Below are 55,632 nucleotides of genomic sequence, written 5' to 3'. Positions count from 1 at the left end.
GTTCAGCGCGAAGGGGTATGACGCGCTGCTGGAGGAATAGCTCGAGGGGACGCGGGCGGCTCAGGCTTTCTTCACGAACTCCGATTTCAAATTCATCGCGCCGATGCCGTCGATCTTGCAGGCGATGTTGTGGCCGTCGGTGGCGTCCTGGAGGCGGATGTTCCTGACCTTGGTGCCGCCCTTGACGACCGACGACGACCCCTTGACCTTGAGGTCCTTCATCACGATGACGCTGTCGCCATCGGCGAGCGCATTGCCATGCGYATCGCGCACGCCGGCCTCCTGCGCGACCGGAGTGGCCGCATCGCCCTCAGCGCGCCATTCATGGGCGCACTCCGGACAGACCCAGAGATCGCGGTCCTGATAGGCGTGCTCGGACTGGCAGTTCGGGCATTTCATCGATTCGGTCATTGCTTGCCTCGTCACCCCCTAGAGCCTTTCCCGTTCCGATGGAATCGGAACGGGAAAGGCTCCAGGTTTTTGTTTTGGCGCGTTTTTCTTTACGCGAACCGGTATCCACTTCGCTCGAAAACGCTCTCACGGGCGCGCCGCGCGCATTCCGCCGGAAAAGATGGATTGGGAGCAAATCCTTTACCATGGCGTCCGGTCCCGGTTGAAGTGCCGGAGCCTTAGGAGTTCGGGAAAAATTCCGCGGTATCCATGTCCTGATCATACGGATGCGTCGGCTACGCCGTTCGACGCTGCCGCAAGCTTTGGGAGTCCAGGTCATGAGCGAGCATCGTGCCGCCGCCAGACATCAGACGTTGCGAACCGGGATTGTCGAGTTCGACAACGGCACCGGCAGCCTCATCAGCGTGCCCTGCACGATCCGCGATGTCTCCGGCACCGGCGCCCGCCTGCAGCTCAACTCGTCGCTATGGGTCGCCGAGCAGTTCACGCTGGTCTTCAGCAGCGGACTGCGCAAGGACTGCCGCGTCGCCTGGCGCAAGGGGAGACTGATCGGCACCGCGTTCGCCGACGGTTATGCGAGCCCGGACGAACAGGCCGTCATGATGACCGCGGACGAGCAGTCCCGGCACCGGCTCGGGATCGGTGCGCGCGTCAGAGCGGCGCGCGAGACCCGCGGCTACACCGAAGTCCAGCTCGCCGAGCGCATCGGCGTCACGCCCGCCTTTCTGGCGCTGGCCGAGAATGGCGAGGCCGACATTCCGCTCTACCAGCTGATGCACATTGCCGATTTGCTGATGGTCGGCCTCGACGGGCTCGTGGCAGGTCCGGCGCCTGAGGACGTCGACGCGGCGTAGGGAGACACCTCGCGGAGCTGTCCGCCAACAAAAATGTCGAAAACAACCCCATGCACCGTAGAAAACTCGCGTGATTTCAGGGGGCTGCGGGACCGAATATTGTGCTGCTCCGTCGGCAATTCCGGTCGTTGCTTGCCTCGGATCAATTTCGGTGATCCCGAATAAAATTTGACTCGTCGGGCAAAACAGGGGCACTATGGCATGGTGGCGCCGGTGCGAGGGAGAGGTGCTTCGCCGGGCCGCGGTGCGACATGCCGAAAGACCTGAAGAGAAAACTGAAGACCTACCAGACCTCGCTCGGCTTCTACGACCAGGCGGTCGCCGCACCCTCGATGAAGGCGGCGCTGGAGGCCTGGGGCGCGAGCTCCAACCTCTTCCATCAGGGCGCCGCGAAGGAGACCGACGACCCCGACATCGTCGCGGCGACCATGGCGAGCCCGGGCGTCGTGCTCCGGCGCCCGGTCGGCTCCGGCGGCCCGTTCACCGAGAGCGCCGCGCTGCCGACCGATCTCGCCGACGATGAGGCCAAGCGAAAACCCAAACCCAACTCCAAGTCCAAGCCCGAGTCCAAATCCGAGTCGAAGCAGCGTCCGGCCAAGGGCGTAACAAAACAGTCACGCAAGATTGACGATCAAGACGCGCGCAAAGCCGCCGCGGCGTTCGAGAAGGAAGAGCGGCGGCGAGACGCCGAGCGACGCAAGGAAGAGGCCGCCCGCGCCAAGGAGCGCGCGCGCCGCGACAAGGAGGTTGCCGCAGCCCAGGCGGCGCTGGACAAGGCGAGGCGGGAGCACGACGTGAAGGCGGAGGCGATCGAAGCCGAGCGTGCCGCGCTCGACGAACGCGCCGAGGCCGAGCAGGGCCGTTGGGACAAGCAAAGGAAAAAGCTCGAGGAGGCTCTGCGCCGCGCGCGCACGTAGCGCGAGCGAATTTAGCTTGCCTTGCCTTGCGTCCTTTTGCACTCTTCCAGGGAAGGAGACCAACGCATGAAGATCATCACCGCCGCGTGTGCGCTCGGAACGGCCCTGGTGCTGTGCAACCTCGGGATATCGGGCGCTGAGGCCCGGACGCGGAAGGCCCAAGTGGTTCGCGAACCACAGCAGAGGCTTATCGTCACGGCGCCCGTGCTCAGGCCGACGCCGTGGGATTACTACATTGTTCCACGATATCGTTATCGCCCTGAAGACGACCGGGTCGATCCGAACGGCCCGCCCTATGTGTCGTCATGGGTCCGCTATGAGGGATGGCGGTGGCCGTACTGGTGGTAAAGGCCGCCGACGGACGCGGAGCGGAATAGACGGGAAGCGAAGCCCATCGATAGCTGTCGCGGCACGATGGGTTTCGCAGGCGCTCCACCCATCCTGCGCGCTGCTCCTCGAGGCATCCCCGAGACGTGCTATGCTCCTGGGCGGGAGGAATCAGCATGAGAGTCCCTACCGCGATACTCGCCCTGCTTCTTTCAAGCCCGGCCGCCGCCCAGGAGTGCCAGACATGCTCAATGGCCGACGCCTGCATGAAGGAGTACCTCAAGGCGACGTCGGAGGCCCAAAGGGCCACGAAGCAAGCAATCCGGGACTGGAAGCAGAATCTGGACCGAAAGGCCTCCGCCGAATTGTCCAGCAGAGGCATACTCGCATTGCAGGACGCGATGGAAGCGCAGGTTCGTTCGGAGCTGGAGCGGCTGAAGGAGTGCCTGGCGAAGATCAGGTAGGGCGCAAGCGCGCGGCGGAAAGCACCCGCATATAGGGACGGGTTGAGCCTTTGCGAAAACGCACGATCTTCGCGGCTGGCAAGACACTGGTTGCGCCTTCTTCGCGGCAAGCCTCGCATAAGCACGCGTTGGGATAGTGGCATCTCCGAGTTAGAGGAGATTCTGCAATGCCGATCGCAGGGCAAAAGCTGGCCTTTGTCATGGCCTCGTCCAACCATGGAACGATGATCGTCAATCGCTTCGACTATCGCATGGTCGCTCCCGACCGCGGCTACGGCGTGGGGTTTCAGATCCTCGAAACGGCTGCTTTCGATCCAGTCGAGGTCAAGATAGCTCTCGAACTGCTGGCACTACGACGGCGGTACCACGGTGACGGGGTGGTCGCCATCGACTGTGGCGCGAATATCGGCGTCCACACGATCGAATGGGCTTCGTTGATGACGGGCTGGGGTTCGGTGGTTGCGATCGAAGCCCAGGAACGGATCTACTATGCTCTGGCGGGCAACATTGCCATCAACAACTGCTTCAATGCGCTGGCGGTGCATGGTGCCGTTTCCTCCGAATCCGGCACGATGAAAATTCCACATCCAAACTATTTTGCGCCTTCCAGCTTCGGCAGCCTGGAATTGCGGCAGCGCCCGAGTAACGAATTCATCGGTCAGCCGATCGACTACACCAACAACACCGTCCTCATCCGAAAAATGACGCTGGACGAGCTCAACTTGCCGCGAGTCGACTTCATCAAGATCGATATCGAGGGCATGGAGATGGAGGCCCTTGCGGGTGCTCGGGAGACAATCAAAAAGTACCGCCCGATCCTCCTGATCGAAAAAATCAAGACGGATAACCGGCAACTCGAGCAATGGCTCAACGACAACGGCTACCGGTTCATGGGTCTCGACATCAACATTCTCGCAGTCCATCAAAGCGATGAGTGTTGGAAGGATATCAACGCGCCTCAAAGCGCCGGCCAGCCCGCTGAAGCGCGCGCCCTCGCGACAATGAATGTCTAGGCCGGTGCACTGCGCTTCGCGCTGCAGGCAAACCCACCCTACGGGTCATCCGCCGATAGTCGCAGGAACTGCCGCTTCATCGCGTTGACCCTGGCGATATAGCTTGCAACCGAGTGATCGCCGCAGCGTTCGTCGGCGATCATCTGAAACTTGCGGCGCGCGTAGGCTGTGGCGGGACCGGCGCCGCAGAGATGGATGAAGGCGGCCAGATCCTGCTTCTGCTCGCGGCTTGCCTTCACATCGCCCGCGCGGGCGAGAACGTCAGCCACGTTGCGGTCCAGGTACACCGATGCAAGCTCGATGGCGTGGCTCGGGATCGCGCGGCTATAGAGGCCAGTGAACCCGCAGCCGGTCTCCGTGACCGCGTTGCCGCGGACACAGAACCGTGCGGCGTCGGCGAAGGCTGGATCGGTCATCTGGTAGAGGCCGACGGCGCTGGAGGCGGGCCGGTAGATCGCGAGCGGATTGAGGCTCAATCGCCAGCGCCAGTAGGTGCGCGCCACCGGATTGCCCGAACTCTCGACCTGCGCCAGCGCCGCCAGCAATTCCGGCGTGATCGTCGCGGTGGAAAAGCTTCGGAACAGCGGCCCGTATTGCCGCCAGTTCTCGGCCGGTTCCTTGTCCAGCGCGTTGCCGACAAGGACGAACAGCTCGGTCGGCTTGCGGATGACGTGATAGACGATGTTCACAAGCGCTGCGACCGCAAGCAGGATCGCCACGCTACCCGCGATCCGAACCACGCTCGGTGCGCGCGCGAACCTCTTTCGCACCCACCGGGCGCCCCGCCGGACGCTGCGAAGGCGGGGGAGGCGGCTCTTGCTTTTCCTTGGCATGGGTCTGGTGGAAGCGCGTGGATGAGTTGAGGCTTTGCGAAATCCATCACCTGACGAAGTTGATGGGGATCGATCCGCTCCACCCATCCTATGGATCGTGTGGGGGTATCACTGCAACGATTCGTCCCGATCCTCTGAGAGTTGGGGGCACCGTCGCCGCAATTCGAACCGCGACTAGGAGAGGTTGAGCGCTGATGACATCCATCATCGCTGCGTGCCGCGGCGGCAACTGCACAAAAATGGCAAAGCTGCGACTGTCAACTGCATATCTGATTAGAAGGTCGCTTATCCACGTAATACACTCAGTGCCGTTTGGGGTACGGGGAGCGTATTGGGAGGGTCAATCATGGCAAGTGTCGAACAATTGCGCAGACGTGAAGGCGTAAACTTGGTCCAGCTCGAGGCGGACATTGCATCGGTGCGCACGGGAAGCTCGATTGCTTCAATTGCGCTGCCCGATTACGTCGAGCACACCGAGGGGGTCACGCGCGTGGGCGCGCTCAGTGCAGAGGCGGTCATTCGTGACTATGAGTCCGCTGCGAAAGAGATCGAGGCCATGGGCGCCGAGCTGATCGATGCCGCGCGAAAATGCGAGGCGCTGACAGCCCAGGTCCATGATGCGATCGCCTTCATGCGCGAGACGGCAGCGGGGTATCGCGACGAGGGGCGGAAGATCTTCAAACGCATCGAGGAATGCGCGCTCTTCACGGAAGACGTCCGCAAGACGTGCGAGCAGGTCAAGCGCAGGATGAAGGACGTCTCGGTCGGCGAGTACTGCAGCGAGGAGCTTGCGACGGAAGAGCTCGAGCCGACCGGGATCGAAGCCAAGGTGTCGGTGTGCGAGGTACGGTGAGGCGGGCGTAGAGCGTCGTTCGCAGGATGGGCTGAGCGCTCGCGCGCCCCCATCCTGCGGGCTGGGCTTCAAAGCCAATCGCGCGTCGACGGGAAACAAGCCCGTTTGCGAGAGTCCCAGACGTAATCTGAACCGCCGCAAGGCGGACGCGCACGCGACGTGGCCGGACATTGATTCCAGACCCGCGCACCCGTTGCCCAGCCATCGACCACGCACGCGCCGGAAACGGTGGCGTGGCAACCGGTGCCGCAGCCGTCTGCGGCGCTGGCCGCGCAGACTGCAAACAGAAGCATCATTGGGGTCAACAGGGCGCGTGAAAGGTGCCTGGTCATGGGCTTGCTCCTTCATGCCGAGGCCCGTCGTGACGTCGCACAGATCTGGCCGAGGGCCTGCCGGCCGATCACCGCCCAGCATAGCACCAAGGTTCTTGGCACCAACGGTCTTGGCACCAAGGCTCTTGGCACCAAGCCTCTTGGCCGAGAACGCTGACGGCTTACCAATCCGGATCGTAGGGGTCGGCCATATAGGGCGGGGGCATCCAGCGTCCTCGCGGCGGCGGTGGCCTGGGCCGCCGGGGTGCCGCCGCTTGCACGTGCGGCCGTGCAGGCGCAGCCGTCTCGTTGCTCGTCGCGCTCCGCACGACCGGTTTCGCGGGTGCAGGCGCGGCTGACGTCGTCAGTTGCGTTTGCAGCGCCTGGACCTGTGCGGCGAGGCGCGCATTGTCCGCGGCATCCTTCTCCTGCGCCGCCTTGAGCTGTTGAATGGTGTCGGCCTGCTCGCGCAGCGTCTGCTCGTTGCGGCTTTTCAGTTGCTCGAGCTTTCCGTTGATGCTCGCAAGCTCGCTGGTGATGGTCTTGAGCGATTGCGCGAGATCGGACGATGACGGATCAGGCGCCGTGGCGCCGGTTCTTGGCGCGTCAGGTCTTGCAGCGTCAGGTTTTGGAGCCTCAGCTCTTGGAGCGTCAGTTCTTGGAGCGCTTTCCGTTTCCTTGCCGAGCGGCGGCGCGGGCACCGGACTGGGCCCATCCGCGGCAGCCAGTTGCACGGCCGGCGGTTGCGCCGGACTTTCGACCACGGACGCTCGCGCGGGTTCGCTCGCGGCCGGCGGAGCCCATCGCGCCATGATGGACCTGGTCATCGACTTGGCCTCATCGCGATATTGCGAAGCGAAGGCGGCGCCGAGAAGGCCGATCGCCAACACGAGGCCAACCAGGGCACGCAGCATGGTCCGATCTCCCTTCAGGCCTTGATTGCCCACCTTGCTAACCGGTGCCGGCACCTTGTCCTTGGGACCCTCGGCTGCCTTCGCTCCGGCGCTGGCCTGCGAGGTCCGCGGGGCTTCGTTGCCGCGTTCCATTCCGGAAACCAGCCGGTCCAGCCGCGCAAGGTCTTGCTCTGCGCTCTTGATCTGGTGATAGGCCCGCGCCAGCCCGCCATCGGCGCGCGCCTCGTCCGGCTTGGCGGCCTCAGGCTTTTGGGCCTCAGGCTTGTCGGTATCAGGCTTGGGGTCGTTCGCTTCAGGCACCGATGCGCGCTCCATCCAGTCGGGCGTCAATGGGAGTGCGGCAGTCCGAACGTCGGAAGGATAGGCCTCACCGTTGTCCAACACAACGCGCGTGCGAAGGAGAAATTATGGCGGGCTACGGTTGCTGAAGCAGCCGGGCGCTGCTCCCCGGGGCATCCCTGCGACGTGCTGTGCTATCGCGGGAGGAAGCGCCATGAGGGTCTCTACCGCGACACTCGCCCTGCTTCTTTCAGGTCCGGCCGCGGCCCGGGAGTGCCAGACATGCTCAATGGCCGACGTCTGCATGAAGGAGTACGTTAAGACGACGTTCGGAGGCCCAAAAGGCCACCAAGCAAGCCATCCGGGATTGGAAGCAGAATTTGGACAGAAAGGCCTCCGCAGAATTGTCCAGCAGGGGCATACTCGCATTGCAAGACGCCATGGAGGCGCAGGTTCGTACGGAGCTGGAGCGCCTGAAGGAGTCCTGGCGAAGATCAGGTAGGGAGGGGCGCAAAGGAGGATCCAATGAAATCGCTTCTGCTGCTCACGGCGAGCGGTCCGCTGCTCATTCTCACCTCGCACCAGTCCCTGGACGACCAGAAGCTCCTTGGGGTGCTCAGGCAAAAAGGCATCGGCAAGTTCGTCGCGTTCGAGGTTCCCTTGTCGCTCGCCAGAGAGCGCTACGGCGGGCACTTTCACGCGGTCGAAAGCAATCTGCACGAGACCGATGATTTGAGAGTGCTCGACTTCAACGGCCAGCGGGTCTTTCAGCTCTTTCATTTCGAAGAGCTCGGTTCACCGATCCTGGTAGAGCGGTCGTGATCCGGTTTTGCTCGGCGGCGAAAGGGGATGTGTTGAGCAGGGCTGTTCCGAAGAGACGCCGATTGAGGTACGGTGGAAGCCTGGACCCGTGGAGTCTGCCATGACGTCATATACTGTCGGGTTGAAGCTCGGGGTGCGTGCCAAGGTGCTCACGATCGAAGCCGAGGACGCATTGGTCGCGGCGCTGAAGATCAAGCTCGAGAACCCCGAGGCACTCGTCACCTACGTTCGCAAGTCAAACCGGCGTGGCGATCGTCGTCACCCGCACGAAGTGCAGCGGGCCAAGACAACCGGCTAGCCAATGCCGAGACCGCAGCAAGTCGCCCGGATGAGCCAACGGGTCGGCGCGAAGCGCCGCCCGATGACAGGCTCCGCGACATCCGGGATGATGCCACAAGGCACACTGGTCCCGGATTTCGCTTCGCTGCATCCGGGCTACGCTCGCTCCCCCCGGCGTCGGAATACGCAGTTGTCGTTAGTGACGTGTCGCGCGGATTTCGAGCGTCGTCTGGGTGAGCTTGGCCACGAACCCCTCAAAATGCATGACCCTTTGTCTGGTCAATTGTCCATGCAACTCGGCGATCTTCTGGGATTCGGCGATCAACGATCCGCACACCTGTTTCGCGTAGTCCATCTGAAGCTCAAAGGCCTCGACGGGTGAGCGCGCCGCCGCGAGCTTTCCCAGGAAGGTCCAGGCGTGCTCAAGCGACGTCCTCGTGTAGTCGCTATAGGCATCGGCAATCGCCTGCGGGCTGGCCTGGGAGGGTTCCACCGGTGCGACGGGCGCGCTTGCAGCGATCTCCATCCCGGAAGCCTCGCCTGGCAAGGCTGCAGCCGAGGGTACCTGAGCACTGATCTCTCGGCTCGTCTCTTGCCTTATCTCTTGCTCGGCCTCTTGCCTTATCTCTTGCTCGGCCTCTTGCCTGCTCTCTTGGGTGCTCTCTTGCTTGTTCTCTTGGCTGATCTCCGCCGAGGCATCCGGCAATTGATGGGCCGCAGTTGCGTGTTGCTCGCCGGCCCTGGTCCGTTGCCCGGCCTTCTTCTTCGCGCCGCGCCGGCCGGATTTTCCCGTTGTCTTATTTTCGCCCGCACTCAACATTGCAAATAACTCCTGAATATCGCTGAAGCCGCAAGCCTCCGTCGCGTTTGCGCTGAAATCGCGATTGTGGGTTGTCGCTTGCGTGGCGGCCATGTGGTGAGATTTTGCCGGGCACCGGTAAGGCCATCCTGCCGGGTCTTGACCGTCCTGCGCGCGAGACCATGCTCGCCCGATCCGCGTCATCGATCTCGTCGTTGGCGAGATCGATCCTCGCGCGTTCGTCGTCACCGGAACAGGGCGACATAGACCACGTAGAGCCAGCCCAAGATGCCGTGGATGATCGCCCACAGGATCGAATGATTGTTGGTGTAGGAGATTGCGATGGCGAGTGCGGAGCCAAAACCCACGCCGTATTTGGCGCCCTCGACCCGAACCCCGTAGTAGCGATTGCCGTTCATGGCGGTCCTTCCTGCGGGCTACGCTTGCTCATCATGCCTTATAAAAGTCTTCCGGTCGTTGTGAAATGGCACACAGACGGCAGCCCTCGGGTCTGCTTCTATGGCGCCGACACCAGACCCTCGTGCGCTGCTCGGCGAGGCGCAGGGTGCGGGTCGGCATTTGGCAATTTCGGGATGATCGCTATGGGCGCTTTCAATCGCACGGCCATGCTTTGCAGCTCTTTCATCGTGTCCACCATGAGCGGGTGAACCGAGAGATTTTCGCGTGCGCGCAACGGCGCGTGCAGGGATTTTTCTTGAGGCCCCGCCGGTGACGGACGGGGCCTTTCCATTTTTCATGTCAGCCCACGACTGCCCGGCGGTGCCTTCGCGGAGAAGGATGCAGGGTCATGTGGGAGTATTTTGGACCCGATTTCGCTTTTGACGTGGTGAAGGGATTTGTCGCCGGCGTTGCCTCCATGGCGTTTCAGGTCGTGGCGCCGCGGGCGTTTCATGCCGCGAAGCGATTTCGCGCGCACTGGGTTGCCAGAAAAGACGCAAGACAAGCCGCAAGGCAAGCACGCCGCAACGCGCCGGCGAATGATGAGCCGTGAGGTCTCTGAGCGAAGCGAAACCCATCAATTGCCGTCATGGCACGATGGGTTTCGCAACCATAAGCTAACCGCCGCCATCCGCCGCCAGGCGCTGAAATTGCCGCTTCATCGCATTGACCCCAGAGATATAGCTTGCGACGAGGTGGTCGCCGCATCGCTCGCCGGCGATCATCTGAAACTTGCGGCGCGCGTAGGCTGTGGCGGGACCTGCGCCGCAGAGATGGATGAAGGCGGCCAGATCCTGCTTCTGCTCGCGGCTTGCCTTCACATCGCCCGCGCGGGCGAGAACGTCAGCCACATTGCGGTCCAGATACACCGATGCCAGCTCGATGGCGTGGCTCGGGATCGCGCGGCTTTAGAGGAAGGTCGACCCGCAGCCGGTCTCCGTGACCGCGTTGCCGCGGATACAGAACCGTGCGGCGTCGCTGAGGGCCGGATCGGTCATCTGGTAGAGGCCGACGGCGCTGGAGGCGGGCTTGTAGATCGCGAGCGGATTAAAACTCCATCGCCAGCGCCAATAGGTGCGCGCCACCGGATTGCCTGAACTCTCGACCTGCGCCAGCGCGGCCAGCAATTCGGGCGTGATCGTCGCGGTGGAATAGGTGCGGAAGAGGGGGCCGTATTGGCGGCAGATCTCGGCGGGGTCCTTGTCGAGGGAGTGGCCGACGAAGGCGAAGAGCTCGGTTGGTTTGCGGATGATTTGATAGGCGATGTCGAGGAGGGCGAGGGCCGCAAGCAAGACTGTTACGCTGAGCGCGATCCGGACGATCCGCGGTGCGTGGGCGAACGCCTTTCGCATCCGCCGAGCGCCTCTTCGGAGGTTGCGAAAGCGGGGGAGAGGGTGGCTGCGTTTTCCTGGCATTGCGCTTGCGCAGCACTGTCACCGCAATTCGAGCTGTGATCTCAAGACGCTGTGATCTCAAGATCTGGAGCCCGCCATCAATAGCGGCCGCCGCTGCCCTTTTGCTGCGTGATCCAGTCCGACAATGTTTTCCGTGTCGATCCCGCAGTCCGGCCCGGTGATGCCTTCGGATTGTCGCGAACGCCTTTCGTCGGACGGGTGCGCGGCGCTTCCGTTCCGTTGACGCTCTTCAAGGCAGCCGTCGATGCCTCTGCGGCTTCCTTCTCGAGGCGCAGCTGTTTCAATCGCGCCATCTTGATGCGCTCTGCCTCGACTGCGGGTCCTTCGGACAGCAGTGGCCTGTGTTGCGCAAGCTCCGCCGGGACGATGACACCGAGTATGGTTGTCTCGCCGAGCGCCTTGCAGGCTTCGAGCCGATGCAGTCCCTCGACCAGAACGAGGCGGTCTCCGTCGAGCCGAACGGAAATGGGAGCCTGCTGTCCGATGTCCAGCATACTTTCCGCGATCTCCCCGACGATCTCGGGCTTGATGGCTTTCTTCATTTTCGTGGGAACGAAAATCTTCTCGATCGGGAAGCTTTCCGATGTGGGCATAACTCGACTCCGCTTCTACCGGGCCCGTCGTTGCCGGTGGGGTCGGAGTTTAGGAGGGATGGGCTCGACCGCAAAGGCAATTTCGGCGGCAGGGTGTTGATGCCGGAACCAATCTACGATTACGGCGGCAGTGCACTTAATTGCGCCGTCTACCAAACACGAGCCGAAGGCGCGGCTACGGACTGCTCATTAGAATGGAATATCGTCGTCGAGATCATCGCCGAGTAAGTTAAGCGGAGGCCAAGTCGGTGGTCGTTCCGCGGTCTCAGGATGGATTGATCGCTGGTTTGCTTTGAGTCCCTTGAGGTCGTCGGGATAGAACTCAGCAACGTCCTCCAAGTTGATGTCGAGAATCTCGGTCTCCGGATTTGCCATCACGCGTAGATTGGAGTCTGCGGAGAGCTTCATGCTTCTAAGCTCCGCGCGGAGCAAAATTGTGCTCGCCAAACTCAATGTAATGGTGGAGGGGTGATTCCTATCATACCGGCTAGGTAACCTAAAGCCATAGAGAATGCTCCCATCTGCGTTGAGCTTGGATGGCGAGTCTTAGCAGATCTGCCAGCAACCAGCCGATCGCTAGAAAACCAACGACAACGAGTAAAACGAAAAGAACAATAGCGATAACGCTAATAGGCGTCGCAATTTTGGACGATGGCTGTTCGAAAGCACCGATAAGTTTTAATGGCCATCCACGGGTATTATTCCGTTTGGTCCATTTCGCCCGGAGAGAATTCCAGGCGGAAGGGCGCGACGCCGTCCATGGTCCAAATCTCGGTGCAATCCGCGAGTTCTAGCGGATCGACCCTTTCACGGCCATTCCAGCCCAGGCGCCGCCGCTGCTCCTTGGCGATCGCGCGGATCTGAAATCGATTGAGCTCGGTCCGATCGATGTCGTGCGTCGCCGCCGACCTCTCCGGAGAAGATCGGGTCTCGCCAATTTCTGCCTCAGCGTCGCTATTTCGGATCGCATCGTTCGCATGAGCCTCTTGCGGTTGAAGGTATCTCGCCAATCTGGCGGGCAGAGCCATTCGAACCTCGTCGGCGATTGTCTGAATGCGAGCGCCGCGATCGGTCCTCAAGAGGTCCCCGCAGAGTTCGGCAAGGTACTGCTGCGCTGCATCCAGATCGATGCCGGCGGCAATGGACACGTCGCGGACGTTCCCCGTTGACCAGGCCGTCGCGTCGTTGATCAAAAGCGCCGGTGCGAAGAACCTGGCCTGCCACCGGCTCGAACCAGAACCGTATATCCACGACCGCTCTAACCTGTCCGACGGCACTCGATCCGCCAAGCGGGCCGGGTGCAGCGTCGCGTATCCGAGTTCGCGAGCAAGTGTGAGCCGCGCACTGCCCAACCCCAAGTCCAGCTTGTGCCGCATGCCGGCAGGCAATCTAACGACGATCATGTCGCCCTCGATCACCGTCAGGCCGGTCTCTCCGCTCATCGCCTCGTCAGCGACGAATCGAAGCTGAAACGCCCGCATGCCGTCGATCGTCCAGACGTCAGTGGCCGCCTGCAGAGACAGAAGATCGACTCGGTCCTCGTCAGCCCACAGGCGGCGCCGCTGGATTTTCGCATGTTTCCAGATCTCGACCATTTCGAGCGGCGCGACCTCGAAATCACCTGTCATAGAACGATCCATCGAATGGCTCCCGAGCGGCTGGCGACTGGCCTGAATCAGCTCGCCGACGACCCTGAGGGTCGCCGGCGAGAGAAAATCCTGCTGCATGCAGCTTAGTTAGATCAAAGTGGACACGGGGACGTGTTGGGCGGTCAACTTGGGCCGCTCTTCACATCCAGGTAAACCCTCACGAACACCCCGTCGTGGACCCGCAAGTATCGCACTTCATGCACGTGCCATTCCGCACCAGCGTGAAGTTGCCGCACTCTGAGCACATCTCGCCTTCGTAGCCCTTGGCCTTGGCTTCCGCGCGGCGCTCGGCTTTGGTGGGGACGAGCGTCTGTGCGGTGCTGCCGGCCTTGCTCCACTGGAGGGCCTCTAACTTCTCGGTCGGGGAGAGGTCGTGGCTGGCTTCCTGCTTCAGCGCGACGGCGCCTTCGATGGCATCGCCGGCGCGGGCCGACGTGCCGTGCGAGGCCAGCGCGGTGACCTTGCTGCCGCCGGTCGGGGCGCTGTCGTTGCCCGGGGCGATCGCGGCGGAGCCGCCGCGCATCACGACGAGGTTGTCGGTGCGGGAGCGGGTGAGGCCGCGCGAGACCAGCTTGGTCGCGTGCTGGGTCTCGTCCGGCTCCTTGCCTTCCTCGACGCCCTTACCGAGCGCGTCGAAATTCGACTCGGTCGGATCGACATGGGCGAGATCGAAGCGCGACATGTAGCTCACCGCGAGCTCGCGGAAGACGTAGTCAAGGATCGAGGTCGCGTACTTGATGCTGTCGTTGCCCTGCACGGGGCCCGCCGGCTCGAAGCGGGTGAAGGTGAAGGCGTCGACATATTCGTCGAGCGGCACGCCGTACTGGAGGCCCAGCGACACCGCGATGGCGAAGTTGTTGATGAAGGAGCGGAGCGCTGCGCCTTCCTTGTGCATGTCGATGAAGATCTCGCCGAGACGGCCGTCATCATACTCGCCGGTTCGGAGATAGACCTTGTGGCCGCCGACGACCGCCTTCTGGGTGTAGCCCTTGCGGCGATCCGGCATCTTCTCGCGCTCGCGCATCACGATAATGCGCTCGACCAGCTTCTCGACGATCTTTTCCGAGACCTGGGTGGCACGCGCCGCCATCGGCTTCTCGTAGAGCGACTCGACCGCATCCTCCTCGTCCTCATCGTCGGCGATGAGCTGCGAGTTGAGCGGCTGGGAGAGCTTGGAGCCGTCGCGATAGAGCGCGTTGGCCTTCAGCGCCAGTTTCCACGACAGCATGTAGGCGGACTTGCAGTCCTCCACCGTGGCGTCGTTCGGCATGTTGATGGTCTTGGAGATCGCGCCCGAGATGAAGGGCTGCGCCGCCGCCATCATGCGGATGTGGCTCTCGACCGACAGATAGCGCTTGCCGATCTTGCCGCAGGGATTGGCGCAGTCGAACACCGAATAGTGCTCGGCCTTGAGGTGCGGAGCACCTTCCACCGTCATCGCGCCGCAGATGTGGACGTTGGCCGCCTCGATCTCGCGCTTGGTGAAGCCCACGGCCTGGAGCAGGTCGAAGCCGGGGGCCGCGATCGCCTCGGCGCCGATGCCGAGCTGGTCGCGGATGAAATCCTCGCCAAAGGTCCACTTGTTGAAGGCGAACTTGATGTCGAAGGCGGTCGGCAGGGCCTTTTCGACCTTGGCGATGGCTTCATCGGTGAAGCCCTTGGCCTTCAGCGTCGAGGCGTTGATGCCCGGCGCGTTGGAGAGCGAGCCATGGCCGACGGCGTAGGCCTCGATCTCCGCGATCTCGCTCTCGCGATAGCCGAGCGCGCGCAGCGCCGCGGGGACCGCGCGGTTGATGATCTTGAAGTAGCCGCCGCCGGCGAGCTTCTTGAATTTGACCAGCGCGAAGTCGGGCTCGATGCCAGTGGTGTCGCAATCCATCACGAGGCCGATCGTGCCGGTCGGCGCGATGACCGTGGTCTGGGCGTTGCGATAGCCGTGCTTCTCGCCGAGCTCGAGCGCCGCATCCCAGGCGGCCTGCGCGTGGCTGACGATGTCAGCCTGCGGGCAGGACACGAGGTCCATCGGCACCGGGTTCACCGAGAGCGCCTCGTAGCCGTTGGACTGGCCGTGCGCGGCGCGGCGGTGGTTGCGGATCACGCGCAGCATGTGCGCGGCGTTCTTCTTGTAGCCCGGGAAGGTGCCGAGCTCGGCCGCCATCTCCGCCGAGGTCTTGTAGGTGATGCCGGTCATCACAGCGGTGAGGGCGCCGCAGAGCGCGCGGCCTTCCTTGCTGTCATAGGACAGGCCCATGGTCATCAGCAGGCCGCCGATATTGGCGTAGCCGAGGCCGAGCGTGCGGAACTCGTAGGAGAGTTCGGCGATCGCGCGCGACGGGAACTGCGCCATCATCACGGAGATTTCGAGCACGATGGTCCAGAGCTGGCAGAGGTGCTCGTAGCCGGCGACGTCGAACTGCTTGGTCTCGGTGTTGTAGAACGTGAGCAGGTTCGCGGACGCGAGGTTGCACGCTGTGTCGTCCAGGAACATGTATTCCGAGCACGGATTGGACGCGCGGATGTCGCCGGACGCCTTGCAGGTGTGCCAGTCGTTCATGGTGGTGTTGAAGTGCAGGCCCGGGTCGGCCGACGCCCAGGCGGCGTAGCCGATCTTTTCCCAGAGGTCGCGCGCCTTCAGCGTCTTGGTGATCTTCTTCGTCGTGCGTCCCACGAGGTTCCAGTCGCCATCCGTTTCCACGGCGCGCAGGAAGTCGTCCTTCAGCGAGACCGAGTTGTTGGAGTTCTGACCTGATACCGTGAGGTAGGCTTCCGAATCCCAGTCGGTGTCATAGACGTCGAACTGGATGTCCTTGTAGCCCTGCTTGGCGAACTGCATCACGCGCTTGATGTAGTTGTCGGGCACGAGGCTGCGGCGCGCGAGCTTGATCTCGCGGCGGAGCGCCGGGTTCTTCTCGGGGTCGAAGCAATCGTCGCCCGAACCTTCGCAGTTCACGCAGGCCTTCAGCACCGCCTTGAGGTGCTTCTGGTTGATCTTGGAGCCGGTGACGAGAGCCGCAACCTTCTGCTCCTCCTTCACCTTCCAGTCGATATAGGTCTCGATATCGGGGTGATCGACGTCGACGACGACCATCTTGGCCGCGCGGCGCGTGGTGCCGCCCGACTTGATCGCGCCGGCTGCGCGGTCGCCGATCTTGAGGAAGCTCATCAGGCCGCTCGAGCGGCCGCCGCCGGAGAGCTTCTCGCCTTCGCCGCGCAGGCGGGAGAAGTTGGAGCCGGTGCCGGAGCCGTACTTGAACAGGCGGGCTTCGCGGACCCAGAGGTCCATGATGCCGCCCTCGTTGACGAGGTCGTCACCGACGCCCTGGATGAAGCAGGCGTGCGGCTGCGGGTGCTCGTAGGCCGACTTGGACTTGGTCAGCTTGCCGGTGAAGGGGTCGACGTAATAGTGGCCCTGGCCGGGGCCGTCGATGCCATAGGCCCAGTGCAGACCGGTGTTGAACCATTGCGGCGAGTTCGGCGCGACCATCTGCATGGCGAGCATGTAGCGGATCTCGTCATAGAAGGTCTGGGCGTCCTCGTCGGAGGAGAAGTAGTTGCCCTTCCAGCCCCAATAGGTCCAGCAGCCGGCCAGGCGGTCGAACACCTGCTTGGCCGAGAGCTCGCTGACGAAGCGCTCTTTCTCGGGGAGAGCGGCGAGCGCCTCGGTGTCGGGCACGGAGCGCCACAGGAAGGAGGGGACGGACTCCTCCTCGACCTTCTTCAGGCGCGCGGCGACGCCGGCCTTGCGGAAATACTTCTGGGCGAGCACGTCGGAGGCGACCTGCGACCACTCGGTCGGCACCTCGACGTTCTCAAGCTTGAACACGACCGAGCCGTCGGGATTCCGGATCTCCGACGTGGTCAGCCGGAAATCGATCCCGGCGTAAGGTGACTGTCCCGAAGTGGTGTGGCGCCGCTCAATCCGCATGGTCTTGCCCCGTCCTTTTATCTGCCGGACTGCCTCCGCAAGGCGCCCGGGTCGCTATTTCGGTTCGCGATTCCTCCAAGGACCTCATCGGCCCAAAGGCTTCGCAGTTCAGCCGGTGGATCCGGCCCAGTTTCTCCCGGCGCGATGGTTCTCATCCGCCGGCATGTCCACACCCATCCGCCCCCAAGGGGATGTGCGCGACATGCGTTCAACGCCCCACACGCTACTTCAACCAATGCCATCCGAGCCTGTTGCCGGCCCGTTCTGGCGCCCGAAGGTCTGCATTTCGAGGGCAGACAAGCCCTCATCCGCGGCCTTTGGCTGGCTTGGCGGAGTGGCGATTTGCGAGACCCTTTGGGGGAGTGCCGGCGGGACGCAAACTCACTCGCGCCGAACGGACCGAAAGCTAGGACTCTCCGTTGCGCCCGTCAAGAACTAGTGCGAGTTCCTGAATCAAATACTAAATATGGTGGATTGCGGGGGATAACAGGGGGCAAGCCCGCGCCTGTTGTTGAGCCAAGTATCAGTGAGTCCTCAGGGATTCCCAACCAAAAAAAWTTGCATCCCGTGACGATACGGACCCTTCACCCCGCTGTTCACAGGGCAGGTATATTTTTCGGGACCGGGGTTGCCTCAGCGGGACTCACGTAGGGCTACGGAAGGTGAGGGCAGGCATGCCCGCCGGGGTGGTGGTGGCGCGTGCGAATCCGCGCCAAGCTGACCGCGATTTCGTCGGGTACCCCACATGCTTGATTCGACTCGCCGGGATGCGCGACCGCGCATCGCCCCGGCCGGCCTGATGTTCCTCGCCATCACCTCAATCGGCTGGGGCTTCAACTGGCCGGTGACGAAGTTCCTGCTGTCCGAGCTGCCGCCGCTGACGCTGCGCGGGGTGACCGGCGTGCTGGGCGCGGTGCTGCTCGCGGCGCTTGCGCTGATCCGCCGGCAGAGCCTCAAGGTGGGGCCGGGGATCTGGCCGCGCTTACTGACCGCCGCCGTCCTGAACGTCACCGGCTGGATGGTGCTGATGGGTCTGGCGCTGCTTTGGTTGCCGGCCAGCGAGGCGGCGCTGATCGCCTACACCATGCCGGTCTGGGCCTCGCTGATCGCCTGGCCGGTGCTGGGCGAGCGGCCGACCGTGCTGCGCACGCTGGGGCTGGTGATGGCTTTCGTCGGCCTGGCCTCGATCATGGGTGGCAACGGCTTTGCCGCGAGCGTGGAGAAGCTGCCTGGCATCATCATGGCGCTGGCCGGCGCGCTCGGCTTCGCCATCGGCACGGTGTTCTCGAAGAAGTACCCGATCCATCTGCCGCCGATCACGGCCGCGGCCTGGCAGATCGGGATCGGCTGCCTGCCGATCTCGATCATCGGCCTCTTGGTCGAGACCACGCATCTTTCGCTGGTGACGCCGGTCGGCTGGTGGCTGCTGGTCTATTCCACCGTGGTGCAGTTCTGCATCGCCTATGTCAGCTGGTTCGCGGCACTGGCGCGGCTGCCGGCCTCGGTCGCCGCGATCGGCACCATGGCCGTGCCTGTCATTGGCGTGGTCGCCTCCGCGCTGGCGCTGGGCGAGCCGCTGGGGCCGGGCCAGATCGCCGCGCTGATCTTCACGCTGGCAGCCGTGGTGCTGGCGACGCGCTAGCTCGAGAACCAGGCATTACCATGCGTAGCGGATCGCGCCCTTGCCGGCATAGCTTTGCGTGACATTCGAGAACTCGCCCTCGAACGTCGCGGCGGCAGACCAGCCGTTGGTCCATTGCCATTCGGCCGAGGCTGTGGTCAGCGCGGAGTCGGGCGCCTGCGCCGCACCGTTGACGACGAAGCTTGCGCCCGGCAGCGACTGGAAGGTCGGGGCAATCGAACGATCCGGATTAAAATCATGCGCCCATGCAAGGCGGCCGCGCAGCGTGACGATGCCGTTCTGCATGGCGAATGATTTGTCGGTGCGAATGCCGAGCTCGCTGCGCGTGTCGGTCACGCTCTTGGCGGCATAGGTCTGTGCAAACAACGGCGAACCGGCGACGACGCTTTCGGCATAGGCCGGCAGGTCGAATGTGGTGAATTGCCCTGCGGCGTAAGGGGTGATGCCGAGACCGCCCAGCGTCGGCATGACGAAGCGGTGGCCACTCTCCACGCGAGCCGAATACGCATTCGCATTGAACTCGGCGCGCAGGTGGTCGATGCCGGCGACCGTGACGATGCGGTTGGTCGTGATGTCCTGCCAGCCATAAGCCAGCGCAGCAATGATGTAGGCCGCACCGATGTTATGGCGAACGAAGGCGCCGGCTTGGAACAGGTCGGAGCTGCCATAGCCGAGGCCGTTGACGTTGAAGCCGGTGCGGCCGCCCGCCAGCGCAAATCCCGCGAGCGTGTCCGGCGAGACCCGATAGTCCGCACCGACCGCGATGCCGTAGATGCTGCTCGCGCTGTTGTTCGAGCCGATGATGGCGTTACCGGCCGTGGTCTGCGAGCCGCCGAAGCCGGCGGCCCACACGCTCCAGCGCTGTTCGAAGGTCGGAACTGCCAGCGCCTTGGTGGACATCGCCGCATAAGCGTCGCGCTCACTATCCGTTCGACCGCGTGCCACGGGAACCGAACTCTCCTCCCCAAACGCATTCGGCGGGCCGCCGGCGCTGACGGGACCTCTGCGACCGGAGATGAATGGATCCGTCATCACGCCGATGAACTGGTTCATCGCGTTGAACGTCGTCTGCTGGGAGCCGGTGGCGCTCTCGCCGGAGACCTGGGTCAAGCCGGCGGGACTGAGCCCGAAGAAGCCCATCGGAAGGCCGCCGTTATTGTTGAAGGCGTAGGTCAGCGCGTTGGCGACGTTCTGCTGGTTGACGTTGAGGCCGGTGTAATTGGTGAAGGCGGCCGTCAGGTTCAGATAGGCGTTGTTGGCGTCATAGCTCAGCGTATCGCTCGCGCCTGTCGGCAGTCCGACATTGGTGATGCCCGCGAACGTCGTGCCGCCACGTCCRCCGGCCGCGGTCAGGATCGTGTATGTCTTCGAGACATAGCTGCCGGGCAGGAAATTCGCGACCACGGTCGCGCCTGTCAACGTCGCCGCGCCCATGACATTGGCGAAGCTCGACGTCGATGGATTGACCGCAACGACGTAGAGCGCGCCCGATTGGAAGGCCAGATTGCCGGCGACCATCGTCGACGTCCCGGGCGTGTTGACGGCTCCAGGCATGAACGTGCCACCGGCATTGATCGTCGCTGCGCCGATAGTGCCCGTGCCGCCAAGCGTGCCGCCGGCGTTCACGGTCATGGTCGAATTGGCCAGCGAGCCGTTCACCAGCAGCGTGCCGGCGGCGATCGACCACGGCAATGCAGCGCTATTGGTGCCGCTTAGCGTCCAGGTCGAAGCGCCCGTCTTCTCGAAGCTCGCGAAGCCCCGATACTGCGCAGCGGCGCCGATCAGCGAAACGTCGAAAGAAGCAGTGGGGTTGGTGTTGCCGCCGAACTGCAAGGCGCCGTTGCCCGTCTGATCGACGACGTTGCCGCTGAAGCTGTAGCCGGCCTGAAGCTGTAGCGTGTTCGCGCCGCCGGTGAAGGTGATGGCGTTGGCACGCGTGACGCCGTCGCCGGCGAGACCGCCTGAAATCGATCCGCTGTTGATGATGCTGAGATTGGTGCCGATGACGCCGGCGCCGCCTGCACCGACCGCGCCGGAGACCCCGGCGGTGACGGTGCTGCTGCCGGAGCTACCGCTCGCGCCGGCGCTGCCGCTCACGCCGGAGAAGCCGTTCGTCCCTGTGGTGCCGTTCGTGCCGCCGCTGGCGGCCAAGGCCCCGGCACCGCCGACGCCGCCGGAGCCGCCGACACCACCGCTGCCGGCGCTGCCCGCGGTGCCGCCGAGGCCACCCATGCCTGCGGCCCCGGCGATGCCGCCATTGCCGCCGGTGATCGTGCCGCGATTGATCAGCGTGCCGCCGTTGGAGAAGGCGGCGCCGACGCCGCCGGTGCCACCATAGCCGCCATCGCCGCCGCGGCTCGAGGCGCTGCCACCGTTGCCGGCATTGCCGCCGGCACCGCCAAATCCGCCGGTCCCGCCGTTGCCGCCATTGCCGCCATCGGTCGAGCCGACCACGTTGACGCCAGCGGTGCCGTTGCCGCCAGCGCCGCCAACGCCGCCGACACCGCCGTTGCCCGCATTGCCACCGGCGCCGCCGTTGCCGCCACTGCCTGCGGTGCCGCCGCGGCCGCCATCGCCGCCGGTGATGATGCCTTGATTGGTCAGCGTGCCACCGTTTGAAATGGTCGCGCCGGCGCCGCCGGCGCCGCCATGACCACCTACGCCGGCATCGCCGGCGCTTCCTCCGCTCCCGCCGTTGCCACCCATTCCGCCGGCGGCGCCGCTGCCGCCGCTGCCGCCAGCGACGGCCGGGAGAAGGGCACTCGCGCCAGCACCGCCGGTGCCCGCTGTGCCGGCGTCACTGCCGTTGCCCCCGGCGGCGCCGTTGCCGGCATTGCCGCCGGAGCCGCCAATCCCGCCGGCGCCACCAGCGATGTTGCCCGAAACTGTAACGGTCCCGCCGTTCGTGAGCTGGACACCATCGCCGCCGCTGGATCCGCTACCGCCAATGCCGCCATTTCCGCCGGCGCCACCATTCCCGCCGTTGCCGCCAGCGCCACCAACCAGACCGTTGTTGCCATTGAGAAAGCCGGAGCCGGAGGACCCGTTGGCGCCATTGTCGCCTGTGCCGCCGGCGCCGCCGATCCCGCTTGCGCCGCCATTGGCGCCGTTGCCGCCAGCGCCGCCATTGCCACCGGCGCCTCCCATGATCGTTTGGGAAATTGAGAGCGTGCCACCGCTCGTCACCTGCAGACCAACGCCACCGTCGGCACCATTGGCGCCATCGCCTGCGTGGGCGCTGGCGCTGCCGCCGGTGCCACCATTGCCACCGCGCCCGCCGGCTACGCCGAGCCCGATGCTGGATCCCGCGTTGCCGCCGTTGCCGGCCATGCCGCCGGCGCTGCCTGCACCGCCAGCGCCACCGCTGCCGCCGGTACCTGCCGTGACGCTTTGCAAAATCGTCACGGTGCCGCCACCCGTGACCTGGATGCCGTCGCCACCGCTGCCGCCGATCGCACCATTGCCGCCGGCACCAACCCCGCTATTGCCGCCGTTTCCACCGGTCCCGCCATCGAGCGCGCCGAGAACATTGGCGCCGGAAGCGCCCGCACCACCGCTCCCGCCGTGACCCGCTGTACCGCCGCGCCCGCCGCTGCCGCCATCGCCGCCGGCGACCGTTTGCTGGACCGTCGTGGTGCCTGCGCTGGTGACCTGCACGGCGGTGCCGCCATTGCCGCCGCCGCCGGCAGCGCCCCCGCTGCCGAGGACGTTGCCACCGGTCCCGCCGGTCACACCAGCGACGCCCAGGGAGAGAGCACTGGCTCCATTGCCGCCGCTCCCGCCGGCGCCGCCACTGCCACCAACCCCACCCGCGCCGCCGGTCGCCGCTATCGAAAGGGTGCTGCCTCCGACGCTGACCTGCACGCCGGCGCCACCCGCACCACCGCCGCCACCGACGCCGCCGCTGCCCGTTCCCGCGCTGGCATCAAGGCCACCAATGACAGCAGAACCATCGGCGCCGCTCGCGCTGGCGCCGCCGTGACCGCCAGCGCCACCCGCTCCACCGGAGCCGGCACCGAGCGCACCTTCGCCACCTCCACCGCCGCCACCGCCACTACCCGCAGTCAGAGCTGAGTTGCCGTTGCCGCCATTGCCGCCGCTGCCACCGACAACGTTGCCGCCGTCACCGCCAAGTCCGCCGTTGCCGCCTGAGGTCGCCGTGCCCCCGGAGCCTCCGGTGCCGCCTGCGGCAGCGCCGCCGCCGCCGCCCGCACCTTGTCCGATCGCGTTGTCACCGCCATTCCCACCGTTAGGAGAGGCGCTGGTACCGGCCGCGCCACCGCCGCCGCCCGTGCCATTGCCACCGGCTCCGCCAGCGCCGCCGTCGGCGCGCACCGACACGATCGTCAGCGCCAGTGCGACAGCCGTGCTCGCCAACAATGTGGGGAGCCTGAGACGGCGCCGGGTCGGACAAGAACCAATTCTCGATTCAATTATCAATTGTATTACCGTCAGCCTTGGCACCGACCCGCAGGCCATTCCGAGGTGAAATCCTCAGAAACAGACCGCAACATATTCGCTCGCCGAAGCGGCTCAACGAGAATGGTCTTGCCTGCCAGGAATACCGTTTGATTTCGGTCGCCTGTCACCCGAAAACAACATCGACGCCCGCTGCGAGACCGCCGATGACGTCAGCGAGCATTCGTAATTCAGTGCAGTTCTCAGCCGAGCGCACACACAATCCGCGCGCTGTCGAAGCCGTGCCAGGCCTCGCATCCGGAGCAGGTGACGACGCTCGGCCGGGCAGCCGTCTATTCGACTGTGGTGCAGTTCTGCATCGCCCATGTCAGCTGGTTCGCAGCGTTAGCGCGCCTGCCGGCCTCGGTCGCCGCGATCGGCACCATGGCGGTACCCGTGATCGGCGTCGTCGCCTCGGCACTGGCGCTGCACGAGCCGTTGGGCCCGGGGCAGATCGCCGCGCTGGTCTTCACGCTGGCGGCCGTGGTGCTGGCGACGCGCTAGACAGCGGTCTCTTGCGCGAAGCTGCGCTGCACCTCTAGATAGTTTCCCGCAATTCACCTCGCTCCAGGGGCAACGCATGAGAGTCATCGCGCTGGCCGTCGTGCTCGGGCTGATCCCGTCCCTTGGATTGGCTCAAGCCGATCAGGACCGGTTATCTTGCAATGCATCCAACGATGCTCCGGAAGCGGCCGTGATTTCGGCCTGCACGCGCCTGATCGAGGCCGGCACGCCAGGCCACGATGAACGTGCGGGCTTTTTTCATGATCGGGGCAACGCCCACTGGCGCAGCGGCGACTACAAGGCGGCCGTCGCCGATGAGAGCGAGGCCATCGCCATCAATCCAGCCTTCGCCGACGCCTATATGAGGCGGGGTGCAGCCAATTTCGACGACGGCAATGTCGATCAGTCGATCGCCGACTCGACGAAAGCCATCGAGATCGATCCGCAGAATTTTCGCGCCTACACCAACCGGGGTATCGCCCGCGCGAAGAAGGGCGATCGGCGCGGTGCCATCGCGGACGAATCCAGGGCGATCGAGATCAACCCGAGATGGATCGCGGCCTATCTTGCCCGGCAAGACAGCCGCAATCACATCGGCGACCGCGCCGGCGCGTCATCCGATCTTGCCAGCGCGCTTGGCATCGAACCGGACGGCGGTTTCGATGGATATCGATACCGGGCTGTGGCGTTCAGGCGAAAGAAGGACTACGGCCACGCCATTGCCGACATCGATCACTGGATCAGCATGAATCCGGGCAGTGCGGCGGCTTACGAGAGTCGCGCCGACGCTCGTTTACGCCAGGATGACTTCGCGCATGCGATTGCCGACGCCAGCAAGGCGCTCGAGCTGAATCCGAAGCGTTCGTCTCCGTTCAGCATCCGTGGCTCGGCCTATCTGCACACGCGCGATCTCGACGCAGCCATCGCCGATTTCGACGCCAGCATCGCAGCCGACGCCAGGATCGGATACGTCTACGGGCTTCGCGGCCGCGCCTACGCGCTCAAGGACGATCAGGACCGGGCCATTGCAGACTTCACAAAGCAGATCGAACTCGATCCGGACAATGAACAAGCCTATCGCGCACGCAGCGCGGCCTACGAGAAAAAGCACGACGCTGCCGCCGCGAGCGCCGATTTCGAAAAGGCATGGGCGATAGAAAGCGCGCGATCGCGTGCGCCTGGGGCGATGCCTCCGGATGTCGCGAAGGTGTTCGAAACAAAGCGGCGGAAGCCGCCGCAGAACAATCCTTGAACTAGCCCGCCGTCATCCCGCCGCCGTTCAGCGCCTTCCGGATCATCTCGGCGAGCTGGTTGCGGCGGTAGGGCTTGGTCAGCAGCAGCACGCCGTCGTCGAGCTTGCCGTGATGGACGATGGCGTTGTCGGTGTAGCCGGAGGTGTAGAGCACCCTCACACCCGGCCGGCGCTTGGCCACCTCTTMGGCGAGCTCGCGCCCGCTCATGCCGCCGGGGATGACGACGTCGGTGAACAGGAGGTCGAAGTCCTGGCCGGCCTCGATCATGTCCAGCGCGGCCCGGCTGTCGGGCGCGGCGACCGTGTCGTAGCCGAGGCTCTGCAGCTGCGCGGTGACGAAGTTGCGCACCAGCGTGTCGTCCTCGACCACGAAAATGGTCTCGGCGCCCCCTTCGGCCTGCGGCGCCACTGGGGCCGCCGCGTCCGTCATGCCGTCGCCGGGCGGCAGATAGAGCTTGATCGTGGTGCCGTGGCCTTCCTCGCTGTAGATCTTGATGTGGCCGCCGGACTGCTTGACGAAGCCATAGACCATGGAGAGGCCGAGGCCCGAGCCCTTGCCGACCTCCTTGGTGGTGAAGAACGGCTCGAAGGCCTTCTGCTGGATGTCCGCTGACATGCCGGTGCCGGTGTCGCTGACCGCGAGCATCACGTAGGGACCGGGCTGCACCTCCACGTGGGCCTGCGCATAGGCCTCGTCGAGCACGACGTGGTGGGTCTCGAGCAGCAGCTTGCCGCCGTTCGGCATGGCGTCGCGGGCGTTGATCGCCATGTTGAGCACGGCATTGGTGAGGCGGGACGGATCGATGTGCGCGGTCATCGGTCCCTGTTCCAGCACGGTCTCGATCTGGATCTGTTCGCCGAGGGTGGGGCGCAGCAGCTTGGCGATATCGGCGATCGCGCCGTTGATCTCGACATTGCGCGGCTGGAGCGGCTGCCTTCGTGCAAAGGCGAGCAGATGCTGGATCAGCTCGGCGCAGCGCTCGGCGGCATCGTCGATCAGCCGCGCCACGCGCTGGAGCTCGGGCTGCTGCTTCAGGCTCGCCACCAGCGTCTCGGTATTGCCTGATATCACCGTGAGCATGTTGTTGAAGTCGTGCGCGACGCCGCCGGTCAGCTTGCCGATCGCATCCAGCTTCTGCGACTGGTGCAGCTGCCGCTCGGTTTCCCGCGAAGTGGTCGCATCGTGATAGACCAGCACGGCGCCGGRGACGTTGCCTTGTCCGTCGCGCATCGGCCGACCGCTGATCATCAGATGGCGGGGATCGTTGCCGTTGTGCGGGCGGACGATCATCTCCAAATTCTCGAACTGCTCGCCGCGCAGCACGCGCGTCGAGGGCAGTTCGTCCGCCCTGAGCGGCGTGACGCCGTCGCCGTGAAACACGTCGGACAGGGCGCGCAGATTGCGCAGGCTCATGCCGGCGCGATGCAGCAAGATGCGCTCCGCGGCCGGATTGGACAGAAGGACAGTGCCCTCGGCGTCAATCACCAGCACAGCCTCGGCCATGCTGTGGAACGTACTCTGGAGCACGTTGACCGACAGCCGCAGCTCGTCATGCGCGTTGACGAGATGCTCGGTGCGCTCGGCGACGGCCGCCTCGAGTTGCTCCTTCGCCGCCGTGGTCTCCAGCAACGTGCTCTTCAGCGCGACTGTGGTGCGCTGGCTCTCGCGCATCAGCATTGCGACCAGCAGCAGGATCACCAGCGCGCCGATCACGTCGATGCCGAGCAGGACGATGCCGGTGCGGCGGGAACTCTGGGCGCGGGCGGCGAGCAATCGCTCTTCCTCCGCGCTCAGCTGATCGAGATTGCCCATCACCGTGTCCATCAGGCCGCGGCCCTCGCCCTTGCCCTGGAGCGCGGCGACGCCGGCCTGGTCGTTCTCGGCGCGCAGGCGCATCACCTCTGCGGCGATCTCGACCCGGCGCAGCGCCAGCGGCTCGGTGCCCTCGATGAGCGCGACCTGATCCGGATTGTCACGCAGGCTGCGCTTGAGGTCGGCGAGCGCCGGCGCGAGCTGGGCGTGCACCGCCTGAAACTCGTCGCTGAAGCTCGGGTTGCGATAGATCTCGTAGCCGCGCGCGGCGCTCTCGGCGTGGCGCATCAGCACGCGCAGATCGGAGATCTTCTTCTGCGTCTCGATGGTGTGATTGACCCAGGCGGCATCGAACCGCGACTTGACGTCGAGTCCGATCGAGGCGGCGGTGATGATCAGGAGGATTGCAAGTCCAGCACCGAGAATGACGCGCTGCGTTGGGATCAAGGGGCTTCTTTCTTGTCCTTCGGCTGCGCGGCCTCGCCAAGGCATTCCCGGATCGTGGTCAGGAGCGCGTCCGGCGTGAACGGCTTGCGCAGGCAGCGTGTCGCGCCGAGTTCCAGTGCCATGCGGAGGAAATCGGGGGAGGGCGAGGCGGACGAGGCGAAGGCGTAGCCGGACATCGCGATCAGAGGGATCGCCGGCGCGCGCTCGTGAAAGATGCGGATGGATTCGAAGCCGCGCATGTGCGGCATGAAGATGTCGACCAGCATCACGTCAAACGTCTGCGCTTCGAGCGCAGCCAGTCCCGTTTCGCCGCCGTCAGCCATCGTGACATCGAAGCCCTGACGTTGGAGCAGGACCTCGATGGTCGCGCCGACCATCGGATCGTCATCTACCACGAGGATACGCGGCATGACATTTCCCAGTAGATCGAAGTCCCAACATTCATCGGTGATATAGGCGAATCGCGGGACGGGTCAATTTGGGATTGGATCATTGTAGATATGCACGGTGCGGTGAATAAAGGTCCCTCGCGCTCGCGTGCATAGTTCCTCCCGCGCGATGCGCGGGCTGCGCGCGAAACAGGCGATGAGCGCGCGACAAACGAAAGAGGCGCCGCACCGATGCGACGCCTCTTCCTTCAAGCGTTGTCGATCTGCTTACGGGCAGGGATGACGCTGGCCGTCATAGCCGAGATACGTGCCCGAGGCCGGATCGTAGGATCTGTATCGCTGCGCGCAATAAGCCGACGAGTCACCACCGCTATCCGGCACCACTGCGACCGACGGTTCGTCATAATAGCTGTCGTCGCCATAGTAGTAGGGATCGTTGTAGTACCCGCCACCGTAGTAGGCGTAGGAGCCGAGCCCGCCGATCGCAGCACCGGCTGCGACGCCCGGCCAGAAACCGCCACCGTGACGACGCCAGCCGCCACCGTGCCAGTTGCCACCGCCGCCGCGCCAGTTGTTACCCGCGACTGCGAGGGGACGGCCGCCGCCACCACTAAACGTGGCTCCTGCGGTCGGACGCATGGCTAGGCCGGCGCTCGGGCGCATGGCTCCGGCTGCGAAATTGCCGCCGCCGCCACCGAACCGCGCGCCGCCAAAGCTGCCGCCGCCCATGCGGGCGCCGCCACCGCCGAAATGGGCGCCGCCGCCACCGCCAAAATGACCACCGCCGCCACCGCCGTGGCCGCCACGGCCCTGGGCGAAGCTCGGCGTCGCCAACGGAAGGACCAACGCGACCGCTGCCGCGGCGCTCAAAATTCTCAGACTTTTCATGTTCAAACTCCTTATTCCCTGAAGCAAACCTCTTGAAGGGCCCGCGGTTCCAGGGTTCACGCCGGTGTGCGCGTGTGGCGCAGGTTTCCATGCGGCCGCTGTACCCGGCATGAACGGATCGCGTCCGATTTGCGGCAGGGCTTACGCCGGGCATTTTGCACGGCACGGCCGTCCCCGCGGAACTGGACATTTCGCCGCCCGGATGGCATCAGGGCCTCACGAAGCAGGGCCCTAGCCGTATGAAACAGTTCTTCCTCAAGTTCTTCACCTGGTGGAGTGGCCAGACCTTTGGCACCCAGCTCTGGACCAAGCGGTACGGCGAGCTGGTCGGCCAGGACGAGCAGGGAAACCGCTATTATCGGACCCGCGGCGGGGCGATCGATCCGACGCTCGGCTTCGAGCGGCGCTGGGTCATCTATAACGGCTACGCCGAAGCGAGCCGCATTCCGACGGGTTGGCACGGCTGGATGCATCACGTCGTCGATGTGCCGCCGACCGAAGAGAACTACCAGCCGCGCGAATGGCAAAAGCCGCACCAGCCGAACCCCACCGGCACGCCGAACGCCTATCGGCCCTCCGGCTCGACGCTTGCCAGCGGCAAGCGTCCCAAGGCGACCGGCGACTACCAGCCCTGGACGCCTGGCTAGCTTTCCGATCTCCGTCCGAATCCTTGCCGTGGGGGAGGATGCACCAGCATCCGCCTCACCTTGCTGTGGACAGCGGGAACAGCGGGGACAGCGCCTGCGCGGGCGTTGCAGCTACGCGAGCGATGCGGCTCAATGGTCCCATCTTACGGAGATGGGAGACCATCGCGTTCGGTTCGGGCAACAGTTCGCGACTGTCCCGAGATGCAGCGGCCGCCGACGAGGACTCGATCGGGAGATAGGCCCCCGGTCTGGAAGTTCGAAATCGCCCGATGGAATGTGCAGCCACCGTAAGACAGGAAAGGCCGCTTGGGAAACCGAGCGGCCTTTTTCTTTGATCTGTTGCTCTGCTCGCTTCTCAGAGATGGAGCGTCGGTGAGTTGCCGACTGGCATCATCTCATAGGGCGGCTTCCAGCCCGGCAGTTCGGCGACACGCCGGCGCCAGGCATCAATCGCCGGGAAAGTCGCGGCAAGATCAAAGCCCGTCTCCTCGGTCGGATAGTACAGATAGCCCAACAGTGAGAAATCGACGATCGTCGGACGGTCGCCCAGCATGAAGCTGCGGTCGGAGAGGTGTCTGTCGACGATCGAGAAGGCGCTGTCGGTCCGACCGCGCAAGTAAGCGAGCACAGCGGGATGGGCGGGCTCCGGCATGAAGCAGCGCTGAAACCGGTGCTGGGCGAAGCTCGCGGTGAACTTGTGATTGTCGAACAGCAGCCAGCGCGTGGCTTCGAACGTCTCCTCGCGTCTCGGACCGAACACGCCGTGAGTCTCGGCGAGCCACAGCAGGATCGCACCGGACTGGCTCATATGCCGGCCATCGACTTCGAGGACAGGGACTTCGCCCATGACATTGGTTGTGGCCCGCCAGTCAGGCGTGCGGGTCTCGCCGCCGGCAAAGTCGAGGCCGACCGGCTCCCAGTCGAGCCCGGCGCAGTTGAGGAATAGCGCTACCTTGAACGAATTGCCCGAAGCTCCGATGCAGTGCAGCCGGTATCGCGCCATGGTCAGATCCTCCTGTGCGCACGCGACCGGGAAGCGTCCGTGGGTGTTGGGCGCGATACGGATTGTCGCGACAGGCTCCTGACAGCGTCATGTCAGCAGTGCGGAGCTTCCGGACGATGCTTTGCATTGCCCGGGAAGTGCTGCGCTGCGTTCGGGGCGCGTGAGCAAAGCCTCTGCTCTACACCCGCTCAGCCGCGCGCTTGACCGCCTCGAGGCGGCGGGCCTGGTTTGCGGCGCCGCGCTCTCTCAGCAAGGCCAGCACTTCGGCGGGCGCGGTGTCGGGCGAGCCGGACGTGAACGGCGGGGCGGGGTTGTACTCGATCTGGAGCTGGATCGCTTCCGCCGTGGTGCGGTCGACCAGGATCGACACCAGCGTCAGGGCGAAATCGATCCCGGCGGTGACGCCGCCGCCGGTGACGCGGTTGCGGTCGATGCAGACGCGCGTCTTGGTCGGAGTCGCGCCGAACTGGCCGAGCATCTCCATCGCGCTCCAATGGGTGGCAGCGCGATAGCCCTTGAGCAGACCGGCAGCGCCGAGCGCCAGCGCCCCCGTGCAGACCGAGGTGACGTACCTGGCGCCTTCGGCCTGCCTGCGCAGGAAATCCAGCACCTCTTCGTCATTGAGCAGGTCGTTGGTGCCGCCGCCGCCGGGCACGCAGATCACGTCGAGCTGCGGACAGTCGGCGAACGTCGTGGTCGGCGTCAGCGTCAGCACGGAATCGCTCGGCACCGGCTCGATCCGTTTCCAGATCAGGTGCAGCTTCGCGCCGGGGACGGAGGAGAACACCTGCAATGGACCGGTGAAGTCGAGCTGGGTGACGCGCGGAAACACCAAAAGACCGATCTGGAGCGGTGACGACATGGGCAGGTCCTCCAAAGATGAGCTTGACGGACGCAGCCTCTCATGATGCCATTCCGTCCAAAATGGCGTATTTCCCTCACTTTCGGACATGACCATGATCGGCATCCTGATCTTTCCCGATTTCCAGTTGCTCGATGCGGCAGGTCCCATCTCGGTGTTCGAGATCGCGGCGCGCTGCACGGGCAAGACGACCACCGGAATCCGCGTGCTGGCACTGAACGCGGGGCCCGTGCGCAGCTCGTCCGGCGTGGAAATGATGGCGCGCGACTTCAAGTCGGCGAACGCGATCACCACACTGGTCATCGCGGGTGGCGCAGGCGTGACAGTCGCCGCACGCTGCGAGGCCACGCGCGCCTTCGTGCAGCGGCTGGCGCGGCGCGGTGTGCGTGTCGCCAGCGTCTGCTCGGGCGCCTATGTGCTGGCCGAGGCGGGCCTGCTCGATGGGCGCCGCGCCACCACGCATTGGGGCCGCACGCGGGATTTCGTCGCGCGCTATCCCAAGGTGAAGTTCGAGCCGGACCAGATCTTCACGCATGACGGCAATGTGTGGACGTCGGCGGGCATCACCGCGGGTATCGACCTCGCGCTCGCGATGGTCACCGAGGACCATGGTGAGGAGATCGCGCAACAGGCTGCGCGCCAGCTCGTGCTGTATCATCGCCGTAGCGGCGGCCAGTCGCAGTTCTCCTCACTGCTGGAATTGAAGACACCGAACGGCCGGTTCGGCGCGCTGCTGTCCTGGGCGCGCGAGAATCTCGATGCCCGGCTGACGGTCGAAGACCTCGCCGATCGTGCCGGCATGAGCGCGCGGCATTTTGCCCGCGCCTTTGCCGCCGAGACCGGCACGACGCCGTCGAAGGCGATCGAGCGCTTACGGATCGAGGTCGCGCGCGAGCGCGTGCAGTCCTCGCGCGAGGCGATCGAGCTCGTCGCGGAGACGACCGGATTTGGCGATCCCGAGCGCATGCGGCGCGCCTTCATCCGCGCCTTCGGCCAGCCGCCCCAGGCGCTGCGGCGCGCGGCGCGGGCGGGTTAGGAAATCTCACCTGGCACTCGAGCGTGGAGGCGAAGATGACCGGAATGGAGTACAGCAACGAGAACGCGAAACGGCTCCAAAGACTTTATCTCACAGGGGACGTGACCGCCCAGCGCGCGGAGACCATTCGGCAGCTCAATCTGTCCGCCGGCGAGAGCGTTCTCGATATCGGATGTGGTCCCGGCTATCTCTGCGAAAGCATGGCGCAGATCGTCGGGCCGGATGGTGCTGTCGTCGGTATCGATGTGTCGACTGACCTGATCGAGGTCTGCAACCGGCAGAAGGCTTCCGCCTGGATTTCCTATGCGATCGGCAACGCGACGGAATTGGGTCAATCCCATGCGTCGTTCGATGTCGTCGTGTGCACGCAGGTTGCCGAGTACGTGCCTGACGTTGACCGCGTCCTCGCAGAGACATTTCGCGTGCTCAAGCCAGGGGGCCGCACGATTTTTGTCGCAACGGACTGGGACGCGGTGGTGTGGCATTCCGAAAGCCCGGAACGTATGGCCGCGGTGATGAAATCATGGGAAGCGCACTGCGCTCACCCGCGTCTCCCGAGGTCGATGGCCCACAGATTGGTGGATGCACGACTTCACCTGGACGGTGCGTCGGTCTTTCCAATCCTGAATTTGCAGTACGATGACGATAGCTACAGTAAGGGGCTGGCCCAGGGCATTCGGGACTTCGTCGCCCGCAGGAACGACGTTTCAGCCGATGATCTCGAAGCATGGCATAGCGAGTTTGAGCGTCTGAGCGGAGCGGGACAATACTTCTTCAGCACCAACCGCTATCTCTTCAGGGCCTCAAAGCCGGCCGCGACGCCGCTATGAATGCGTCCTAGGTCGCCTTGCCTGCAGCGGCCTCGCCGTTGCCATCCGCGCGCGCCGTGAAGCGGCGTGCGATCGGCGTCAGCATGTAGGGCGCAAGATGGATCGGAAATTGCGTCATCGCGAAATAGAGCCAGGTGGTTGGCGGCAGCGCGCCGGCGGTCGCGGCCAGCATCAGGCCCAGATTGCGCTGTGACACCATCAGCCCGAGCGCCAGCGCGCGCTCATAGCCGATGCGGCGGAACAGCAGCGTGGTCACGGCGAGCAGCGTGAAATAGATCGCGAAGGACAGAGCCGCCAGGCCGATCGTGAAGAGCGGCCGGGCCACGAGGTCGCTCACGACATCGCCCATGATCGCGGCGGCGAAGATCAGGAGGATGATGATGTTGAAGCCGTCGATCGGCTTCCTGTGGCGCTGGATCGCTTTTGCGCCGAACACCCAACGGATGATGGTTGCGGCCAGCAGCGACGCCGCGAGGATGCCGAGCAGCTTCAGGCCGAGCGTCGCCGGCGTGACGCTGAGCATGCCGTCGAGGAATAGGCTTGCGAACAGCGACGCTGTGAAGGGGACCAGCGCGGTGGAGGTCACCAGCGTGACCAGCACGAGCGTGGCATCGAGGCCCATCAGCGCGGCGAGCGCCGGAGACGCCATCATGGGCGAGGCCATGCTCTGGAGCATCAGGGCAACGGAAAGGCCGGGCGAGTGGTCGTTGAGCCCTGTTGCATAGATGATCAGTCCGACGATCAGCGGCACGCCCATCGTAGTCCAGGCGGTTGCGGTCGCAATCAGCGCCGGGCGGCGTAGGTGACCGTACAGCGCCGCGAGATCGACTCGCATGAAGGAGATGCAGAGCAGGACGAGGATCGCTTCGGTGATGTAGGGCCGCAGCAGCGCGCCGAGCGGCGGCACGGCGGCGGCGACGAACACGACCGCCGCGACCCCGCGGGTGCCCTGGCTGCCGAGCCATGTCAGCGCGCGCAGGGGGAGGGCGAAGACGGTTTGAAGAACGAAGGGCATGGGAGGCGTCAGCCCAGCTCCTTCAACCAGGCGCCGATCTCGCGCACCGCGACATTGGCCTGCGGCAGCAGCTTGCCCATCGTGAAGAAGCCGTGGAATTGGCCGGGATAATGTTTGTAGGCGACGGGCACGCCGGCCTGCTTTAGGCGCGCGGCATACTCGTCGCCTTCGTCGCGCAGCGGATCGGCGCCGGCCGTGAGCACATAGGCCGGCGGCAAACCGGCGAGGCTTTTCGCGCGCGCCGGCGAGGCACGCCAGTCGTGGATGTCGACTGTGCCGTTGAGATAGTGATCGCGGAACCAGCGGATCACCGAATGCGTCAGCAGCACGCTGGTCTCGGGCTCGCTGTGGGAGCCGTGCGTCATGGCGAAATCGGTCGCGGGGTAGATCAGGACCTGGCCCGCGATCTTCGGACCATTGCCGTCGCGTGCCGTGAGCGCGACCACTGCGGCGAGATTGCCGCCGGCGCTATCGCCGCCGATCGAAAGGCGCGAGGCATCGATGCCGAGCTCGCGCGCTTTCGCGGCAATCCATTTTGTGGCGGCGATCGCGTCATCAGCGGCGGCGGGAAACTTGTGCTCGGGCGCGAGGCGGTAATCGACCGAGATCACGATCAGCGCGCCTGAAACGGCGAGCTGGCGGCAGACGACGTCGTGGGAGTCGAGATCGCCGATCACCCAGCCGCCGCCATGGAAGAACACCAGCGCCGGCGACAGGCCATTCTGACGGCGCGGCTGCTTCGGGACGTAGATGCGGGCCGGGATTTCGCCGTGCGGCGCCGGGATCGCCAGCGCCGCGACGCGCGCCAGTTCCGGCGGCTCGGGGTTGGTGGCGAAGCGGGCCTGCCCGTAATAGGCGCGGGCTTCCGGTGCCGTCAGGGTCTCGTAGGCGGGGCGGCCGGCCTCCTGGAAGGCCTTGTAGACGGCGGCGGCATCGGGATCGAGCACGACGGGCATGGGAGCGACCTTGGGGTTTTCTGTTATCGTTGGACGTCGTTCGGGGGCGCTGCCCGCCTTGGCCCCGGGGAGGAGCCGGTCAACTATCCCATCCGGCCGCCGGTCTGGCCAGCGGGCCGCGGGCAGGGCAGGGATGCCGCCCTTCCCCCGCCGTATTCGCCGTGTTAACCGGATGGCCTGCGAGCGGCGGTATCCCCTGTAGAATGTCCAGCAAGCCCGATTCGCTGTTGAAGCCGCGCGAGAAGATGGTTCGAACCTTTACCCTTACAAGACTTGCCCTGCCAGGTCTTGCGGCGCTTCTGGCCGCCACCGCATTGACGGTTGCGACGCCCGCGCAGGCGCAGATCGGCACGATCTTCTCCGACCCGCCGCCGCGGCCGCCGGGTTCGATTCCGCGTGGTCAGCCGCAGCCTCAGATCCCCGACGACGACGAAGAGGTCCCCGAGCTGCCGCCGCAGGGCCGCGTGCTGCCGTCGCGCCCGATGGCCCCGCCGCCGGGCCGGCAAGGTAACGTGATGCCGGGGCCGGTCGAGTCCCAGCCCCTGGCGCCGCCGCCGGGCTCAACCGTCGCTCCGCCGAACCAGCCGCCGTCCGTGGCGGTCGCTCCGCCCAATCCGCAAGCCGCCCCGGGTGCGCCCGGTCAGCGCCAGCCCCAGCAGAAGGGCGGGCCGGGCGGCACTGTCCCGCAGACCCCGGCTAGCCTCCAGCCGGGCGACGAGGTCGTGACCGAGCCGCCGGCCCAGAAGATCGTGAACAAGAAGGCGACCTTCTCCGGCCTCGACAAGATCACCGGGCGCATCATCAATTTCGACGAGGACATCGGCGAGACCGTCCAGTTCGGCGCGCTGCGGGTCAAGACCGACGCCTGCTATACGCGGCCGGCGACGGAAGCCACCAATACCGACGCCTTCGTCGAGGTCGACGAGATCACCTTGCAGGGCGAGGTGAAGCGCATCTTCTCAGGCTGGATGTATGCGGCGAGCCCCGGCCTGCACGGCGTCGAGCATCCGATCTACGACATCTGGCTCACCGACTGCAAAGAGCCGCAGCAGACCATTGCGACCGCGGCGCCCGATCCGACCGCAGCAAAGCCGGCGGCTCCGCCGCCCGCGCAGAAGAAGGCGGCGCAACCCAAGCAGGCCGTGCAGCAGCGCCCGCCGCAGCCCTTGCCGCCGATCCAGCAGCAGCAGCCGGCGCCGCCACCCCCGCCGCCGCCGGAGCAGCGGCCGGGCCTGTTCGGCATCCCCGGGTTCGGGCGCTAGGCCCCATTACCGATCATGGACGGGAGGCGATGATATCGAGCGCGCGTGCGCCCGGGATCGCGTCGCCGGTTGACAACCGCAGGAAATCACCGGGGTCACCGGCGAGCGCCTTGTCGAGCAGCGCGGTGTAGCGCCGCCGCGAAATCTCGACCGCGCCAAAACTCTTCAAATGATCAGTGACGTATTGCGTGTCGAGCAGCTCGAAGCCGCCATGGATCAGCCGCGCGACCAGGTGCACCAGCGCGACCTTCGAGGCATCGCGCGCGGTGTGAAACATGCTCTCGCCGAAGAAGGCGCGTCCGAGGCTGACGCCGTAGAGCCCGCCGACGAGGTCGTCGCCCTGCCAGGCCTCGACGCTGTGGCAATGGCCGAGCTCGTAGAGGCCGCCATAGAGGTCGCGAATCCGCTTGTTGATCCAGGTGTCCTCGCGCCCCGCCTGCGGCGCGGCGCAGCCGGCGATCGTTGCCTTGAACGCCGTGTTGACGGTGACGCGAAAGGCGTCCGTACGGACGGTGCGCGCGAGCCGCGAGGCCACGCGAAATCCCTCGAGCGGGATCACGCCGCGCAATTCCGGCTCGACCCAGAACAGGGTCGGATCGTCGGCGCTCTCGGCCATCGGAAAAATGCCGCAGGCATAGGCACGCAACAGCACGGCCGGCGTGATTTCAGACGAAGCGGAGTCGCGCGAAGTCATGGCGCAACAATAGCAGGATCGTGGAGGTGTTGCGAAGGGGGCGAGGGTCAGCCTGCGGCGGCGTTGTTGGTCTTGTCGGGGGCTGCGGGCGTGCGGCGGAACCTCAGCATGACGCGAGTTCCGGAATGGGCGGGGTCGCGCTCGACAGTGGCGTCGAGCTTGGTGGCCATCGCCGCGACGATGCGCTGGCCCATGCCGGTCGAGCGCGGATCCGCCTTGACCTTGTCACCGACGCCGTCGTCGGTGATCGCCAGCAGCAGATCCTCGCCATGCGAGGTCAGCTCGACATGGATGGGGCCGGCGCCGTCGGGATAGGCGTATTTCACCGCGTTCATCACCAGCTCGTTGACGATGATGCCGACGGCGACGGCGCGGTCCGGATCGATCTCGATCGGCTCGGCCTTCACCGTCAGGCGCGACATCCGGTTGCCTTCGGCCGAGCGCCTGAGATCCTCGAGCAGCGAATCCAGATACTGGTTCAGCACCACGCTCTTCAGGTCCTGCGAAGTGTAGAGCCGGCGGTGCACCTGCGCGACCGCGGCGACGCGGCCCATCGCGTTGGTCAGCGCCGCCTTGACCTCTTCCTGGCCCGCCGAGTTCGCCTGGAGATGCAGCAGCGAAGCGATGATCTGGAGCGAGTTGCCGACGCGGTGATTGACCTCGCGCAGCAGCAGCTCGCGTTCGGCGGCGAGCGCGGCGTAGCGGTCGCGCGATGCGTGGATCTCGGCCTCGGCTTCCTCGCGCGCCTTCTGCAATTCGGCCTGGCGCAGCGCGCCGTCGGCGGCGACGTGGAGCAGGGGGATGAAATCGCCCTTGACGTCCTTGACGAGATAATCGGCCGCGCCTGCCTTCAGCGCGGTGACCGCGATGCTGGAATCCTGCGACGCGGTGACGAACACCACGGGCGGCGCGCCTGGTATCGCCATGATCTGCTCGAGCGTCTCCAGCCCGTCGAGGCCGGGCATGTACTGGTCGAGCGCCACGACGTCGATGCAGCTGTCGGCGCTGTTTTGGGTCCCCGCGCGACGGATACGCTCCAGGCCTTCCTCGCCGCTCGCGGCATGAATGACCTTGTAGCCGCGTCGCGTCAGGCCGCGCTCGACCAGGCGGGCCAAGGCCGCGTCGTCGTCGATGTAGAGCAGTGTAGGCGGGTGCTGGTTCATGAGGCGGCGGGCGGGACCTGGATGACCGAGAAGAACAGGCCGAGCTGCCGGATGGCATTGGCGAAATTCTCGTAGTTCACGGGCTTGGTGATGTAGACGTTGCAGCCGAGCTCGTAGCAGCGCTTGATTTCCTGGCTGTCGTCGGTGGTGGTCAGCACCACCACGGGCGAGGCCTTCAGGTATTTGTTCTCCTTGATCTGCTTCAGGATGTCGATCCCGGTCATGTCGGGGAGATTGAGATCGAGCAGGATCAGGAGCGCATTGCCCTTCTGCACGAGCCCGCTGCCGTCTGAGCCGAACAGGTGCTTCACCGCGTCCGTGCCGTTGGCGAAGGGGATGATCTCGTTGTTGACGCCGGATCGGCGGATGTTGCGCTCGATCAGCCGGGCGTGGCCCTCGTCGTCCTCGATCATGATGATGGTGACGGGTTGAGTCATTGGTCGGCGTTCCGGTTGCTTGCGTTCCAGGTGATGGGCAGCGTGATGGTGAAGGTGCTGCCCGTATTCAGTTCCGATGATACCGACATGGTACCGCCGAGGCGGCGCACAAGTGCGCGCACATGCGCAAGACCAATGCCCTGACCAGGCTTGTCCTGGGTTCCCGCCCGGCGAAACAGGTCGAAAATCCGCTGGTGATCTTTCGGATCGATCCCGCGGCCATTATCGCTGATCTCGAAGATAGCGTAGCCAAGCTTGGTGCGCCCGCGGATTCTGATCTCGCCGGGGGCGCCGGCCTTGAGATATTTGATGGCGTTGTCGATCAGATTGGAGAAGATCTGCTCCAGCGCAAGGCGGTCGCTGACGAGATCCGGCAGCGGCGCGACATGGATCTCGGCCTGCGCTTCGGCGGACTGATGCGCCAGCGTCGAGACGATGGCTTCGATCAGCTCGCGGGTGTCGATCTTCTCGGGCACGAATTCGCGCCGGCCCTCGCGGGTGAGGTTGAGGATCGCCGAGATCAGGCGGTCCATCTTGGCGATCGACGACTTGATGAAGCCGAGCGCTTCGGAAAAATCCGTTGAAAGCTGCTTGTCGGGGCCTTCGAGCGTGACCTCGCCGTCAGCTAGCGGCGGGCCATCGGCCGGGACATGGGTAAGGCCGCCGATACGGCGGAAAATGTCGCCGCTGAGCTCTTCGAGTTCGCTGGTGAAGCCCATGATGTTGACGAGTGGCGAACGAAGGTCGTGGCTGACGATATAGGCAAAGCGCTGAATCTCGTTGTTGGCCTCGCGCAGGTCTGCCGTGCGTTCGTCGACCACGGTCTCGAGGTTGGCGTAGGCGTCGCGCAGGCGCGTCTCGGCCTCGTCGCGGGCCAGCACCGAGCGCCGCACCAGCCAGATCGAGATCAGGGTCAGCAGCACCACGAGGCCCGAACCGATGCCGGTCATCGAGGCCGCCAGCGTCTGGCTGCGGTCGGAATTGGCCGATCGGAGCCGGAACAGGCGCTCCTCCTCCTGGATCATGGAGACGGCGACTTTGCTGATCTCGGCCGTGGTGTCGGTGGAGGCGGCCTCGCGGACCTGCGCTATGGCCTTGTCCGGCCGATTCTGGCCGATGAAGTCCAGCTCCTGCTTGAATTGCCCCAGCCGGATTTCGATAGCCGCGCTCAGCTTCTCGATGTTGCCGCGTTGGTCCGGATTATCGCGGGTCAGGCGCGTGAGCTTGTCGAGGGCAGGTATGATCGCTGCCACGGCTTTCTCATGGTCGGCCTTGAAATCCGCCCCTTGGGTCAGGAGATAGCCGCGGGCGGCGCTCTCGGCACGCCGGATTTCCAGCAGCAGGGCGTTGATCTGGTTCTCCGCCTCGATGGTGTGGATCACCCATTTGCTATCGTCTCTGGCCTTGTTGACCAGGTAGACGGAGCCGGCGCTGATCACGGTCAACACCAGAAGACCCGCCGAGAACAGCAGGATCTGCCACAGGGAGCGCCGTCGTTGCGCTTCAGTCGTCACGACGGTCTCGCTTCGTCACGTCAACGGAACTCAAAAGGCCCCCTCGGAACTGTCCCCGTCCAGAACGCGATGGGGGCCAAAGGGTTCCACGGGAGGAGAGGGGTCACCCCGCGGCCGGTTCCTTGCCCGCGAGATACTGTTCCAGCCAGTGGATGTGATAGTCGCCGTTGATGATGCCGTCCTGGCGCACCAGGTCGCGGAACAGCGGCAGCGTCGTCTCGATGCCCTCGACCACCATCTCGTCCAGTGCCCGGCGCAGCCGCATCAGGCATTCGGCGCGGGTCTTGCCGTGGACGATGAGCTTGCCGACGAGCGAGTCGTAATAGGGCGGGATGGTGTAGCCCTGATAGACCGCAGAATCGATGCGCACGCCGAGCCCGCCGGGCTGGTGATATTGCGTGATGCGGCCTGGCGAGGGACGGAAAGTCTGCGGGTTCTCGGCGTTGATGCGGCACTCGATCGCATGGCCGATGATCTGAATCTCGCTTTGCTTGGCCGGCAGATCGCCGCCGGCAGCGATGCGGATCTGCTCCAGCACGAGGTCGATGTCGGTGATACTCTCGGTGACGGGATGTTCGACCTGGATGCGGGTGTTCATCTCGATGAAGTAGAACTCGCCGTCCTCGAACAGGAATTCGATGGTGCCGACGCCGAGATATTTCATCTCGCGCATCGCCTTGGCGCAGGTCTCGCCGATCTTGGCGCGTGCAGCGGCGGCAAGGACGGGCGAGGGACCTTCCTCCCAGACCTTCTGGTGGCGGCGCTGCAGCGAGCAATCGCGCTCGCCGAGATGGATCGCGCCGCCGCGGCCGTCACCGAGGATCTGGATTTCGATATGACGCGGCTTCTGGAGGTATTTTTCGAGATAGACGGACGCGTCACCGAAGGCGGACTTGGCCTCGTTGGCTGCCGTCGACAGCGCCACCTGGAGGTCGGCCTCGCTCTGCGCGACCTTCATGCCGCGGCCGCCGCCGCCGGCGGCTGCCTTGACCAGCACGGGGAAGCCGATCTTCCTGGCGATCGCCATCGCGTCGTCCTCGGGGCCGACCGCGCCGTCCGAGCCGGGCACCACGGGAATGCCGAGATTCCTGGCCGTCTTCTTGGCCTCGATCTTGTCGCCCATCAGGCGGATGTGCTCGGCCTTGGGGCCGATGAAATGCAGATTGTGCTCGCCAAGGATTTCGGCGAAGCGCGCGTTCTCGGAGAGGAAGCCGTAGCCGGGATGCACGGCATCCGCGCCGGTGATCTCGCAGGCCGCGAGCAGCGCGGGCACGTTGAGATAGCTGTCCTTGGACGGCGGCGGCCCGATGCAGACGCTCTCGTCCGACAGGCGCACATGCATGGCGTCGGCGTCGGCAGTGGAGTGCACGGCGACGGTCGCGATGCCGAGCTCCTTGCAGGCGCGCAGGATGCGAAGGGCGATCTCGCCGCGATTGGCTATGAGGATCTTGTCGAACATGGTGTCCTTAAGGGACTGGCGCGCGGGAGGCGGCTAGGGCGGCTGACCGCCCACGACCATTACTCAATGATGACGAGCGGCTCGCCGTACTCGACCGGCTGGCCGTCTTCGACCAGGATCTGCGTCACCGTGCCGGCGCGCGGCGAGGGGATCTGGTTCATGGTCTTCATGGCTTCGATGATCAGCAGCGTCTGGCCGACCGAGACCTTGCTGCCGACCTCGATGAACGGCTTGGCGCCGGGCTCCGGCGCCCAATAGGCGGTGCCGACCATCGGCGAGATCACCGCGCCCGGATGCTTCGACAGGTCGGCCGCGGCTGGCGCGGCGGCAGCTGCGGCCGCCGGCAGGATGGCGGGAGCGGCCGCCATCTGCATCGGCATGGTGGCGGCGACGCTGATGTTGCGGGCGACGCGCAGGCGAAGGCCGGCCCGTTCGATCTCGATCTCGGTGAGGCTGGTCTCATCGAGCAGGAGTGCGAGCTCGCGGACGAGCGCGGAATCCTCGCTGGAAAACTTTACGGCTGCTTTGTCGTCTGGCTGGCGCGCCATGTTCTGATCCGAATGTTCTGTGTGAAGAGGGAGCGTCAGGCTTTGGGCTTGATGCCGAGTTTGGCGGCAAGGCCCTGGATCGCGAGGCGGTAGCCCTCGATGCCGAAACCGCAGAGCGAGGCGAAGGCCGCGCGCGCGGTGTAGGAATGGTGACGGAAGCTCTCGCGGGCGTGGATGTTGGTCACGTGCACTTCGACGGTCGGGATCTGCACCGCCAGCAGCGCGTCGTGCAGCGCGATCGAGGTGTGCGAATAGCCTCCGGCATTGATGATGATGCCCTTCATCTTGCGGGCGTGCGCCTCGTGGACGAAGTCGATCAGCTCGCCTTCGCGGTTGGACTGCCGGCAGTCGGCCTTGAGGCCATACGCCGCCGCCGCTTCGCGGCACAACGTTTCGACGTCGGCCAGCGTCGCATGGCCATACTTCTCGGGCTCGCGCGTCCCCAACATGTTGAGGTTCGGCCCGTTGAGAACGAGGATCGTGTCGGTTGCTGGTTCGGCCATTCCAATCCCGCAAGAGGTGCTTCGGCGTGGCGGGGGTTATAGGTAACAAAGCGCCCTAGGGGAAGCCTTGAAGGACCTCCCAGGGGGCTTCAATCAGCTCATCCGGGATGCAAAAACCTGTGCGGAAGCTACGGAAATTGCTTGTTAACCAGTTCTAATCGTGGCTGCCGGGCGGGATAGGCAGGGGAGGCCGCCCAATAGGCCAAAAGCCCCTGCCGATCTCTCGGCAAGGGCTTATCGGGCCGTCAGCCAAGCGGCTTAGCCTTCGATGATGTACACGATCTCGCGCGTCTGCGGACGGACGATGATGTACTGTCCGCGGACGTAGATCACGTCATAGCCGCGCCACTCCGGATAGATCTCCACGATCCGGGGCGGCAGCGGATGGAAGCGAACGGACGCCGGGATCGCGGCGCCGACCGAGATGTTGAAGTTGACGTTCGTGGTCTCTTCGATCTTGGTCGACTTGATCGCCGTTGAGATCTCGGTCCGCTTCTCGGCAGGCGGTGCCGCAGCGGTCGCAGGCGCGGCGCCGGTCGTGGTCTGAGACTTGGTGTCGGCAGCCTTGCTGTCCGCGCCCTTGGTCTGGGCGTTCATGTTGCCGCTCTTGGTGTCAGTCTCGGTGCTCTTGGACTTGTCCATCTGGGACTTGTCCATCGTGCTCTTGGACTTGTCCTGCGCGGACTTGTCCTGTGCGCCCTGGGCGTGCTCACCCTTCGTCGCGCCGGCCTTCTCGTCAGCCGCGTTCTTGTTCATCGTGCCGGATTTTTCCATCCCGCCTGACTTTTCCATCGCACCGGATTTCTCCGTCGCGCCAGACGACTTCTCCTCGGCTGCTCCGCCGGGCTTCATGGCGCCGCCAGCCTGGCCGACGGTGCCCCTCTCGGGAGCGGCTTCCTTGCCCATCGCGCCACGTTCAGCTGCGCCGCCGCCGGGTTGCGAATGTTGCGTCGGCTGCGCGCCGGCCCCGCCACCGCTATCGCGGTTCATGGTGCCCTGTGCGTTCGCCAGCCCGGTGCCTGCGACGAGCGCGAGCGCGGCGACCGAGATCATAAAGCGGTTAGACATCAAATTTCTCCTCACGTGTTTCTTTGCGTCATTGCCCGCGCCACCAACGAAAGGAGATTTGAGTTGTTCCGGAACATCGGCGGTTCCGGGGTATTTGTTTCTTAAACGCGAGATGAATGCGCGCGCCGGATTCGCGCCAGAATTCGCGCAAAGCCGCGGTCAACGAAAAAGGCCGGCTGTTCAGCCGGCCTCGTCGCATGCGCAGATTGTGAAATGCGGGATCAGCAGGTCGCCTTGTTAGCAGGTCGCCTTGCCGCAACGGGCAACGCCGATCTTTTCCTTCAGGCCTTCGAGGCCGACGGCGCCGATCACGATCTGCTTGCCGATCACGTAGCTCGGCGTGCCGTTCATACCCATCGCTTCGGCGAGCTTGAAATTCTCCTCGATGGTGGCGCGCACCTCGGGGCTGCCGATGTCCTTCTCGATCTTCGCGGTGTCGAGGCCGGCTTCCTTGGCCGCCTGAAGCGCGCGCGCCTTGTCGGCGGCGCCACGGCCGCCGAGCAGCTTCTGGTGGAAGTCGAGATACTTCTTGCCGGTGGGATCCTGCATGCGCACGGCGACCGCGACCTGCGCCGCTTCGACCGAGCCCTGGCTCAACACCGGAAACTCCTTCAGCACGACCTTCAACTTCGGATCGGCCTTCATGAGGTCGAGCATGTCGCCCATCGCGCGCTTGCAGTAGCCGCAATTGTAATCGAAGAACTCGACGAAGGTGACGTCGCCGTCCTTGTTGCCGAGCACGACCTGGCGCGGCGAGTTGAAGATCGCATCGGAGTTCTGCGCGATGCTGGCTTCGTGCTTCTGCGTTTCGGCCGCGGCCTGGCGCTTGGTGAGCTCGGTCATCGCTTCCTCGAGCACCTCGGGATGGGTGACGAGATAGTTCTTGATGATCGCCTCGATGTCGGTGCGCTGGGCATCCGAGAAGCTGTCGGCCGACGCGGGAACGGCTGCGCCGAACAGGGCGAGCGCGAACAGCGCGGGAGCAAGCAGGCGCAGCGAAGGCATAGGCAAATCCTCTTATCGAAAGCTGGTTTCGGAAAACGTCCCGGCGGACTTAAGCTCGGTGTCGTGACGTCGTGGTGTCAGGCGTCGTCTTGGTCGCGTTAGTTGCGCGGCGGCTTGGCCGCCACGATGTCGTCGGCCTTGACCCATCCGGGCGTGCCGACGGCGAAACGGGTTTTCGCGCGCGTGGCGAGCTCGCGGGCGGTCTTGTTGTCGCCGCGCAGATAAGCGGCCTGCGCCGACGCCAGATCCGCCTCGGCATAGTCGCCCTTCCGGCCATAGGCCATCGCGAGCTGCATATAGCCGAGCGCAGCCTCCGGTTCCCGTGCCACCGCGGCCCGGAGAATCCGAACGGCATCATCGGTGTAGGCCTTATTATCCGATCCAACCAGAGCCTGCCCAAGTAACATCTCGATGAGGGGGGCGTTGTTGGACAGCTGCACCGCCTTGCGCAGGGCGGGGATCGCCTCGGCCGGCTTGCCGCCCTCCAGGAGGGCCTGGCCGCGCACCTCGTAGAAATACGGGTTGTTCGGCTGGACCTGGATCAGCGCGTCGATCTGGGCCAGGGCGCTGCGTAAATCGCCGTGCAGATAGGTGCTGATGGCGCGGGCATAGCGCGCCGGCATGCTGTCGTTCGTCTGGGGATAGCGGCGGTAGACCGTCTCCGGCCGCTCCATGAACGCGGAAATCTTGGCGCGCGCCATGTCGTGGCGGAGCTGGAGCGCGGGGTCGTCCTTCTTGTCCCAATAGGGGCTGGAACTGGCGAATTCCTGAAGCGACGCGACGCGCTCGGCGGGCATCGGATGCGACTGGAGATAGGGATCGGCGCCGCGGGACGCGAACAGGCTCTCGCTGGTGAAGCGCTTGAAGGTCTCGTACATGCCCTTCGGCGACTGCTGGGTCGCGGTCAGGAATTTCACGCCGGCGCGGTCGGCGTTCTCCTCCTGCTGGCGCTGATAGGACAGCAGCGTGCGGCGGATCATCTCCTGCGGTCCGGCGATGGCGGCGGCACCGGCATTGGCGAGGCCGTTGTTGCCGGCGCTGTTGCTGCCTCGGGTGCTACCCACGGCAATCGCTCCGGCCCCGAGCAGCATGGCGATGATCATCTGGGTCTGTGCGTTGGCGAGCTGTTCGCGCAGCTTGGACAGATGGCCGCCGGCCAGATGCCCGGTCTCGTGCGCGAGCACGCCGATGATCTGGTTCGGCGTCTCCGACTGCATGATCGCGCCGTAATTGACGAAGATGCGGCGGCCGTCCGCGACGAACGCGTTGAACGAGCTTTCGTTGATGATCACCATCTGGATGTTCTGCTTTTCCAGACCGGCAACGCGCAGGATCGGGCGCGTGTATTCGCGCAGCAGCTGCTCGGTTTCGGTGTCGCGCAGGATCGGCGGCCCCTTGGCCTGCGCATGCGCGGCCGGCATCGGCAACAGCGCGATCGCCGCGGCGGTGACGAGGGCGGTGAGGGAGGAGGCCTTCTTGCGCAATGCGATCTGGAGCAACATCAGGCGGTCTGGGTCAAACGGTCTTGATCAAGCAGTTTCGTGATTGGTTTTTGGCGATTGGCGGCGGACCGGATACGAGATATGCCCTTATGAGCCGTACAATGCGGCCAGTCTGGGGCGCAAGCGCCCCGTTTCCGGGACCGAACCGACCGGTTCGCCAGCGAAATAGCAGAATTCGATGCACGATGCGACATTGAGGAACCGGGTGGGGCAGTGGCTCGAGCCCTCCCGCCGCAGCGATGTTCCCCCGTTCATGGTGATGGACGTGATGGCCGCCGCGGCCCGAATCGAGGCGGCAGGCGGCCATGTCATCCACATGGAGGTCGGCCAGCCCGCAACCGGCGCCCCAAAGACCGCGATCGCGGCCGCCCATGCGGCGCTCGAGGCGGGGCGGATCGATTACACCTCCGCGCTCGGCATCCCCTCATTGCGCGAACGCATCGCGCGCCACTATCGGGATGCCTATGGCTGTAATGTCAGCCCCGAGCGGATCGTGGTGACGACAGGCTCCTCCGGCGGTTTCATCCTGGCCTTCCTGTCGATGTTCGCGCCCGGCGACCGCGTCGCCGTGACGGTGCCGGGCTATCCGCCCTACCGTCACATCCTCACCGCGCTCGGTTGCGAGCCGGTGCTGATCGAGACCACCAATGACACGCGCCACGCGCTGACCGGCGAGGCGCTGCTGGCGGCCCATCGCAAGGCGCCGCTGAAGGGCGTGCTGGTCGGCAGCCCTGCCAATCCGACGGGGACGATGATGTCCCGCGAGGCGCTCGCCGGCCTGATCGCTGCGGCGGAAGACGCCGGCATCCGCTTCATCTCCGACGAGATCTATCACGGGCTCGACTACGCGTTTCCGGCGGCGACGGCGGCGGCGCTGTCGGAGCACGCACTCGTGATCAACTCGTTCTCGAAATATTTTTGCATGACGGGCTGGCGCGTCGGCTGGATGGTCGTGCCCGAGATCCTGGTGCGGCCGATCGAGCGGCTGCAGCAGAACCTGTCGATCTCGGTGCCGTCATTGTCGCAAATCGCGGCCGAAGCGGCCTTCGACGGCGCGGCCGAGATGGAGGAGATCAAGCACGGCTATCAGGAAAACCGGCGCATCCTGATCGAGGGATTGCCCAAGGCGGGCCTCAGCAAGTTCCTGCCTGCCGACGGCGCCTTCTATCTCTATGCCGACGTCTCGGAGTTCACCTCGGACAGTTTCGAGTTTGCCAAACAGATGCTGGAGCAGGCGCACGTTGCGGCCACGCCGGGTCTCGATTTCGATCCGATCCATGGTCGTTCATTCATACGGCTCTCCTATGCACGTTCGGCAGCGGAGATGCGGGAGGCAGTTGACCGGATCGCTCACTGGCTTAAATAGCCGCCAGTTTTCGACAGCCGTTTCGACACCAGCCCTGCGGAGTTCAACTTTGTCTGACCGTTCCCTCCCGTCCGTCGCCACGCCGCATTCTCCTCTCGCCGCATTGATGTGGCCGACCCGTCCAGGTGAAACCGTCGGCGCACTTCGCGCCATCGTGCTGATTGCGCTCGGCACCGCCTTGATGGCGCTATCAGCCAAGGTGAACCTGCCGCTGCCTTACGTGCCCATGACCCTGCAGACGCTGGTCGTGCTGATGATCGGCGCCGCCTATGGCTGGCGCCTTGGCAGCGCAACCATGATCGCCTACCTCGCCGAAGGTGCGATGGGGCTGCCGGTGTTCGCCGGTCCGGTCGGTGGAATTGCACCGCTGCTCGGCCCGACTGCCGGCTATCTGTATGGCTTCGTGCTGGCTGCCTTCATCACCGGCTGGCTGGCCGAGCGCGGCTGGGATCGCAATGTCGCGCTGCTGTTTGGAGCAATGGCGCTCGCCCATGTCGTGATTTTCATCGCCGGCTTCGGCTGGCTGGCCTACGTCATCGGCCTTGGCGCAACCAAGGCCTGGGCGGTCGGCGTCGCGCCGTTCATTGCGGCATCGGTGGTCAAGAACGCGCTGGGCGCCGCGCTGATGCCGGCGGCCCGCCGGATCGTCGATCGACGCGGGTAAAGCGCACCGTTCCGAGCAGTTCCGATTGACAGAGCCGGCCAAGTTGATCTTGGCTGGCTCTGAGTTTGAGGGGGAGTGAAACGATGACGACGACAACGATGGCGGGGGCGCCGGTCGCGCCGGCCGCCGCCAAGCCTTGGTACAAGGTTCTCTACGTCCAGGTGCTGATCGCCATCGTGCTCGGCGCCTTGGTCGGCTGGCTGTGGCCGTCGCTCGCCACCAACGAGTGGATCAAGGCGATGGGCGACGGCTTCATCAAGCTGATCAAGATGGTGATTGCGCCGATCATCTTCTGCACCGTGGTCTCCGGCATCGCGCATATCCAGGACGCCAAGAAGGTCGGCCGCATCGGCGTCAAGGCGCTGGTCTATTTCGAAGTCGTCTCGACCTTCGCGCTGGTGATCGGACTCATCATCGGCAACCTGGTGAAGCCGGGTGCGGGCTTCGGCAGCGCCGCCGCCAACGCGCAGGCCGTCGCCAACTACGCCAAGCAGGCCGAGGGCCAGAGGTCGGTCGACTTCATCCTGCACATCATCCCCGACACCGTGGTCGGCGCCTTCGCGCAAGGCGAGATCCTGCAGGTGTTGCTGTTCTCGGTGCTGTTCGGCTTCGCCATCATGGGCCTCGGCGAGCGCGGCCATACCATCCGCAGCTTCATCGATGACGCCGCGCATGCGGTGTTCGGAGTCATCTCCATCGTGATGCGCGCGGCGCCGATCGGCGCCTTCGGCGCAATGGCCTACACCATCGGCAAGTTCGGCACCGGGGCAATCCTCAACCTGGTCGGCCTGATCGCCACGTTCTACGTCACCGCGGCGCTGTTCGTGTTCGTCGTGCTCGGAACCATCGCGCGCCTCGCCGGTTTCTCCATCTTCAAGTTCCTCGCCTACATCAAGGACGAGCTGCTGATCGTGCTCGGCACCTCGTCCTCGGAAAGCGCGTTGCCTTCCTTGATGGAGAAACTCGAGCGCCTCGGCTGCTCGAAGTCGGTGGTCGGCCTCGTGGTGCCCACGGGCTATTCGTTCAATCTCGACGGCACCAACATCTACATGACGCTGGCGACGCTGTTCATCGCGCAGGCGCTTGGCTTCGATCTCACCTTCGGCCAGCAGCTCACCATCCTGGTGGTGGCGATGCTGACCTCGAAGGGTGCCTCCGGCATCACCGGCGCGGGCTTCATCACGCTGGCCGCGACGCTCGCCGTGGTCGATCCGCGCCTCGTGCCGGGCATGGCGATCGTGCTCGGAATCGACAAGTTCATGAGCGAGTGCCGCGCGCTGACCAACCTATGTGGCAACGGCGTGGCCTGCGTGATCGTCGCCTGGTGGGAAGGTGAGCTCGACCGCGACAAGCTCAACGCCAACCTCGCCAGGCAGATCGATCCGACCGACCTGGAAACGGCCGTCACGACGGACTGATCTGCAAGCGGCATCTGACGGCGCTGGCGGCGCCGTCAGACCTCGAAATAATGGGGCTGGTCGAGATCGTCGATCAGCCCTTTTTCTTTCGGCGCCCAGCCGAGCAAAGCGCGCGTCCTGGCGCTTGAGGTCGGAACGTCGATGCCGGCGAACTGTGCGAACCAGCCGAAATGCGCGGCTGCTTCCTCAGGCGATTTGGACACGACGGGGACGCCGAGCCGTCGGCCGATCAACTCGGCAATCGCCTTGAACGGCACGCCTTCCTCGGCGATCGCATGATAGCGCCGCGCGGTCGCACCTTGCTCCAGCGCGAGACGATAGACGCGCGCGGCGTCGAGGCGGTGCGCGGCCGGCCAGCGGTTTTGGCCTTCACCGATATAGGCGGCGGCGCCTCTCTCCCGGGCGAGCGCGATCAGGCGCGGCACGAAGCCGTGGTCGCCCTCGCCATGGGTCGTGGGCGGCAGCCGCACGATGCCGGTGCGGACGCCGCGCTCTGCGAGGTCTTCGGCGGTGGCTTCCGAGACGCGCGGAAAGTGGCGGGCCGCCGCATCGTCTTCGGTCGCGAGCCGTCCGGGCGCCAGCAGCGCCACACCTGATGTGACGATGAGAGGGCGGTCGGAGCCTTTGAGTTCCTCGCCGAGCGCCAGGATCGCGCGGCGGTCGAGCTCGCAATTGTCGGCGAATTTCGAGAAGTCGTGGTTGAAGCCGAGATGCAGGACACCGTCCGAAGCGGCGGCGCCGCTGCGTAAGGACGCATGATCCTCCAGCGACCCACGATGGATCTCGGCGCCCATCGTGGTGAGCGCTGCGACGCCGGCATCGGAGCGGGCGAGGCCGAGCACGCTATGGCCGGCGGCCATCAGGTCTCGAACGACGGCGGAGCCGACGAAGCCGGTGGCACCGGTAACGAAAACACGCATGCGAATTCTCCTGGGGTTGGTGGAGAGAACCATCTGCGCTAGAATTATCCGGGTAAAGTAGTGACGTTATCAGGGTATAATCGCTAACAGGATGAGCGAGAGCACTGCCGCCGAGAACCTGCTTGGGGTCTATCTGAAGGACCGTCGCACCCGGCTCGATGCAGCCGCGTTCGGCTTCTCCGGCAGCCGCAGGCGCACGCCGGGTCTGCGCCGGGAGGAAGTGGCCCAGCGCGCCAATATCAGCTCGACCTGGTACACTTGGCTGGAGCAGGGCCGCGGCGGGGCGCCGTCGGCCGACGTGCTCGACCGGATCGCGCGCGCGTTGATGCTGACCGATGTCGAGCGCGAGCACCTGTTCCTGATCGGCCTCGGCCGCCCGCCCGAGGTGCGCTACCAGGCGAGCGAAGGCGTCTCGCCGCGGCTGCAACGCGTGCTCGATGCGCTCTCATTCAGCCCGGCGCTGGTACGCACCGCGACCTGGGACGTCGTCGCCTGGAATCGCGCCGCAAGCGTCGTGCTGACCGACTACGGCGCGATCCCGCCGGGACAGCGCAACATCCTGCGCTTCATCTTCTGCGATCCGCGCGTGCGCGCCGCGCAATATGACTGGGACAGTGTGGCACGCTTTGTGGTGGCCGCATTCAGGGCAGACGCGGCGCGAGCGGGTGCCGTCTCGCATGTCGCCGATTTCGTCGACGAGCTCTGCCGGACAAGTCCGGAATTTGCGGCCCTCTGGCGCGACAACGACGTGCGCCATCATGGCGACGGCACCAAGCGGCTCCGGCATCCCGTTCACGGCACGATGTCGTTCGAATATTCGAGCTTCAATGTCGAGGGCCGCTCCGATCTCAGCATGATCGTCTACAATCCGGCGACGCCTGAAGACGCCGACCGCATCAGGAAGATGCTGGCCGAGCGCGCCGACAGCTAAAAGCGCTCAGGCCGGTATGGCGTCGGATCGATCGCCGGCGTCTCGCCGCTCATCATCTCGGCGAGCAGGCGGCCGGTCGCGGGCCCGAGCGTAAAGCCCTGGTGGCCGTGGCCGAAATTCATCCAGAGGCCCGGGTGACGCGGCGCTTGCCCGAGCACCGGCAGCATGTCGGGCGTGCAGGGGCGGGTGCCGAACCACGGGTCGGGCTCGACCCGCTTGCCGAGGTCGATCAGCTCTCGCGCCGAAGCTTCGGCACTGGCGAGCTGCACGGGCGTTGCGAGCGCGTCCATGCCGGTCAATTCCGCGCCCGTGGTGATGCGGATGCCCTTGGCCATCGGACCCATGGCATAGCCGCCGGCCTTGTCGACCAGCGGCAGGTCAAGTGATGCGCCGCCGCTGTAATGCATGTGGTAGCCGCGCTTGCGCACCAGCGGAATGCGGTAGCCGAATTTGTGCAGGAGATTGGGCGACCAGGGCCCGAGCGTCACGACGGCGGCCGCAGCGTCGATGCGTCCCTGGTCCGTGTCGACCGACCAGCCGGTCGCGGTCTGCCGCAAGGTCTGGGCATCGCCGAGCACGATGGTGCCGCCGAGGCGCTCGAACAGCTCGGCATAGGCCGTGACCAGTGCGCCGGGATCGGACACGGTCCAGGTGTCTAGCCAATGGATCGCGCCGGGCAAGTCGTCGCGCAGGATCGGTTCGGCCTTGGCGAGCTCGGCCCCCGAGAGCGCGCGAAACCTCACGCCGAATTCACGCTGGTCTTGTTCCGCCGCCTTGACGGCGAGATCGAAGGAGGCCGCGTCGCGATGCAGGTGCCGGTAGCCCGCGCGGCGGATCAGATTGTCGGCATGGGCTTCGCGAATGAGGATGTCGTGCTCCGCCGTCGCGTAGGCGATCAGCCGCGCCCAGGCGTCGATCGCCTCGCGATGCCGCTTCGGCGCCGAGTGCCACCAGTAGCGGAGCAGGGGCTCGATATGGAGATGAAGCGACGACAGGCTGTAGCGCACGTCGTTGGTGCGGCCGGTCGCGATCTTCAGGAGCGAAGCGAGGTCGCGCGGCATCGGATAGGGACGCACGGCTTCGGCCTGGATCATCCCGGCATTGCCGTAGCTGGTCTCGCGGCCCGGCTCCCTGCGATCGACGAGCGTGACCGACCAGCCGCGCTGCCGGAGGTGCAGCGCCGCGCTCACGCCGATCATGCCGCCGCCGAGAACAATTGCGCTTTGCATCGTACTGACCTTGCCAAATCAAAACCGCCCGGTTTGGCCGGGCGGTCTCAACTGATTTGTTCGCCTACTCGCCGCCGCCGAACCGGCGAGACCACCAGCCGGCGCGACGCGGGGCGGCCGGAGTTTCGGTTGCCGCTTCCGGCGTGGGTTCAGCGGCTGGTGCGGGCGGAGCAACCGGCTCTGGCGTTGCCGCAACCGGTGTTACCGGCTCGCTCGCGCTGCTCGACAGGAAGCTCACCTTTTCCCGGACCGTGGAGCGGCGACGCGCTGCCTTGTCGTCGGCGGGCTCGTCGTCCGCGGCGGCAGGAGCGGGCTCAGGCTGGGCCGGCGCCTCAATCTGCACCTCGGCGCGCGGCTCGGGCTGGCTGACCTCAGGCTCGGCGGTGGTGTGTTCGGCCTGCGCGATCGAGGGCGCAGCCTCGCCGCCAAAGCTGTCGAAATCGGCGACGGCATCGGTCGCTTCCGACGGCGCATTGGCTGCGAGCTCGTCGCCGATGGAGCCGGCGAGACCTTCCTCGTTGCCACCGCGACGGCGGCGTCCACCGCGACGACCACGCCGGCGACGGCGATCGCCGTTGCCCTGCTGTTCGCTGCGGGCCGCCTGGTCCTCACCTTCCTCGCCGTCCTGTTCGGACTCGGAATCCTCTTCACCTTCGCTGGCCGCCACGGCCGCTTCGGACGACGCCGGAGCGCCATCCTCGCGCAACTCGCCGTCGCGCGGGGCACCGCGGCCGCGCCGACGCCGGCGGCGCTTGCGGCGCTGGCCATCCTGGTCGGAAGCCGCTTCGCCGCCAGCCTGCTCCTCGGCGAGGCCTTCGGTTTCTTCGGTCTCGACCTCGGATTCCAGCTCCGGATCGAATTCCTCGTCGTCATAGACTTCTTCGGCTACGGGCGGCGGGCTTGCGGCGGCCTGTGCCGCCAGCAGCGCCTTCGCGGCTTCCAGCGTATGCACCTGCTCGCCGCGGTCGATGAGATAGGCCTGCGGTCCGCTGACGCTGGGGTCGGCGATGACGGCCAGCGTGACCTTGAAGCCGTTCTCGAGGTCGCGCAGATGACCGCGCTTGTGGTTCAGCACATAGAGCGCGACGTCGGTGCGGGTGCGGACCACGAGATTGTGGGTCGCGCCCTTCATCAGGATCTCTTCGAGGCCGCGCAGCAGCTGGAGCGCAACCGAGGAAACCGAGCGGACATGGCCGGTGCCGCCGCAATGCGGGCAGGGATCGGTCGAGGATTCCAGCACGCTGGCGCGGATGCGCTGGCGCGACATCTCGAGCAGGCCGAAATGCGAGATGCGGCCGACCTGGATGCGGGCGCGGTCCTGCCGCAGGCAATCGGACAGCTTGCGCTCGACCGCGCGGTTGTTGCGCTTCTCGTCCATGTCGATGAAGTCGATGACGATCAGGCCGGCGAGGTCGCGCAGACGGAGCTGGCGCGCAACCTCTTCGGCCGCTTCCAGATTGGTCTTGAGCGCAGTGTCCTCGATATGGTGCTCGCGGGTCGACCGTCCGGAGTTGACGTCGATCGAGACCAGCGCCTCGGTCTGGTTGATGACGATGTAGCCGCCGGAGCGCAACTGCACGGTCGGAGAGAACATCGCGTCCAGCTGGCTCTCGACGCCCATGCGCGAGAACAGTGGCTGGCCGTCCCGATACTGCTTCACCGCGCTGACATTGGCGGGCATCAGCATCTTCATGAAGTCGCGCGCTTCGCGGTAGCCGGACTCACCGGCAACCGAGATCTCGTCGATCTCCTTGTTGTAGAGGTCGCGCAGCGAGCGCTTGATCAGCGAGCCTTCCTCGTAGACCAGGGTCGGGGCCTGTGACTTCAGCGTCAGGTCGCGCACCGTCTCCCACATCCGGATCAGGTATTCGAAGTCGCGCTTGATCTCGGGCTTGGTACGGGCGGCGCCGGCGGTGCGCAGAATGATGCCCATGCCCTCGGGCACGTCGAGATCCTGCACAACTTCCTTCAGGCGGGAACGATCCTGGGCGCTGGTGATCTTGCGGCTGATGCCGCCGCCGCGCGCGGTGTTCGGCATCAACACGGCATAGCGGCCGGCGAGCGAGAGGTAGGTGGTCAGCGCCGCGCCCTTGTTGCCGCGCTCTTCCTTGACGACCTGCACCAGCATCACCTGACGGCGCTTGATGACTTCCTGGATCTTGTACTGGCGGCGCGGGCGGAAGGTGCGCTCCGGCACCTCCTCCATCACGTCGTCGCCGCCGACGGATTCGACGTGTTCCTCTTCGGCTTCCTCGCCGTCCTCGTCCTCGTCGTCTTCCTCCTCGGACTCCTGATGGCGAGCATCAGTGCTTTCGCCGGCAGCGTAGACGGCGTCGGCCGGTTCGGCGGAGGCGGTCACGGCTTCGGCGAGAGCCTCGGCATGGGCCTCGGATGCGATAGCCTCCTGCGGTTCGGCAGCGGTCTCGGTCGCGACCATGGGCTCGGCGCCGAAGGCTGCGACAGGCGCGGGCGTCTCGTCGGCATGATCATGGTCGTGATGATCGTGCTGGCCGTCATGACCATGGTCATGATCGTGATGATGGTCGTCGTGCCCATGATCGTGATGATCATGGCCTTCGTGGTCATGATCGTGGTGATCATGATCGCCATGTTCGTGGTCTTGATGCTCGTGGCCGTCGTGCTCGCTGCGATGTTCCGCATCGGCGTGCAGATGCTCGCCCTCGTGCGGCGCGCCCTCGGTGTGCAGGACCTCGCCCTCGACCGGCTGGGCCGCTGGATCGGCGCCGGCCTCGAGGCCCTCGACGATGTCGCTGCGGACGCGTTCGCCTTGACTGCGGCGGCGGGAATTGCGGTGGCGCGAACGGCGGCGGCCGTGGGAGCGGTTCTCGCTCTCTTCCTCGGCTTCGCGATGGGCCTGTTCCTCGGCCTCGATCAGCGCCTGCCGGTCGGCGACCGGGATCTGATAGTAGTCGGGATGAATTTCGCTGAAGGCGAGGAAGCCGTGGCGGTTGCCGCCATATTCGACAAAGGCGGCCTGGAGCGAGGGCTCCACCCGGGTGACCTTGGCGAGGTAGATATTCCCGCGCAGTTGCTTGCGTTGCGCGGTCTCGAAATCAAACTCTTCGACGC

General features: G+C 65.2%; 50 protein-coding genes and 2 pseudogenes (2 of these 52 cut by a window edge). 20 read left to right on the top strand and 32 right to left on the bottom strand.

Going from position 1 to position 55,632, the window contains the following annotated elements; all coding sequences use genetic code 11:
- Positions 1–40 carry the end of a VOC family protein gene (locus AC1DW2_RS12020; RefSeq protein WP_354238142.1) on the top strand. 362 nt of this gene lie to the left of the window's left edge, so the window shows 40 of its 402 coding nt (coding positions 363–402); its start codon lies off the left edge, out of view; its stop codon occupies positions 38–40.
- 20 nt (positions 41–60) lie between these two features.
- Here AC1DW2_RS12020 and AC1DW2_RS12015 read toward each other — a convergent pair whose 3' ends face one another.
- Positions 61–411 carry a zinc ribbon domain-containing protein YjdM gene (locus AC1DW2_RS12015; RefSeq protein ID WP_477006105.1) on the bottom strand — a complete coding sequence of 117 codons (351 nt, stop codon included), beginning with the start codon at positions 409–411 and terminating at the stop codon, positions 61–63.
- A gap of 317 nt (positions 412–728) precedes the next feature.
- Between AC1DW2_RS12015 and AC1DW2_RS12010 the strand changes: the two genes are divergently transcribed.
- The 5 genes from AC1DW2_RS12010 (at position 729) to AC1DW2_RS11990 (ending at position 3,986) form a co-directional block, all read left to right on the top strand.
- Positions 729–1,265 carry a helix-turn-helix domain-containing protein gene (locus AC1DW2_RS12010; protein ID WP_354238144.1) on the top strand — a complete coding sequence of 179 codons (537 nt, stop codon included), beginning with the start codon at positions 729–731 and terminating at the stop codon, positions 1,263–1,265.
- A gap of 251 nt (positions 1,266–1,516) precedes the next feature.
- A complete protein-coding gene (locus AC1DW2_RS12005) occupies positions 1,517–2,182 on the top strand; it encodes a cell envelope biogenesis protein TolA (protein WP_354238145.1) in 666 nt (221 codons plus the stop codon).
- A gap of 66 nt (positions 2,183–2,248) precedes the next feature.
- Complete coding sequence (locus tag AC1DW2_RS12000; protein WP_071914421.1) at positions 2,249–2,530, top strand: hypothetical protein; 282 nt, start codon at positions 2,249–2,251, stop codon at positions 2,528–2,530.
- A gap of 230 nt (positions 2,531–2,760) precedes the next feature.
- On the top strand, positions 2,761–2,973 hold the full coding sequence (locus tag AC1DW2_RS11995; RefSeq protein WP_354121591.1) for a hypothetical protein: 213 nt from the start codon (positions 2,761–2,763) through the stop codon (positions 2,971–2,973).
- Between the two features lie 167 nt (positions 2,974–3,140).
- Positions 3,141–3,986 carry an FkbM family methyltransferase gene (locus AC1DW2_RS11990; protein WP_354075775.1) on the top strand — a complete coding sequence of 282 codons (846 nt, stop codon included), beginning with the start codon at positions 3,141–3,143 and terminating at the stop codon, positions 3,984–3,986.
- A gap of 38 nt (positions 3,987–4,024) precedes the next feature.
- Here AC1DW2_RS11990 and AC1DW2_RS11985 read toward each other — a convergent pair whose 3' ends face one another.
- Positions 4,025–4,819: a transglycosylase SLT domain-containing protein gene (locus AC1DW2_RS11985; protein ID WP_166096371.1), complete on the bottom strand. Its 795-nt coding sequence runs from the start codon at positions 4,817–4,819 to the stop codon at positions 4,025–4,027.
- A gap of 346 nt (positions 4,820–5,165) precedes the next feature.
- Between AC1DW2_RS11985 and AC1DW2_RS11980 the strand changes: the two genes are divergently transcribed.
- Positions 5,166–5,672, top strand: a complete 507-nt coding sequence (locus AC1DW2_RS11980; RefSeq protein ID WP_071914417.1) for a hypothetical protein — start codon at positions 5,166–5,168, stop codon at positions 5,670–5,672.
- A 68-nt stretch (positions 5,673–5,740) separates the two neighbouring features.
- Here the strand turns inward: AC1DW2_RS11980 and AC1DW2_RS11975 are convergent, their stop codons facing one another.
- Both AC1DW2_RS11975 and AC1DW2_RS11970 read right to left on the bottom strand, forming a co-directional pair.
- A complete protein-coding gene (locus AC1DW2_RS11975) occupies positions 5,741–5,965 on the bottom strand; it encodes a GCG_CRPN prefix-to-repeats domain-containing protein (protein WP_371498184.1) in 225 nt (74 codons plus the stop codon).
- 200 nt (positions 5,966–6,165) lie between these two features.
- Positions 6,166–7,212, bottom strand: coding sequence for a prolipoprotein diacylglyceryl transferase (locus AC1DW2_RS11970; RefSeq protein WP_477006143.1), 1,047 nt, complete (start codon positions 7,210–7,212; stop codon positions 6,166–6,168).
- A gap of 489 nt (positions 7,213–7,701) precedes the next feature.
- On the opposite strand from AC1DW2_RS11970, the gene AC1DW2_RS11965 reads away from it, so the two are divergent.
- Together AC1DW2_RS11965 and AC1DW2_RS11960 are read left to right on the top strand one after the other, a co-directional pair.
- Positions 7,702–7,998: a hypothetical protein gene (locus tag AC1DW2_RS11965; RefSeq protein WP_063983569.1), complete on the top strand. Its 297-nt coding sequence runs from the start codon at positions 7,702–7,704 to the stop codon at positions 7,996–7,998.
- A gap of 100 nt (positions 7,999–8,098) precedes the next feature.
- Positions 8,099–8,296: a hypothetical protein gene (locus tag AC1DW2_RS11960; protein ID WP_014495617.1), complete on the top strand. Its 198-nt coding sequence runs from the start codon at positions 8,099–8,101 to the stop codon at positions 8,294–8,296.
- Positions 8,297–8,473: 177 nt separating this feature from the next.
- On the opposite strand, the gene AC1DW2_RS11955 is transcribed toward AC1DW2_RS11960, so the two are convergent.
- From AC1DW2_RS11955 to AC1DW2_RS11925, 7 genes and pseudogenes are all read right to left on the bottom strand, one after another.
- Positions 8,474–9,190, bottom strand: coding sequence for a phasin family protein (locus AC1DW2_RS11955; protein WP_477006104.1), 717 nt, complete (start codon positions 9,188–9,190; stop codon positions 8,474–8,476).
- 131 nt (positions 9,191–9,321) lie between these two features.
- Positions 9,322–9,495 carry a hypothetical protein gene (locus AC1DW2_RS11950; RefSeq protein ID WP_014495615.1) on the bottom strand — a complete coding sequence of 58 codons (174 nt, stop codon included), beginning with the start codon at positions 9,493–9,495 and terminating at the stop codon, positions 9,322–9,324.
- A gap of 657 nt (positions 9,496–10,152) precedes the next feature.
- A pseudogene (locus AC1DW2_RS11945) lies at positions 10,153–10,950 on the bottom strand (transglycosylase SLT domain-containing protein).
- A gap of 77 nt (positions 10,951–11,027) precedes the next feature.
- Positions 11,028–11,543 carry a ParB N-terminal domain-containing protein gene (locus AC1DW2_RS11940; protein WP_208086575.1) on the bottom strand — a complete coding sequence of 172 codons (516 nt, stop codon included), beginning with the start codon at positions 11,541–11,543 and terminating at the stop codon, positions 11,028–11,030.
- A gap of 189 nt (positions 11,544–11,732) precedes the next feature.
- Positions 11,733–11,951: a hypothetical protein gene (locus tag AC1DW2_RS11935; RefSeq protein ID WP_208086576.1), complete on the bottom strand. Its 219-nt coding sequence runs from the start codon at positions 11,949–11,951 to the stop codon at positions 11,733–11,735.
- A 290-nt stretch (positions 11,952–12,241) separates the two neighbouring features.
- On the bottom strand, positions 12,242–13,270 hold the full coding sequence (locus AC1DW2_RS11930; protein ID WP_477006103.1) for a hypothetical protein: 1,029 nt from the start codon (positions 13,268–13,270) through the stop codon (positions 12,242–12,244).
- Positions 13,271–13,349: 79 nt separating this feature from the next.
- On the bottom strand, positions 13,350–17,117 hold the full coding sequence (locus tag AC1DW2_RS11925) for a vitamin B12-dependent ribonucleotide reductase (RefSeq protein ID WP_477006102.1): 3,768 nt from the start codon (positions 17,115–17,117) through the stop codon (positions 13,350–13,352).
- Between the two features lie 745 nt (positions 17,118–17,862).
- Between AC1DW2_RS11925 and AC1DW2_RS11920 the strand changes: the two genes are divergently transcribed.
- Complete coding sequence (locus AC1DW2_RS11920; RefSeq protein WP_135216155.1) at positions 17,863–18,759, top strand: DMT family transporter; 897 nt, start codon at positions 17,863–17,865, stop codon at positions 18,757–18,759.
- A gap of 15 nt (positions 18,760–18,774) precedes the next feature.
- Here the strand turns inward: AC1DW2_RS11920 and AC1DW2_RS11915 are convergent, their stop codons facing one another.
- Complete coding sequence (locus AC1DW2_RS11915) at positions 18,775–23,136, bottom strand: autotransporter domain-containing protein (protein WP_477006101.1); 4,362 nt, start codon at positions 23,134–23,136, stop codon at positions 18,775–18,777.
- Between the two features lie 366 nt (positions 23,137–23,502).
- Between AC1DW2_RS11915 and AC1DW2_RS11910 the strand changes: the two are divergent.
- Together AC1DW2_RS11910 and AC1DW2_RS11905 are read left to right on the top strand one after the other, a co-directional pair.
- Positions 23,503–23,721 (top strand): annotated as a pseudogene (locus tag AC1DW2_RS11910) (EamA family transporter); the annotation flags it as partial.
- Between the two features lie 76 nt (positions 23,722–23,797).
- On the top strand, positions 23,798–24,973 hold the full coding sequence (locus AC1DW2_RS11905) for a tetratricopeptide repeat protein (RefSeq protein ID WP_477006100.1): 1,176 nt from the start codon (positions 23,798–23,800) through the stop codon (positions 24,971–24,973).
- A 1-nt stretch (position 24,974) separates the two neighbouring features.
- Here AC1DW2_RS11905 and AC1DW2_RS11900 read toward each other — a convergent pair whose 3' ends face one another.
- The 3 genes from AC1DW2_RS11900 to AC1DW2_RS11890 form a co-directional block, all read right to left on the bottom strand.
- Positions 24,975–27,233, bottom strand: a complete 2,259-nt coding sequence (locus AC1DW2_RS11900) for a CHASE3 domain-containing protein (RefSeq protein WP_477006099.1) — start codon at positions 27,231–27,233, stop codon at positions 24,975–24,977.
- On the bottom strand, positions 27,230–27,643 hold the full coding sequence (locus AC1DW2_RS11895) for a response regulator (protein ID WP_028148724.1): 414 nt from the start codon (positions 27,641–27,643) through the stop codon (positions 27,230–27,232). Before AC1DW2_RS11895 ends, AC1DW2_RS11900 begins: the two co-directional genes overlap by 4 nt.
- Positions 27,644–27,889: 246 nt before the next feature.
- On the bottom strand, positions 27,890–28,510 hold the full coding sequence (locus tag AC1DW2_RS11890; protein ID WP_063983561.1) for a BA14K family protein: 621 nt from the start codon (positions 28,508–28,510) through the stop codon (positions 27,890–27,892).
- A 239-nt stretch (positions 28,511–28,749) separates the two neighbouring features.
- On the opposite strand from AC1DW2_RS11890, the gene AC1DW2_RS11885 reads away from it, so the two are divergent.
- Positions 28,750–29,157, top strand: a complete 408-nt coding sequence (locus tag AC1DW2_RS11885; protein ID WP_028148726.1) for an NADH:ubiquinone oxidoreductase subunit NDUFA12 — start codon at positions 28,750–28,752, stop codon at positions 29,155–29,157.
- 355 nt (positions 29,158–29,512) lie between these two features.
- Here AC1DW2_RS11885 and AC1DW2_RS11880 read toward each other — a convergent pair whose 3' ends face one another.
- Positions 29,513–30,160, bottom strand: coding sequence for a glutathione S-transferase family protein (locus AC1DW2_RS11880; protein WP_477006098.1), 648 nt, complete (start codon positions 30,158–30,160; stop codon positions 29,513–29,515).
- A 178-nt stretch (positions 30,161–30,338) separates the two neighbouring features.
- On the bottom strand, positions 30,339–31,022 hold the full coding sequence (locus AC1DW2_RS11875; protein ID WP_477006097.1) for a DJ-1/PfpI family protein: 684 nt from the start codon (positions 31,020–31,022) through the stop codon (positions 30,339–30,341).
- A gap of 94 nt (positions 31,023–31,116) precedes the next feature.
- On the opposite strand from AC1DW2_RS11875, the gene AC1DW2_RS11870 reads away from it, so the two are divergent.
- Entirely contained in the window at positions 31,117–32,058 is a 942-nt protein-coding gene (locus tag AC1DW2_RS11870; protein ID WP_477006096.1) for a GlxA family transcriptional regulator, read from the top strand.
- A 35-nt stretch (positions 32,059–32,093) separates the two neighbouring features.
- Positions 32,094–32,888 carry a methyltransferase domain-containing protein gene (locus AC1DW2_RS11865; protein ID WP_477006095.1) on the top strand — a complete coding sequence of 265 codons (795 nt, stop codon included), beginning with the start codon at positions 32,094–32,096 and terminating at the stop codon, positions 32,886–32,888.
- Between the two features lie 7 nt (positions 32,889–32,895).
- Here AC1DW2_RS11865 and AC1DW2_RS11860 read toward each other — a convergent pair whose 3' ends face one another.
- The gene (locus AC1DW2_RS11860; protein ID WP_477006094.1) at positions 32,896–33,903 is read right to left on the bottom strand and encodes a Na+-dependent transporter; all 1,008 of its coding nucleotides are present in this window, start codon (positions 33,901–33,903) and stop codon (positions 32,896–32,898) included.
- A gap of 8 nt (positions 33,904–33,911) precedes the next feature.
- Positions 33,912–34,859: an alpha/beta hydrolase gene (locus tag AC1DW2_RS11855; RefSeq protein ID WP_477006093.1), complete on the bottom strand. Its 948-nt coding sequence runs from the start codon at positions 34,857–34,859 to the stop codon at positions 33,912–33,914.
- A gap of 203 nt (positions 34,860–35,062) precedes the next feature.
- Between AC1DW2_RS11855 and AC1DW2_RS11850 the strand changes: the two genes are divergently transcribed.
- On the top strand, positions 35,063–36,121 hold the full coding sequence (locus tag AC1DW2_RS11850) for a DUF2155 domain-containing protein (protein ID WP_085401101.1): 1,059 nt from the start codon (positions 35,063–35,065) through the stop codon (positions 36,119–36,121).
- A gap of 13 nt (positions 36,122–36,134) precedes the next feature.
- Here AC1DW2_RS11850 and aat read toward each other — a convergent pair whose 3' ends face one another.
- The 10 genes from aat to AC1DW2_RS11800 form a co-directional block, all read right to left on the bottom strand.
- Entirely contained in the window at positions 36,135–36,815 is a 681-nt protein-coding gene (gene aat / locus AC1DW2_RS11845) for a leucyl/phenylalanyl-tRNA--protein transferase (RefSeq protein ID WP_085401100.1), read from the bottom strand.
- Between the two features lie 47 nt (positions 36,816–36,862).
- Positions 36,863–37,978 (bottom strand): sensor histidine kinase, encoded by a 1,116-nt coding sequence (locus AC1DW2_RS11840; RefSeq protein WP_085401099.1) that lies wholly within the window; start codon positions 37,976–37,978, stop codon positions 36,863–36,865.
- Positions 37,975–38,415 (bottom strand): response regulator, encoded by a 441-nt coding sequence (locus AC1DW2_RS11835; protein ID WP_063983554.1) that lies wholly within the window; start codon positions 38,413–38,415, stop codon positions 37,975–37,977. Before AC1DW2_RS11835 ends, AC1DW2_RS11840 begins: the two co-directional genes overlap by 4 nt.
- On the bottom strand, positions 38,412–39,929 hold the full coding sequence (locus tag AC1DW2_RS11830) for a sensor histidine kinase (RefSeq protein WP_477006092.1): 1,518 nt from the start codon (positions 39,927–39,929) through the stop codon (positions 38,412–38,414). The genes AC1DW2_RS11835 and AC1DW2_RS11830 overlap by 4 nt, the downstream gene beginning before the upstream one ends.
- A 103-nt stretch (positions 39,930–40,032) precedes the next feature.
- Positions 40,033–41,388, bottom strand: a complete 1,356-nt coding sequence (accC, locus tag AC1DW2_RS11825) for an acetyl-CoA carboxylase biotin carboxylase subunit (RefSeq protein WP_477006091.1) — start codon at positions 41,386–41,388, stop codon at positions 40,033–40,035.
- A gap of 59 nt (positions 41,389–41,447) precedes the next feature.
- Positions 41,448–41,936, bottom strand: a complete 489-nt coding sequence (gene accB, locus AC1DW2_RS11820) for an acetyl-CoA carboxylase biotin carboxyl carrier protein (RefSeq protein ID WP_085401096.1) — start codon at positions 41,934–41,936, stop codon at positions 41,448–41,450.
- Between the two features lie 35 nt (positions 41,937–41,971).
- The gene (gene aroQ / locus AC1DW2_RS11815) at positions 41,972–42,439 is read right to left on the bottom strand and encodes a type II 3-dehydroquinate dehydratase (RefSeq protein WP_014495592.1); all 468 of its coding nucleotides are present in this window, start codon (positions 42,437–42,439) and stop codon (positions 41,972–41,974) included.
- A gap of 258 nt (positions 42,440–42,697) precedes the next feature.
- Entirely contained in the window at positions 42,698–43,507 is an 810-nt protein-coding gene (locus tag AC1DW2_RS11810) for a DUF1236 domain-containing protein (protein ID WP_477006090.1), read from the bottom strand.
- Between the two features lie 237 nt (positions 43,508–43,744).
- Positions 43,745–44,512, bottom strand: coding sequence for a DsbA family protein (locus tag AC1DW2_RS11805; RefSeq protein WP_477006089.1), 768 nt, complete (start codon positions 44,510–44,512; stop codon positions 43,745–43,747).
- Between the two features lie 98 nt (positions 44,513–44,610).
- On the bottom strand, positions 44,611–46,014 hold the full coding sequence (locus AC1DW2_RS11800) for a M48 family metalloprotease (RefSeq protein WP_477006088.1): 1,404 nt from the start codon (positions 46,012–46,014) through the stop codon (positions 44,611–44,613).
- 178 nt (positions 46,015–46,192) lie between these two features.
- On the opposite strand from AC1DW2_RS11800, the gene AC1DW2_RS11795 reads away from it, so the two are divergent.
- From AC1DW2_RS11795 to AC1DW2_RS11785, 3 genes are all read left to right on the top strand, one after another.
- Positions 46,193–47,380 (top strand): pyridoxal phosphate-dependent aminotransferase, encoded by a 1,188-nt coding sequence (locus AC1DW2_RS11795; protein WP_477006087.1) that lies wholly within the window; start codon positions 46,193–46,195, stop codon positions 47,378–47,380.
- Positions 47,381–47,486: 106 nt separating this feature from the next.
- A complete protein-coding gene (locus tag AC1DW2_RS11790) occupies positions 47,487–48,044 on the top strand; it encodes a biotin transporter BioY (RefSeq protein WP_477006142.1) in 558 nt (185 codons plus the stop codon).
- A gap of 83 nt (positions 48,045–48,127) precedes the next feature.
- Positions 48,128–49,462, top strand: coding sequence for a dicarboxylate/amino acid:cation symporter (locus AC1DW2_RS11785; RefSeq protein ID WP_135213481.1), 1,335 nt, complete (start codon positions 48,128–48,130; stop codon positions 49,460–49,462).
- Between the two features lie 35 nt (positions 49,463–49,497).
- On the opposite strand, the gene AC1DW2_RS11780 is transcribed toward AC1DW2_RS11785, so the two are convergent.
- Positions 49,498–50,382, bottom strand: coding sequence for an SDR family oxidoreductase (locus AC1DW2_RS11780; protein WP_477006086.1), 885 nt, complete (start codon positions 50,380–50,382; stop codon positions 49,498–49,500).
- A gap of 91 nt (positions 50,383–50,473) precedes the next feature.
- Between AC1DW2_RS11780 and AC1DW2_RS11775 the strand changes: the two genes are divergently transcribed.
- Complete coding sequence (locus AC1DW2_RS11775; protein WP_477006085.1) at positions 50,474–51,313, top strand: helix-turn-helix transcriptional regulator; 840 nt, start codon at positions 50,474–50,476, stop codon at positions 51,311–51,313.
- Here the strand turns inward: AC1DW2_RS11775 and AC1DW2_RS11770 are convergent.
- Positions 51,310–52,542 (bottom strand): NAD(P)/FAD-dependent oxidoreductase, encoded by a 1,233-nt coding sequence (locus tag AC1DW2_RS11770; protein ID WP_477006084.1) that lies wholly within the window; start codon positions 52,540–52,542, stop codon positions 51,310–51,312. The two genes, AC1DW2_RS11775 and AC1DW2_RS11770, sit on opposite strands and share 4 nt — an antisense overlap.
- 64 nt (positions 52,543–52,606) lie before the next feature.
- On the bottom strand, positions 52,607–55,632 hold the 3' portion of the coding sequence (locus AC1DW2_RS11765; RefSeq protein ID WP_477006083.1) for an Rne/Rng family ribonuclease. 70 nt of this gene lie beyond the right edge of the window; only the last 3,026 of its 3,096 coding nucleotides appear in the window; the start codon falls outside the window, past its right edge; the stop codon is at positions 52,607–52,609.

It is taken from the genome of Bradyrhizobium sp. P3_C3 (genome assembly GCF_056402655.1).
Note: the sequence above shows the minus strand (reverse complement) of the source record. Positions and strands in the feature narration are given on the sequence as shown.

What these genes read in the sequence shown, in the direction of transcription:
- AC1DW2_RS11950 (WP_014495615.1), bottom strand. Translation starts at nt 9,495, where the DNA reads ATGAACGGCAATCGCTACTACGGGGTTCGGGTCGAGGGCGCCAAATAC.
- aat (WP_085401100.1), bottom strand. Translation starts at nt 36,815, where the DNA reads ATGACTTCGCGCGACTCCGCTTCGTCTGAAATCACGCCGGCCGTGCTG.
- AC1DW2_RS11770 (WP_477006084.1), bottom strand. Translation starts at nt 52,542, where the DNA reads ATGCAAAGCGCAATTGTTCTCGGCGGCGGCATGATCGGCGTGAGCGCG.
- AC1DW2_RS11810 (WP_477006090.1), bottom strand. Translation starts at nt 43,507, where the DNA reads ATGTCTAACCGCTTTATGATCTCGGTCGCCGCGCTCGCGCTCGTCGCA.
- AC1DW2_RS12005 (WP_354238145.1), top strand. Translation starts at nt 1,517, where the DNA reads ATGCCGAAAGACCTGAAGAGAAAACTGAAGACCTACCAGACCTCGCTC.
- AC1DW2_RS11935 (WP_208086576.1), bottom strand. Translation starts at nt 11,951, where the DNA reads ATGAAGCTCTCCGCAGACTCCAATCTACGCGTGATGGCAAATCCGGAG.
- AC1DW2_RS11835 (WP_063983554.1), bottom strand. Translation starts at nt 38,415, where the DNA reads ATGACTCAACCCGTCACCATCATCATGATCGAGGACGACGAGGGCCAC.
- AC1DW2_RS11995 (WP_354121591.1), top strand. Translation starts at nt 2,761, where the DNA reads ATGGCCGACGCCTGCATGAAGGAGTACCTCAAGGCGACGTCGGAGGCC.
- AC1DW2_RS11780 (WP_477006086.1), bottom strand. Translation starts at nt 50,382, where the DNA reads ATGCGTGTTTTCGTTACCGGTGCCACCGGCTTCGTCGGCTCCGCCGTC.
- AC1DW2_RS11985 (WP_166096371.1), bottom strand. Translation starts at nt 4,819, where the DNA reads ATGCCAAGGAAAAGCAAGAGCCGCCTCCCCCGCCTTCGCAGCGTCCGG.
- AC1DW2_RS11920 (WP_135216155.1), top strand. Translation starts at nt 17,863, where the DNA reads ATGCTTGATTCGACTCGCCGGGATGCGCGACCGCGCATCGCCCCGGCC.
- AC1DW2_RS11960 (WP_014495617.1), top strand. Translation starts at nt 8,099, where the DNA reads ATGACGTCATATACTGTCGGGTTGAAGCTCGGGGTGCGTGCCAAGGTG.
- AC1DW2_RS11865 (WP_477006095.1), top strand. Translation starts at nt 32,094, where the DNA reads ATGACCGGAATGGAGTACAGCAACGAGAACGCGAAACGGCTCCAAAGA.
- AC1DW2_RS11880 (WP_477006098.1), bottom strand. Translation starts at nt 30,160, where the DNA reads ATGGCGCGATACCGGCTGCACTGCATCGGAGCTTCGGGCAATTCGTTC.
- AC1DW2_RS11890 (WP_063983561.1), bottom strand. Translation starts at nt 28,510, where the DNA reads ATGAAAAGTCTGAGAATTTTGAGCGCCGCGGCAGCGGTCGCGTTGGTC.
- AC1DW2_RS11870 (WP_477006096.1), top strand. Translation starts at nt 31,117, where the DNA reads ATGATCGGCATCCTGATCTTTCCCGATTTCCAGTTGCTCGATGCGGCA.
- AC1DW2_RS11840 (WP_085401099.1), bottom strand. Translation starts at nt 37,978, where the DNA reads ATGAACCAGCACCCGCCTACACTGCTCTACATCGACGACGACGCGGCC.
- AC1DW2_RS11955 (WP_477006104.1), bottom strand. Translation starts at nt 9,190, where the DNA reads ATGGCCGCCACGCAAGCGACAACCCACAATCGCGATTTCAGCGCAAAC.
- accB (WP_085401096.1), bottom strand. Translation starts at nt 41,936, where the DNA reads ATGGCGCGCCAGCCAGACGACAAAGCAGCCGTAAAGTTTTCCAGCGAG.
- AC1DW2_RS11980 (WP_071914417.1), top strand. Translation starts at nt 5,166, where the DNA reads ATGGCAAGTGTCGAACAATTGCGCAGACGTGAAGGCGTAAACTTGGTC.
- AC1DW2_RS11975 (WP_371498184.1), bottom strand. Translation starts at nt 5,965, where the DNA reads ATGCTTCTGTTTGCAGTCTGCGCGGCCAGCGCCGCAGACGGCTGCGGC.
- AC1DW2_RS11785 (WP_135213481.1), top strand. Translation starts at nt 48,128, where the DNA reads ATGACGACGACAACGATGGCGGGGGCGCCGGTCGCGCCGGCCGCCGCC.
- AC1DW2_RS11855 (WP_477006093.1), bottom strand. Translation starts at nt 34,859, where the DNA reads ATGCCCGTCGTGCTCGATCCCGATGCCGCCGCCGTCTACAAGGCCTTC.
- AC1DW2_RS11970 (WP_477006143.1), bottom strand. Translation starts at nt 7,212, where the DNA reads ATGGAGCGCGCATCGGTGCCTGAAGCGAACGACCCCAAGCCTGATACC.
- AC1DW2_RS11925 (WP_477006102.1), bottom strand. Translation starts at nt 17,117, where the DNA reads ATGCGGATTGAGCGGCGCCACACCACTTCGGGACAGTCACCTTACGCC.
- AC1DW2_RS11790 (WP_477006142.1), top strand. Translation starts at nt 47,487, where the DNA reads ATGTGGCCGACCCGTCCAGGTGAAACCGTCGGCGCACTTCGCGCCATC.
- AC1DW2_RS11940 (WP_208086575.1), bottom strand. Translation starts at nt 11,543, where the DNA reads ATGCCCACATCGGAAAGCTTCCCGATCGAGAAGATTTTCGTTCCCACG.
- AC1DW2_RS11905 (WP_477006100.1), top strand. Translation starts at nt 23,798, where the DNA reads ATGAGAGTCATCGCGCTGGCCGTCGTGCTCGGGCTGATCCCGTCCCTT.
- AC1DW2_RS11795 (WP_477006087.1), top strand. Translation starts at nt 46,193, where the DNA reads ATGCACGATGCGACATTGAGGAACCGGGTGGGGCAGTGGCTCGAGCCC.
- AC1DW2_RS11800 (WP_477006088.1), bottom strand. Translation starts at nt 46,014, where the DNA reads ATGTTGCTCCAGATCGCATTGCGCAAGAAGGCCTCCTCCCTCACCGCC.
- AC1DW2_RS12000 (WP_071914421.1), top strand. Translation starts at nt 2,249, where the DNA reads ATGAAGATCATCACCGCCGCGTGTGCGCTCGGAACGGCCCTGGTGCTG.
- AC1DW2_RS11895 (WP_028148724.1), bottom strand. Translation starts at nt 27,643, where the DNA reads ATGCCGCGTATCCTCGTGGTAGATGACGATCCGATGGTCGGCGCGACC.
- accC (WP_477006091.1), bottom strand. Translation starts at nt 41,388, where the DNA reads ATGTTCGACAAGATCCTCATAGCCAATCGCGGCGAGATCGCCCTTCGC.
- AC1DW2_RS12010 (WP_354238144.1), top strand. Translation starts at nt 729, where the DNA reads ATGAGCGAGCATCGTGCCGCCGCCAGACATCAGACGTTGCGAACCGGG.
- aroQ (WP_014495592.1), bottom strand. Translation starts at nt 42,439, where the DNA reads ATGGCCGAACCAGCAACCGACACGATCCTCGTTCTCAACGGGCCGAAC.
- AC1DW2_RS11885 (WP_028148726.1), top strand. Translation starts at nt 28,750, where the DNA reads ATGAAACAGTTCTTCCTCAAGTTCTTCACCTGGTGGAGTGGCCAGACC.
- AC1DW2_RS11930 (WP_477006103.1), bottom strand. Translation starts at nt 13,270, where the DNA reads ATGCAGCAGGATTTTCTCTCGCCGGCGACCCTCAGGGTCGTCGGCGAG.
- AC1DW2_RS11775 (WP_477006085.1), top strand. Translation starts at nt 50,474, where the DNA reads ATGAGCGAGAGCACTGCCGCCGAGAACCTGCTTGGGGTCTATCTGAAG.
- AC1DW2_RS11805 (WP_477006089.1), bottom strand. Translation starts at nt 44,512, where the DNA reads ATGCCTTCGCTGCGCCTGCTTGCTCCCGCGCTGTTCGCGCTCGCCCTG.
- AC1DW2_RS11875 (WP_477006097.1), bottom strand. Translation starts at nt 31,022, where the DNA reads ATGTCGTCACCGCTCCAGATCGGTCTTTTGGTGTTTCCGCGCGTCACC.
- AC1DW2_RS11965 (WP_063983569.1), top strand. Translation starts at nt 7,702, where the DNA reads ATGAAATCGCTTCTGCTGCTCACGGCGAGCGGTCCGCTGCTCATTCTC.
- AC1DW2_RS11990 (WP_354075775.1), top strand. Translation starts at nt 3,141, where the DNA reads ATGCCGATCGCAGGGCAAAAGCTGGCCTTTGTCATGGCCTCGTCCAAC.
- AC1DW2_RS11850 (WP_085401101.1), top strand. Translation starts at nt 35,063, where the DNA reads ATGTCCAGCAAGCCCGATTCGCTGTTGAAGCCGCGCGAGAAGATGGTT.
- AC1DW2_RS11860 (WP_477006094.1), bottom strand. Translation starts at nt 33,903, where the DNA reads ATGCCCTTCGTTCTTCAAACCGTCTTCGCCCTCCCCCTGCGCGCGCTG.